This is a genomic window from Kitasatospora sp. NPDC002965, assembly GCF_040611255.1.
Lineage (GTDB): Bacteria > Actinomycetota > Actinomycetes > Streptomycetales > Streptomycetaceae > Kitasatospora.
Window position 1 is genome coordinate 1 of record NZ_JBEXNT010000041.1, and the last position, 57,212, is coordinate 57,212.

A 57,212-nucleotide genomic window follows, 5' to 3' on the forward strand; every position below is an offset into this window, starting at 1 on the left:
TCCTTCAGGCGGCTTTCACACCGGCCCTCCGGGCGCTTCGTTCTTTCGTGTTTCCAGCTTACCAGACGTTTTCCGCTCCGTTTTCCGGAGTTTCACTCACCTGACTCGCTTTCGTACTTTCAGCTTATCAGACGCTTTCCGCTCCGCTTCCGGCGCTTCCTTCGTCCAACTCGCTGGCGTCTTCTGTGGCTTGACGCCCCGTCCGACGTTTCAAACTCTAGCCGACCCCCGCTCCGAAAAGCGAATCCGGCCGCAATCCCCTGAAATGAGCACACCGAATAAGACCTGCGCCGTGAAAGCCGAAAGGCATGACGCGACACGATCCGCACGGGAAGTGGTGTTTCAGAGGATTGGCCGCCCCAGGACCGTCCGCGCTGATGCGTGTCCGGTGCTCCCTGCCGAGCGACTAGAGAACACTACGCCCGATGGGGTGGAGGTGCAAACCCTCCCGGGCAGTGCCGGCCGCGGAAAGCCCGCAGGCCGGTCCGCCGGGGAGCGGACCGGCCTGCGGGGCCCGGCGACGGACGGGGGAACCCGCCGTCGGGAGGCTCAGCTGTTGGTCGGGAAGCCGAGGTTGATGCCGCCGTGCGAGGGGTCGAGCCAGCGCTGGGTGACGGCCTTGCCGCGGGTGAAGAAGTGAACGCCGTCCGCGCCGTAGGCGTGGGCGTCACCGAACAGCGAGGCCTTCCAGCCGCCGAAGGAGTAGTAGGCCACCGGGACGGGGATCGGCACATTGATACCGACCATGCCGACCTCCACCTCGTACTGGAAGCGCCGGGCGGCGCCACCGTCGTTGGTGAAGATGGCGGTGCCGTTGCCGTAGGGGTTGGCGTTGATGAGCGCCAGACCCTCCTCGTAGGAGGCGACCCGCACCACCGAGAGCACCGGGCCGAAGATCTCGTCGGTGTAGACGGACATGCCGGGCTTCACGTGGTCGAACAGCGTCGGGCCCAGCCAGAAGCCGTCCGCCGTGGGCGCGCCGTGACGGTCCTCGACCGTGACCGGGTGCTTGCGGCCGTCGACCGCGAGCTCGGCGCCGTCCGCGAGACCGGACTCGACGTAGGACGTGACCTTGTCCCGGTGCTGGCCGGTGACCAGCGGGCCCATCTCGGACTCGCCGTTGCAGCCCGGGCCGACCGTGAGGGTGGCGATCCGCTGCTTGATCTTCTCGACCAGCTCGTCGCCGACCGGGTCGACCGCGACCAGGACGGAGACCGCCATGCAGCGCTCGCCGGCCGCACCGAAGCCGGCGTTGACGGCGGCGTCGGCGCTCAGGTCGAGGTCGGCGTCGGGCAGGACCAGCATGTGGTTCTTGGCCCCGCCGAGCGCCTGGACGCGCTTGCCGTACCGGGTGCCGGTCTCGTACACGTACCGGGCGATGGGGGTGGAGCCCACGAAGCTGACCGACTTGATGTCCGGGTGCTCCAGCAGGCGGTCGACGGCCACCTTGTCACCGTGCACGACGTTGAAGACGCCGTCCGGCAGGCCGGCCTCCTTCCACAGCCCGGCCAGGAAGTTGGCGGCGGACGGGTCCTTCTCGGAGGGCTTGAGGACGACGGTGTTACCCGCGGCCACAGCGATCGGGAAGAACCACATCGGCACCATGGCCGGGAAGTTGAACGGCGAGATGATCGCGACGGGGCCGAGGGGCTGGCGGATCGAGTAGACGTCGATACCGGTGGAGGCCTGCTCGGTGAAGCCGCCCTTGAGCAGCTGCGGGATGCCGCAGGCGTACTCGACGACGTCCAGACCGCGGGCGATCTCGCCGAGCGCGTCGGAGTGCACCTTGCCGTGCTCGGCGACGATGATCGACGCCAGCTCGTCCCGGCGGGCGTTGAGCAGCTCGCGGAAGGCGAAGAGCACGGAGGTGCGCTTGGCGATCGACGCGGTGCGCCACTCGGTGAACGCCGAGGCGGCGGCGGCCACCGCCTGGTCGACCTCGGCGGTCTCCGCGAAGTCGACGTGGCCCGTGACCTGGCCGGTGGCCGGGTCGAAGATGTCACCGCGACGGGGCGCGGCACCGGCGGTGGCGACCGGCCGGCCGCCGATCCAGTGGGTGATGTGCTTGCTCAAGGTCCGTCTGCCTCCGAAGTCCCGGGCGGCATCAAGCCACCGGTCCCTTGTGTGACGCCGCCCGCGCGGTGGCCGGGCGACGGGGTCACGGGGCTACCGCGCTCGGCACCCAGTCTGGTCGCCCTCGCCGACGGGCTCAACGAACAGGCTGACGGGTATCGACGGTTCAGCCTTACAGGTCGTCGGGCGGGCGCCCGGAGAGGAGGCCGGAGCGGCTCCCGAGGGCCGGGTGGAGGGGGCGCTGGGTGGACGACGGAGGGCGCAGGGCGGGAGAGGTCACGCCTCCTCCTCGTCCTCCAGGTACGGGTCGTGCAGGCCGTCGGCCGCCTCCTGGGTCTCCAGCAGGTCGAGCCTCAGGTCCTGTGCCCACGCGAGCGCCCACCGCTTCAGCGCGTCGACCTCCTCCGCGGGACAGCCCCGGGCCCGGAACCGGCCGTCGGCGGCCTCGGCCAGGGTCTCCAGCCGGTCGGCGAGCACCGCGGGCTGGAAGTCGGCATCGAGCGCGGTGGCCAGCGCGAGGAGCTCGCCCTCCCGGTACCAGGCGGTCAGCGCGTGCACGTCGATGAGGTCACGGGGCAGGGCCCGGTCGGCGAGCAGCGCCGTGGTGAGCGCCGCAGCGTCCTCCAGCGCGACGGCCGTCACCGCCAGCGGGGCCTCGGGCCCGCCCAGGCCGACCCGGACCGGTCGGTGGCCGAGCGGTTCCTTCCGCAGTTCGACGGCGTGCGACCTCCCACCGAGGGTGAGCCGGACGGAGAGCTGTTCCATGCGCGGCGTGCCCGGCCGCTCGGCGACCCCGCCGCCGGCCGCCCGGTAGGTGGCGGCCAGCTCGGCGGCGGCCTGCGGCAGGTCGGTGGTGCCGTCGGCCACCAGGGTGAGCCCGTCCTGGGGGCAGGCCGGGACGCCGTGGGCACGCAGGGCGTGCCCACCGGCGAGGGCGAGTCCGGTCCGGTCGCAGACGGGCCTGGCCAGTTCGGCGAGACGCAGCTGGGCCGGGTCCGGGCGGAGGGACGGGTCGACGGCGTCCGGGGCAGTGGTCACCCCTCCAGTCTGGCGCGCCGCGCCATCCCGTGCGCCGCTCCCCCGCGCCGTTCCGGGCGGGTGGCTGCCGGGCCGCCGAGCCCGTCCGGCAGGGGGACGGCCCAGGGACGGCCCGGAGACGGCCCGGCGGTTCACCCGTCGCTGAGCCCCGCGGCGGCCTCGTGGAGGACGAGCTCCAGGACGACCGGGTCGTTGAGCCGTCCGGTGCCGTCGGGCGGGACCAGCCAGCGGACGCCCCGGCTGCGCCGGCCGGGGTGCGGCACGACGATCCAGGTCCCCTCGCCCGCGCAGCGCACGCCGGTGCCGACCCACCGGGCGGCTGTGCCGACGGGGACCAGGAACCCGATGTGCTCGTCCCCGAAGTCGGCCAGGACCGGTCCGCAGGACCGGGCGCCGAGCAGGTCCACGGCGGGCCGGCCGAGCCGGCCGGGCACCGAGAGAAGGTCCCAGCGACGCCCGGCGGGGAGCAGCATCAGGCCGAAGCCGGTGCGTTCCCACTGTTCCCGGAAGGCCTCCGGGTCCGGTGCCGCCTGGGCCAGCCAGTGCAGTCCGGTGTGTTCCATGTGTGGTCCCCGCTTCTTCGCGTCGGTGCTGTCCGAGACACGGCGGGGGACAGTGAGACCCGCCGTCACCAACGAGAGGCGGACGGCGGGTCTCTCTTACACAGGTCCAAGGGTCGCCCGGGTCACACCTGGGCGACCCGACGGCCGCGGCCGTCGGCTACCGGCTACCGGTCAGCTGTCGAAGCCGAGCCCCATCCGGTCGAGGGCGCGCAGCCAGAGGTTGCGCCGGCCGCCGAGGCGGTCGGCGCGCTCCAGCGACCGCGTGGTGATCTCGATGCCCGCCCAGCGGACCGGCTCGGGCGGGAAGGGCAGCGGCTTGCGGCGGACCATCTCCAGGTCGGTGCGTTCGGTGCGCTCCCCCGACAGCAGGTCGAGCATCACCTCGGCGCCGAAGCGGGTGGCGCCGACGCCGAGGCCGGTGTACCCGGCGGCGTACGCGACCCGGCCGCGGTGGGCGGTGTCGTAGAACGCCGAGAACCGGCTGCAGGTGTCGATGGCACCGCCCCAGGCGTTGGTGAAGCGGACGCCGTCCAGCTGGGGGAAGCAGCGGGCGAAGTTCTGCGCCAGGGTGTCGAAGGTCTGCGGCCGCTGGTCGTACTCCCGGCGCAGGTGTCCGCCGAAGTGGTAGACGGCGTCGTAGCCGCCCCAGAGGATCCGGTTGTCGGCGCTGAGCCGGAAGTAGTGGAACTTGTTCGCGCTGTCGCTGAGGCCCTGCCGGCCGCGCCAGCCGATGGCGGCGAGCTGCTCGTCGGTGAGCGGCTCGGTCATCAGGGCGTAGTCGTACACGGGGACGATGTACGGACGGACGCGCCGGAGCAGGGACGGGAAGGCGTTGGTGCCGAGGGCGACCTTGCCGGCGAACACCCGGCCGTGCGGGGTCCGGACGCTCATACCGGCGCCGTCGTCGTTCAGGTCGAGCGCGGGGGTGTGCTCGAAGATCCGTACCCCCTGGGCGAGGCACGCGGCCCGGAGGCCCCAGGCCAGCTTGGCGGGATGGACCATGGCCACGCCGTCCCGGTCCCAGACGCCGCCGAGGAAGGTCGGCGAGTCGACCTCGGCCCGCAGCGCGTCGGCGTCGAGCACGGTGAGGTCGAGGCCGTACTCGGCGACGGCCTCGGCGAGCTCGTGGAGTTCGTCGAGCTGGTGGGGCTGGGTGGCGATGTCGATCTCGCCGGTCCGCTCCCACTCGGCGTCGATGCCGTACCGCTCCAGGGTCGCCTCGATGCCGTCCAGGTTGGCGGCGCCGAGGCGTTCCAGCCGGCCGAGTTCGGCGGGCCAGCGCTGCAGGCCGTTGCCGAAGCCGTGGGTGAGGCTCGCGGCGCAGAACCCGCCGTTGCGCCCGGACGCGGCCCACCCGATCTCCTGCCCCTCGACCAGGACGACGTCCAGCGAGGGGTCGCGTTCCTTGGCGATCAGGGCCGTCCACAGGCCGGAGTAGCCTCCGCCGACGACCAGGAGGTCGCAGGTGGTGGGACCGGCCAGGGCCGGCAGGGCCGGGGGGCGGCCGGGGTCCTCCAGCCAGAAGGGGGTGGGCCTGGCGTCAGCGAGCGCGCGGGCGGAGTCCATGCATTATCAGCCACTTTCTGCACGTAGAACGGTACGGAGGGTTGGTCAGGCGGCGGCCTTGCGACGGTTGCCGAGCCACTGGCCGGCCACCGTGAGCAGGACCGCGGCGGCGAACATCGCGGTGCCGATGACGTTCACCTGGACCGGGATGCCGCGCTGCGATGCGCCCCAGACGAACATCGGGAAGGTGACCGTGGTCGGTCCCGAGTTGAACTGGGTGATGATGAAGTCGTCGAAGGAGAGCGCGAAGCTGAGCAGCGCGCCCGCCGCGATGCCGGGGGCGGCGAGCGGCAGGGTGACCCTCAGGAAGGTCTGGACGGGGGTCGCGTAGAGGTCCTGGGCGGCCTGTTCGAGCCGCGGGTCCATGCTCATCACACGGGCCTTGACCGCCGTCACCACGAAGCTGAGGCAGAACATGATGTGCGCGATGAGGATGGTGGTGAAGCCGAACGGGATGCGCATGTTGAGGAAGAGCGTGCCGAGCGAGGCGGCCATCACCACCTCCGGCATGGCCATCGGCAGGAAGATCATGGCGCTGGTGGCGCCCTTGCCGCGGAACCGGTAGCGGGCCAGTGCGAAGGCGACCATGGTGCCGAGCACGGTGGCGCCGACGGTGGCGGCCACCGCGACCTGGAGGCTGAGCGAGAGCGAACCGCACATCTCGGCCACGCCGCAGGGGTCGGTCCAGGCGTCGGTGGAGAACTCGTTCCACTCGTAGTTGAACTTGCCGACCGGCTTGTTGAACGAGAAGGCGAGCACGACCAGGTTGGGGAGCACCAGGTAGGCGAGGGCCAGGAGGCCGGCGAGCACCACCAGGTTGCGGCGGATCCATGTGATCACTCTGGACATCAGACCAGCTCCTCCGTCCCGGCCTTGCGCATGTAGACCGTCACCACGCCCAGGATCAGGGCCATCAGGATGAAGCTCAACGCGGCTGCCGTGGGGTAGTCGAGCACGTTCAGGAACTGCTTCTGGATGCCGTTGCCGACCATCTGCTCGCTCGGCGAGCCCAGCAGCTGCGCGTTGATGTAGTCGCCGGACGCCGGGATGAAGGTGAGCAGGGTGCCCGCGACGACGCCGGGCAGCGAGATCGGGAAGGTCACCTTGCGGAAGGTCGTGAACGGGCGGGCGTAGAGGTCGCCGGCGGCCTCGTGCAGGCGCGGGTCGATCCGCTCCAGCGAGGTGTACAGCGGCAGGATCATGAACGGCAGGAAGTTGTAGGTGAGGCCGCAGACCACGGCGAGCGGGGTGGCGAGCACCCGGTCGCCGGAGGTGAGGCCGAGCGCGCCGGTGACGTCGAGGACGTGCAGCGCGTCGAGCGCCCCGACCACCGGGCCGCTGTCCGAGAGGATGGTCTTCCAGGCCAGCGTGCGGATCAGGAAGCTGGTGAAGAACGGCGCGATCACCAGGATCAGGATGACGTTGCGCCAGCGCCGGCCCGCCTTGAACGCGATGGTGTAGGCGAGCGGGTAGCCGATGGCCAGGCAGAGCACGGTCGCGGTGGCGGCGTAGCCGAACGACCGGACGAAGTGCCACCGGTACTCGACCAGGGCGTCCCAGTACGTCGCGACGTGCCAGGTGACCCGGAAGCCGTCCTCCAGCGAGCCGGTCTGGAGCGAGGTGGACGCCTGGTACACCATCGGCACCGCGAAGAAGACGACCAGCCAGGCGATGCCGGGCAGCAGCAGCCAGTACGGGGTGAGCCGTCGCCGGGGGCGCGGTCCGGGACCAGGGGGGCGGGCGCCGTCGGGGGGTATGGCCTCCGCGGGGGCCGCCGGGATGGTGGTGGTCATGCCGCCGCCTCCCCGGTGCCCGCGTCGATCGCCTGGGCGGCGTCCAGGGCGAAGGAGTGCGCCGGGTTCCAGTGCAGGACGACCGGGGCCCCGGGGACGATCCGGGTGTCGCGCTCCATGTTCTGCTCGAAGACGGTGACCTCCTGGCCGCCGTCCGTGCGCACCAGGTACTGGGTGGAGACGCCGATGAAGCTGGAGTCGACGACGGTGCCGACCAGGCGGTTGCGCCCGTCGGCGACCTCGGCGGAACCGTGCTCGATGGTGATCTTCTCCGGCCGCACCCCGAGGTGGACCCGCTTGGCCTCGGCGGCACAACGGGCCCGGGGCACGGTGAGCCGGGTACCGGCGGCGGTGAGCAGCAGGTCCTCGCCGGCGCTGCCGGTGACGTCGGCGGGCAGCAGGTTGGACTGGCCGAGGAAGTTGGCCACGAAGGTGGTGGCGGGGTTCTCGTAGAGCTCGGCGGGTGCGCCGAGCTGTTCGACCCGGCCGCCGTTCATCACCGCGATGGTGTCGGCCATGGTCATGGCCTCCTCCTGGTCGTGGGTGACGTGGACGAAGGTGATGCCGACCTCGGTCTGGATCCGCTTGAGCTCCAGCTGCATCTGGCGGCGGAGCTTGAGGTCGAGGGCGCCGAGCGGCTCGTCGAGGAGCAGCACCTGCGGGTGGTTGATCAGGGCGCGGGCGACGGCGACGCGCTGCTGCTGGCCGCCGGAGAGCTGGTGCGGCTTGCGCCGGGCGTACGCGCCGAGCTCGACCAGTTCGAGCATGTCCTCGACCTGCTTCCTGACGTCCTTCTTGCCGCGCCGGCGCAGGCCGAAGGCGACGTTCTCGAAGATGTCGAGGTGCGGGAAGAGCGCGTAGCTCTGGAAGACCGTGTTGACCGGGCGCTTGTACGGGGGCAGCGCGGTGACGTCCTGGCCGCCGATCAGGACGGTGCCGGAGGTGGGCTCCTCCAGACCGGCGATCATGCGCAGGGTGGTGGTCTTGCCGCAGCCGGAGGCGCCGAGCAGGGCGAAGAAGGAGCCCTGCGGGACGGTCAGGTCGAGCGGCTGGACGGCGGTGAAGGCGCCGTAGGTCTTGCCGATGCCGGTGAGGCGGACGTCGCCGCCGGCCGGGGTGCGCAGCTGGTCTGTCATGGGGGTCTCTCTGGTCGCGGCCGTCGGGGGTCAGGCGCCGATGAGCTTGGAGAACTTCTCCTCGAAGGAGCTCTCCTCGGCCTCGGTGAGGGTGCGGAAGACGTGCGCCCTGGCCGCCATCTCGGGGGTGGGGACGACCAGGGGGTTGGCCGCGGTGTCAGGGGAGAGTGCGGCGAGCTCGTCCTTCATACCGGTGACGGCGGAGACGAAGCCGATGCCGGCGACCAGCTGCGCCGCGATCTTCGGCTGGTAGTAGAAGTCGATCAGCTTCTCGGCGTTGGTCTTGTGCTGGGCCTTGGCCGGGACCAGCAGGTTGTCGGTCGAGGAGACGAAGCCCTTCTCCGGTATGACGAACTCGATGTCCGGGTTGTCGGCGCGCAGCTGGATCAGGTCGCCGCCCCAGGCGACGCAGGCGGCGATGTCGCCGGAGGACAGCTCCTGGCCGTAGTCGTTTCCGGTGAAGCGGCGGATCTGCTTGCTGTCGACGGCCTTCTGCAGCCGGGCGATCGCGGCGTCGTAGTCGTCGGCGGTGAATTTCGCCGGGTCCTTGCCCAGGTCGAGCAGGGTCATGCCCACGCTGTCGCGCATCTCGGACAGGAAGGTGACCCGGCCCTTGAGGTCGGGGTCGTCGAGCAGCTGGGAGATGCTGCCGACCTCCTTGCCCCTGGTGGCCTTCCGGTTGTAGGCGATGACCGTCTGGATGCCGGCCCAGGGGTACGAGTAGAGCCGGCCCGGGTCCCAGTCGGGGGCGCGGAAGCGGGACTCGACGGTGGTGATGGCGGTGGTGACGTTGGCCGGGTTGAGCTTCTGCGCCCAGCCGAGGCGGATCAGCCGGGCGGCCATCCAGTCGGTGAGCACCACCAGGTCGCGGCCGGTGTCCTGGCCGGCCGCGAGCTGCGGTTTGACCTTGCCGAAGAACTCGACGTTGTCGTTGACGTCCTCGGTGTACCTGACCTTGATGCCGGTGGCGGCGGTGAAGGCCTCCAGGGTGCCGTGCTTCTCCTTGTCGTTCTCGTCGGCGTCGACGTAGAGCGGCCAGTTGGAGAAGTTGACCTCCTTCTCGCCTTCCGAGAGGTCCTCGGCGGCGTTGGCGGTGGAGTCACCGGTGCCGGCGGTCCTGGCCGGCGGGATACCGCAGGCGGCCAGGGTCCCGGCGCCGGCGGCCAGGGCGGCAGCGCGCAGTACCGTGCGGCGGCCGACCGCGGCCCGGCCGCTGGTGAGGCTGCGTTCCCAGGCCTTGCGGACCGGATCGGGCAGACCGTCGGTGAGCTCGTTGAACGCCATGGAACGGGCCTCCTGGGGCAGGGGGGGTGGGGGTCCCCCGGGGGTTATCTGTCTCCGAAGACGGTGCGGTGCCAGTCCTTGCGCGCCACAGCGGTGGTGTCGAACATGACGTGCTTGACCTGGGTGTACTCGTCCATCGAGTACTGGGACATGTCCTTGCCGTAGCCGGAGGACTTGTAGCCCCCGTGCGGCATCTCGCTGATGATCGGGATGTGGTCGTTCACCCAGACGCAGCCGGCCGCGAGCTCGCGGGTGGCGCGCAGCGAGCGGTGGACGTTGCCGGTCCAGGCGGAGGCGGCCAGGCCGAAGGGGGTGTCGTTGGCCAGCCGCAGGCCCTCGTCGTCGGTGTCGAAGGGCAGCACCACCAGCACCGGGCCGAAGATCTCGCCCTGGACGACCTCGCTGTCCTGCGCGGCACCGGTGATCAGGGTCGGCAGGTAGTAGGCGCCGGGGGTGAGGTCGGTGCCGTCGTGGCCCTCGGTGCCGGTCGCGCCGCCGGTGACCACGGTGGCGCCGGCCGCACGGGCGCGCTCGACGAAGCCGGCCACCCGGTCCCGGTGGGTGTGGGAGACCAGCGGGCCGAGGTCGGTCCGCGGGTTCAGCGGGTCGCCCACCCGGACGGCCCGGTACAGCTCCGCGACGCCGGTCACGAAGGCGTCGTAGAGCGGCCGCTGGACGTAGGCGCGGGTGGCGGCGGTGCAGTCCTGGCCGCTGTTGATCAGCGAGGCGGCGACCGCGCCGTGCACGGCGGCGTCCAGGTCGGCGTCGTCGAAGACCACGAAGGGGGCCTTGCCGCCGAGCTCCAGGTGGGTCCGCTTGACGGTCGCGGCGGCCAGCTCGGCGACCCGGCGGCCCACCGGGGTGGAGCCCGTGAAGGAGACCATCGCGACGTCTGGGTGGGCGACCAGGTGCTCCCCGGCGGACCGCCCGGCGCCGGTGACCACGTTGACCACGCCGTCCGGGATGCCGGCCAGGGTGCAGGCCCGGGCGAACATCAGCGAGGTCAGCGGGGTCAGCTCGGCCGGCTTCAGGACGACGGTGTTGCCCGCCGCTATCGCCGGGAGGACCTTCCAGGCGGCCATCTGCAGCGGGTAGTTCCACGGCGAGATCGAGCCGATCACGCCGATCGGCTCGCGCCGCACGTACGAGGTGTGGTCACCGGAGTACTCGCCGGCCGCCCGGCCCTCCAGGTTGCGGGCGGCGCCGGCGAAGAAGGCGGTGTTGTCGATCGTCCCGGGGACGTCGAACTCGGTGGAGAGCTTGATCGGCTTGCCGGTCTGCGCGGTCTCCACCCGGGCCAGGTCGTCGGCGGCGCCGGTGAGGACGGCGGCCAGCCGGGTGAGTGCCTCGGAGCGTGCGCCGGGGGTGGCACCCGCCCACTCCGGCAGCGCGGCCCGGGCGGCGGCGACGGCCTCGTCGACCTGCCCGGTGGAGGCGAGGGTGACCTGCTCGACCACGCTGCCGTCGGCGGGGTTGACGACCTGGAAGGGCTCGCCCCTCCCCCGGTCCGACCGGCCCGCGATGTACTGCGCGCCCGCGCCGAAATCGGTCAGGTCCATCTGGTTCCTCCAAGTTCCCGGTGGTTCGACCGCCCGTACGGCGTCCTTGATCATCCCTGCGGGGCCGCACGCGCCGGTGGACGAGGGGCCCGTTCGGCGTGGTCGGACTGGTCGAGTCGCCGCGCCCGCGGTCCAGGGGAATCCGTTCCGACAGGTGGCCGGGATCCGCGATCCTGGCAAGACCGGTGGGGGTCCGGCAAGGGATTCCGCTGTTGCTTTCTGGTTACGCCACGGATTCCGGGGGTGATGCCCGTGTTTCGCCACAGCCGACCCGCTGACCATGCCCAATGCCGCAGGGGCGTGACAAGGGTCACTCCGCCAACCTCGACGCTCAGGGCCTTACAGGGTGCAAAGGTTCGGTCGGGGTGACAGGTCGTCGCCGGGATGGATGATTTACCTGACACTCTGAACCCTGGAGGCAGCGATGCTCCCCACCGTCGCCCATGTCCTGGACCTGGAGGTGATGCGGCGCGGCCTGCCCCAGGTGGTCGCCGGCGCCGCCCATCTGGAACGCCCGGTCCGCTGGGTGCACGTCAGCGAGCTGCCCGACGTCGCCGGCGTGCTCCAGGGCGGCGAGCTGGTCCTCAGCACCGGCATCGCCCTCCCCGAGGACCGCGAGGGACTGGCCCGCTACGTCCGCGACCTCGCCGACGTCGGCGTCGCCGGGCTGGTCATCGAGTTCGGCCGGCGCTACTTCGACACCCTGCCGCGGGCCCTGGTGCACGCCGCCGAACAGCGGGGCCTGCCCCTGATCGCGCTCCGCCGCGAGCTGCGCTTCGTCGCCGTCACCGAAGCGGTGCACGCCCTGGTGGTCAACGCCCAGCTGGAGCAGCTGCGCACCTCGGAGGCGATCCACCAGGTCTTCAACGAGCTCGTCGTGGAGGGCGCCGAACCGGTCGAGGTGGTCCGCCAGGTCGCCCGGATAGCGGGTGCCCCGGTCGTCCTGGAGAACCTCGCCCACCAGGTGCTGACCCACGACCCCGCCGGCCGGCCCGAGGCCGACCTGCTGGAGGACTGGGAACGCCGCTCACGCGGGGTCCGCCCGGCCGGCCGCACCGGCCACGACCCGCGCAGCGGCTGGCTGGTCACCACGGTCGGCGCCCGCGGCCAGGACTGGGGGCGGCTGGTCCTGGTCCAGGACCCCGGCCCGCTGCCCGACGACGGCCCGCACCCGAACACCATGCTGCTGGAGCGCGGCGCCTCGGCCCTGGCCCTCAACCGGCTGGTGGTCCGCGACCGGGAGAGCCTGGAGCGGCAGACCCACCGCACCCTGCTCTCCGGCATCCTCACCCACGCCCTCACCGTCTCCGAGGTGGCACTGCGCGCCCAGGCGCTCGGCGTCCCGCTGGAGAGCCGCCGACTGGTCGGCGTGGTGCTGCGGCAGCGCCGCGGCCCGATCCCCGCCGCGCTGGAGGCACAGGCCCGGCTGCGCGACTTCACCGAGCTGGCGGCGAGCGCGGTCCGCGCCTGCCGGCTCTCCGCCCTGGTCGGCGCGCTGGACGACGAGGGCGTCGGCGTCCTGATCGCCCTCGGCCCCCAGCAGGAGGAACACGCCTCGCTGGACGCCTTCGCGGCGGCGCTGCGCCGGCTGGCCGCCGAGGCCGCACGCGACGCGGCCGCGCCGTCCCCCGTCGTCGCGGTCGGTTCCTCGGTCGGCTCGGTCCGCGACGCCCGGCGAACCCTGCTGGAAGCCACCCAGGTCGCCGACGCCGCCCTGCACGACGCGCCCGGCGGCCGGGCGGCGGCGTACTACCGGCTGCCCGACGTCCGGCTGCGCGGCCTGCTGCACCTGCTGCGCGACGACGCCCGGCTGCAGACCTACGTGGAACGCGAGCTGGGCCCGCTGCTCGCCTACGACGCGGAGCACAACGGCCAGCTGGTCCGGATGCTGCGGATCTATCTGGAGCAGGGCCGGAACAAGTCGGCGGCGGCCGACGCCGCGCACCTGTCCCGGCCGTCCTTCTACGACCGGCTGCACAAGGTCGAACGGATCCTGGGGGTCGACCTCGACCAGGTGGAGTCCTGCCTGTCGCTGCACGTCGCCCTGCTCGCGCTGGACGCCGTCCGGCGCTGAGCGTGACCCGCCGCGAGGCGGGCCGCCCCGGACGGCCCGCCTCGGCGCCGGGTCGGTGGGGGGCGCCGGGTCGCTGGGTGTCAGGGTGTCAGGGCGCCGGGTGTCACGGTGTCAGACGCCGGTGATCCGGCCCCAGACCTTGTGGAGGACGGGCCGCTCCGCCGAGGTGACGTCGCGCATGGTGTGCAGCCGCGCGCGCATCTCCTCGGTCGGGAAGACCAGCGGGTGCTCGGCCAGCTCCGCCTTCTCCTTCTCCCCGCTGGCGGCGAGCACCTCGCGGGCGGCGGGCACCGGGCAGATGTACTGCACGGCGGCGGCCAGCTCGGCGGCCACCTCCGGCTGGTAGTAGTGGTCGATCAGCTGCTCCGCGTTGCGCTTGTGCCCGGCCCGGTTGGGGACCAGCAGGCTCTCCGCCCAGAGCTCGCCGCCCTCCTCCGGCACCACGAAGTCGAGGTCCGGGTTCTCCGCCATGAGCTGGACGGCGTCCCCCGAGTACGCCTGGCAGGCCAGCGCGGCGCCGGAGGCCAGGTCGCTGGTGTAGTCGTTGCCGGTGAAACGCCGGACGTGCCGGGTGTCGACCATCTTCTGCACCTGGTCCATGGCCCGGTGCGCGTCGTCCGCGGTGAACGCGGCGATGTCGGCGCCGTGGGCGAGCATCAGCAGGCCGAGCGCCTCGTCCAGTCCGGCGAACAGGGTGACCCGGCCCTTGAGGTCGGGCGCCCAGAGGTCGGCGGTGGAGCGCAGCTCGCGGCCGAGTTCCTTGCGGTTGTAGGCGATGCCGGTGATCCCGGACTGCCACGGCACGCTCCGCCGCCGTCCGGGGTCGAAGGCCGGCGCCGCCAGCTGCGGATCCAGGTGGGCGGTGACGTGGGGCAGGTTGACCCGGTCCAGGGTCTGCACCCAGCCGAGCGAGACGTACCGTCCGGCCATCCAGTCGCTGACCACCATGAGGTCCCGGCCGGGGTCGGTGCCCTGGATGAGCACCGGGCCCATCTTGCCGAAGAACTCGTCGTTGTCGTTGATGTCCTCGGTGTAGGTGACGGCGATCCCGGTCCGCTCGGTGAAGGCGTCCAGGGTCGGGCGCCGGCCGTCGTCGTCGGCGTCGATGTACTGGGTCCAGTTGGAGAAGACCAGCCGCGGCTCGTCCCCGGAGCGGTCGGGGGCGGACCGGCGTTCCTCGGCGACGTACGCGGACGGGATTCCGCAGCCCGTGAGGGTGCCGGCGCCGAGCAGCCCGGCGGTGCCGAGCACGCTGCGGCGGGTCAGGGCACGGCGGGTCGGGGTGGTGGGGGACATGGGGGCCTCCGGGGCGTGGGGCGGCCCCGGGCGCGCGGGCACCCGGGGCCGCCCGGTCGGTTCTGGTGCTGCCGTGTGCCGTGGTGCCGCCCCGCCGAACGGGCTGCGGCTCGGCCGGCCGCCCTGCGGGTCAGACGGTGTGCGCGTCGGTCAGCGAGAGCACCTCGTCGAGCACCGCGAGACCCGCCTTGGCCTCCTCCTCGGTCACCGTGCACGGGGGGACGACGTGGAAGCGGTTCATGTTGACGAACGGCCAGAGCCCGCGCCGCTTGCAGGCGGCGGCCAGCTCGGCCATCGGCGCGTTGGCCGCACCGGCCGCGTTGTACGGCACCAGCGGCTCGCGGGTGGCGCGGTCCTTCACCAGGTCGAGGGCCCAGAACACGCCGAGCCCGCGCACCTCGCCGATCGAGGGGTGGCGCTCGGCCAGCTCGCGCAGGCCGGGGCCGATCACGGTCTCGCCGATGTGCCGGGCGTTCTCGACGATGCCCTCCTCGGCCATCGCGTTGATCGTGGCGATCGCCGAGGCGCAGGCCAGCGGGTGACCGGAGTAGGTGAGCCCGCCGGGGAACGGCCGCTCGGCGAAGGTCGCGGCGATCTCCGCGCTGATCGCCACGCCGCCGAGCGGGACGTAGCCCGAGTTGACGCCCTTGGCGAAGGTGAGCAGGTCCGGGGTGACGTCCCAGTGGTCGGCGGCGAACCAGGCGCCGGTACGACCGAAGCCGGCCATCACCTCGTCCAGGATGAAGACGATGCCGTAGCGGTCGCAGATCTCCCGGACGCCGGCCAGGTAGCCGGGCGGCGGGACGAGGATGCCGGCCGTGCCGACCACCGTCTCCAGGATGATCGCCGCGACGGTGCCCGGGCCCTCGAACGCGATCACCTGCTCCAGGTGCGCCAGCGCGCGCTCGGACTCCTGCGCCTCGTTCTCGGCGTGGAAGTTGGAGCGGTAGGCGTACGGCCCCCAGAAGTGCACGATGCCGGAGACACCGGTCTCGTTGGCCCAGCGGCGCGGGTCGCCGGTGAGGGCGATCGCGTTGGCGGTGGCGCCGTGGTACGAGCGGTAGGTGGCGAGCACCTTCTGACGGCCGGTGTGCAGCCGGGCCAGCCGGATGGCGTTCTCGTTGGCCTCGGCGCCGCCGTTGGTGAAGAAGATCCGGTCGAGGTCGCCCGGGGTCCGCTCGGCGATCAGCCGGGCGGCCTCGCTGCGGGACTCCACCGCGAAGCCGGGAGCGATGGTGCAGAGCTTCGCCGCCTGCTCCTGGATCGCCGCGACCACCTTCGGGTGCTGGTGACCGATGTTGGTGTTCACCAGCTGCGAGGAGAAGTCGAGGTAGCGGTTTCCGTCGTAGTCCCAGAAGTACGAGCCCTCGGCGCCGGCCACCGCGAGGGGGTCGATCAGGGCCTGGGCGGACCACGAGTGGAAGACGTGCGCGCGGTCGGCGGCCTTGACGGCCTGGCCGGCGGCTGGGTCGGCGGTGGGGATGCTCATGCGGCAAGGCTAGGGAGTCCGGCCGCCGAAGTGCAGGCGCATCCTGTCAGGCGGTCACCCGAACGGCCGACAGGGTGCAAAGACACAGGGCCCGGGTCGCAAGGACCCGGGCCCATCGTCGGATCACCCGAACATCAGATCGCAGGCATCCTGTGCCCGGCCGTCACGACCCGCTGGATCGCGGTCATACAGCACCCGACCGTCACGACCCGCTAGATCGCGGTCATACAGCACCCGACCGTCACGACCCGCTAGATCGCGGTCATGACGTGCTTCACGCGGGTGTAGTCCTCGAAGCCGTAGGAGGAGAGGTCCTTGCCGTAGCCGGACTTCTTGAAACCACCGTGCGGCATCTCGGCGACCAGCGGGATGTGGGTGTTGATCCAGACGCAGCCGAAGTCCAGCCGGCGGGACATCCGCATCGCGCGGGCGTGGTCCTTGGTCCAGACCGAGGAGGCCAGCGCGTACTCGACGCCGTTGGCGTAGTCGACGGCCTGGTCCTCGTCGGAGAACCGCTGCACGGTGATGACCGGGCCGAAGACCTCGTTCTGGATGATCTCGTCGTCCTGGTTCAGCCCGGAGACGACGGTCGGGGCGTAGAAGTAGCCCTTGTCGCCGACCCGGTGGCCGCCGACCTCGACCTTGGCGTGCTTCGGCAGGCGCTCGATGAAGCCGGTGACCTGCGTCAGCTGGTTGGCGTTGTTCAGCGGGCCGTAGAGCACGTCCTCGTCGTCCACGCCGCCGGTCTTGGTCTCGGCCGCGGCCTTGGCCAGCGCCTCGACGAACGCGTCGTGGATCGACTCGTGCACCAGCACGCGGGTGGCGGCGGTGCAGTCCTGGCCGGCGTTGAAGAAGCCCGCCACGGAGATGCCCTCGACCGCCTCGGCGATGTCGGCGTCCTCGAAGACCACGACCGGGGCCTTGCCGCCCAGCTCCAGGTGGACGCGCTTGACGTCCTTCGAGGCGGACTCGGCGACCGAGATGCCGGCCCGCACCGAGCCGGTGATCGAGGCCATCGCCGGGGTGGGGTGCTCGACCATGGCCTTGCCGGTCTCCCGGTCGCCGCAGATCACGTTGAAGACGCCGGCCGGCAGCTCCAGGTCCCTCAGGACGCCGCCGATGATCTCGGCCAGCAGCACCGTGGAGGCGGGGGTGGTGTCGGAGGGCTTCAGCACCACGGTGTTGCCGGCGGCGATGGCCGGGGCGAACTTCCAGACGGCCATCATCATCGGGTAGTTCCACGGCGCCACCTGGGCGCAGACGCCGACCGGCTCGCGGCGGACGATCGAGGTCATGCCGTCCATGTACTCACCGGCGGCCTTGCCCTCCAGCAGGCGGGCGGCACCGGCGAAGAACCGGATCTGGTCGACCATCGGGCCGATCTCCTCGGAGAGCGTCAGCGACCGCGGCTTGCCCGTGTTGCGACACTCGACGTCGACGATCTCGTCGGCACGCGCCTCGACCGCGTCGGCGATCTTCAGCAGCAGCTTCTGCCGGGTGCTCGGAGTGGCGTCGCGCCAGAGCGGGAACGCGGCTGCGGCACTGGCCATGGCGGAGTCCACGTCGGAGGCACCGGACAGCGGGGACGTCGCGTAGACCTCGCCGGTGGTGGGGTCGACGATGTCGAGCGTGCGGCCGTCCGCCGCGTCGACGAACTCACCGTTGATGTAGTTGCGCAGCGTGCGAAGGTCGCTCACGGTCTCTCCTCGGTCTCGGCCTGCGGCGTTGCAGAATCCGGCGCCATGGTACGTCGACCGGTCCGGCCGACGAAGGGCGCCGAGTGGCCGGGCCGGCGGCGGCACGGTCCACTGGTGGGGTGGTTCGCGCGGCCCTGCGGAGCCACGCGGGTACCGGGCCAGGTTAACCGTTCGACTGCCGGTATCGACAGATCGGCCACGTGGGTGCGATGAAATCCGCATCCGATTTCCAAGATCACGACGAAATCAGCAGATCCCGAGCTTGCGAACACGATCCTGATCAGGCACAGTTGCGGCGTGGCCAACCGCGACCGGAACGCCAGCGTTCCCCTCGACGCCGCCTCCAAGGCGATCATCGAGCAGCTCCAGGAGGACGGGCGCCGCCCGTACGCCGCCATCGGCAAGGCCGTCGGCCTGTCCGAGGCGGCCGTACGACAGCGCGTCCAGAAGCTGCTCGACCAGGGCGTGATGCAGATCGTCGCCGTCACGGACCCGCTCACCGTCGGCTTCACCCGCCAGGCGATGGTCGGGATCCGGGTCGAAGGCGACATCGAACCCGTCGCCGACGCGTTGGCCGCCCTCGACGAGGTCGACTACGTCGTCTGCACCGCAGGCTCGTTCGATCTCCTGGCCGAACTGGTCTGCGAGGACGACGAGCACCTGCTCGAACTGATCAACAAGCGCATCCGCGCGCTTCCCGGCGTGCGGAGCACCGAGAGCTTCGTTTACCTGAAGCTCCGGAAACAGACCTACACCTGGGGCACCCGATGACAGCCGACCCGGCGCAGAAGGACCTTTCCAAGACCGCCTACGACCACCTGTGGATGCACTTCACCCGCATGTCGTCGTACGAGAACTCTCCCGTGCCGACGATCGTCAAGGGCGAGGGCACCTACGTCTGGGACGACAAGGGCCGCAAGTACCTCGACGGCCTCGCCGGCCTGTTCGTCGTCCAGGCCGGCCACGGCCGTGAGGAGCTCGCCGAGGCCGCCGCCAAGCAGGCCAAGGAGCTCGCCTTCTTCCCGGTGTGGAGCTACGCCCACCCGAAGGCCGTCGAGCTGGCCGAGCGCCTGGCCAACTACGCCCCGGGCGACCTCAACAAGGTCTTCTTCTCCACCGGTGGCGGCGAGGCCGTCGAGACCGCCTGGAAGCTTGCCAAGCAGTACTTCAAGCTGACCGGCAAGCCGACCAAGTACAAGGTCATCTCGCGCGCCGTCGCCTACCACGGCACCCCGCAGGGCGCCCTCTCCATCACCGGCCTGCCGGGTCTGAAGGCCCCGTTCGAGCCGCTGGTGCCGGGCACCCACAAGGCTCCGAACACCAACATCTACCGCGCCCCGGCCTTCCTGGCCGGCCCCGACGGCACGGTCGACCCCGAGGCGTACGGCCGCTGGTGCGCCGACGAGATCGAGGTCGCGATCCTCAACGAGGGCGCCGACACGGTCGCCGCCGTCTTCGTCGAGCCGGTGCAGAACGCCGGCGGCTGCTTCCCGCCGCCGCCCGGGTACTTCCAGCGCCTGCGCGAGATCTGCGACCGCCACGACGTGCTGCTGGTCTCGGACGAGGTCATCTGCGCCTTCGGCCGCCTCGGCACCATGTTCGGCGCCGACAAGTTCGGCTACCAGCCCGACATGATCACCTGCGCCAAGGGCATGACCTCGGGGTACTCCCCGATCGGCGCCACGATCATCTCGGACCGCCTCGCCGAGCCGTTCTACAAGGGTGACAACACCTTCCTGCACGGCTACACCTTCGGTGGCCACCCGGTCTCCTCCGCGGTGGCGCTGGCCAACCTCGACATCTTCGAGCGCGAGGGCCTGAACCAGCACGTCCTCGACAACGAGGCGAACTTCCTCGGCACCCTGAACAAGCTGCGCGACCTGCCGATCGTCGGCGACGTCCGCGGCAGCGGGTACTTCTACGGCATCGAGCTCGTGAAGGACAAGGCCACCAAGGAGTCGTTCAACGACGACGAGGTCGAGCGCGTCCTCTACGGCTTCCTGTCGAAGGCGCTCTTCGACAACGGCCTGTACTGCCGCGCCGACGACCGTGGCGACCCGGTGGTCCAGCTGGCCCCGCCGCTGATCTCCGACCAGTCGACCTTCGACGAGATCGAGCAGATCCTGCGGACCAGCCTCACCGACGCGTGGGCGAAGATCTGACGGTCCGAGCCTTCTTCCCCACCCTCCGCCGCAGGGCGGTCCCGCTTCCCGCGGGGCCGCCCTGCGGCGTTTCCCCGGGCCCCCGGTCGCGGGCCACCGCCCGCCGGTTCCCCCGCCCGCCGTTCCTCCGGACCGTCCCCGACGGTTTTCACGACCGGTTCTTCGATCAAACACGCCTGATTCCGGGTGATTTGCCCCTGATGGGCCAGTGTGCCGCACCCGCGCCCAGGCCCGATCGTTCTAATCTGACGACTGTCATATCCCTGCGGCCACCCAGGATGGAACCTCATGTCAGCGTCCCCTCCTGACAACGACGTGCTGTGGGCCCGGGGGATCGTCAAGTCCCATCACGGCACTCCCGCGCTGCGCGGCGTCTCGATCGGTGTGCGGGAGGGCGAGGTGCTCGCCGTCACCGGTCCGCGCGGCTCCGGCAAGAGCACTCTGCTCGGCTGCCTCTCCGCGCTCCTCCCGGTCGACGAGGGCGAGGTCTGGTTCAACAGCTCCCCCGTGCACACCCTGAGCCGGGCCGGCCGGGAACGGCTCCGCCGCGACCGCTTCGGCTTCGTCGGCTCCGAACCGCACCTGGTGCCCGAACTGACCGCCCGCGAGAACGTCGCCCTGCCGCTGCTGCTCGCCGGGGCCGGCGGCAAGGCCGCCTACACCGCCGCCGACGAGTGGCTGGAGCGCCTCGACATCGGCGAGCTCGCCAAGGTCCGGCCGGATCGACTGGTGCAGGGCCAGCGGCAGCGGGTCGCCGTCGCCCGCGCGCTCGCCCCGCTGCCGCCGGTCGTCTTCGCCGACGACCCGACCGCCCCGCTGCACCGCGAGACCGCCGAACAGGTCATGCGGATACTGACCAGCGCGGCCCGCTCGCACCAGCTCACCCTCGTGCTGGCCACCCACGACCCCGAGCTCGTCCGGTACGCGGACCGTTCCGTCGCGCTCGTCGACGGCCGGCCGTCCGCCCCTGCCGCGCCCGTCACCCGCGGCGGCCCCGTCGCCGCCGGAGGCACCGGAGCCGCCGGGCCCTCCGCCGTCCCCGCCACCGGCCGCTGACGACGCCTATCTCCCGCCGCCTGCCGCTGAAAGAGTCGACGTGTTCTATCTCCGTCTGGCCCGGGGCTACCGGGCCCTCGACCTCGGCCGCTGGCTGCTGACCGCCCTGGCCGGCGCGGTCGTCGCCGCCTTCCTCCTGCGCGCCCTCGGCCGCGCGATGAGCGAGCCGCTCGGCGGCACCGGCGCCTTCCCCCGGCTGCTCTGGTGCCTGCCGCCACTGGCCGCCGTCGGCTGGTTCGCCGCCGTCGCCGCCCGCGCCGTCCCGGCCCGGTGGCCCGAACGGATCACCGGCCTCACCGCCGCCGGCGCCGGGTCCGCCCGGATCCGGGCCCTGATCGCCGGCGAGGTCGCGCTCGCCTGCGGCGCCGGCTCCGTCCTGACCCTGCTGGTCTTCCTGGTCCTGCGCAACGACATCGCCGGTCCGGCACTCGCCGACGAACTCGGCATGGGCGTACCGCTCCCGGCCGCCGCGCCGGTGACCCTGCTCGCCCTCGTCCCGCTCACCGCCGGGATCGCGGCGGCTGGCGCGGTCTCGCACGCCGAGACCCTGCCCGGCCGCCCCGGGCCCGAGCCGACCGGGTTCGGCCCCTGGCGGCTCGCCCTGCCGGTCGGCCTCGCCGTGATCGGCCTCGCCCTGGAACTGATCGCCCTCCGGCCCGGCGCCGCCGCCGACGGCCGCCCGATCCACCTGCCGGCCGGGCTCGGCACCACCAGCACCGCGGCCCTCGGCGGCTGGATCGCCGGCGCCCTGGGCCTCGCCCTGCTCACGGGGCCGCTGCTCGGATGGGCCGGCCGGCTGCTCGCACTCGGCCGGCCCACCCCGCTGCGCCTGCTCGCCGGGCGCGGCCTGACCGCGCAGGCCCGCCGGCTCGGTCCGCCGCTCGCGGTACTCACCCTGGTGCTCGCGGTGGTGCTCACCACCGTCCGCTACTGGATCGGCGAGCCGGGCAGCGCGGACGTCCTGCCCGCGATCGAGGCGGCTCTCGTGCTCGGCTGCGCAGTCGCCGCGGTGGCGGCCCGGCTGGCCGAACTGCGCACCGCCCGCCGGGGGGTCGCCGAGACCTTGCTGCGGCTCGGCGTCGCACCCCGGATACTGTTCGGCGCGGTCGCGCTGCGGACACTGATGGTCGGCACGGTCCTGCTGGTCACCGGCGGGGCCACCGCGGCGCTGGCCGCGGCCGGCCTGCGCTGACCCCGCCGCTCGGATCGCTCCGGCTCAGCCTGCCGCGGCGAGCTGGCCGCAGGCGCCGTCGATCTCCTGGCCACGGGTGTCCCGGACGGTGGTCGGCACTCCGTGGGACTGCAGCCTCCGGACGAACTCGCGCTCGTCCTCGGGCCGGGAGGCCGTCCACTTGGAGCCCGGGGTCGGGTTCAGCGGGATCAGGTTGACGTGCACCCGGTGGTTCTTGATCAGCCGGCCGAGCAGGTCCGCCCGCCACGCCTGGTCGTTGATGTCCTTGATCAGCGCGTACTCGATGGAGATCCGGCGGCCGGACTTCTCCGCGTAGTTCCACGCCGCGTCCAGCACCTCGGCAACCTTCCACCGGGTGTTGACCGGCACCAGCTCGTCGCGCAGCTCGTCGTCCGGGGCGTGCAGCGAGAGCGCCAGGCGGCAGCTGAGTCCTTCGTCCGCCAGCCGGTTCATCGCCGGGACCAGCCCGACGGTGGAGACCGTGATGCCCCGCTGGGAGAGACCGAAGCCGTCCGGCGCCGGGTCGGTCAGACGGCGGATCGAGGCCAGCACGCGGTTGTAGTTCGCGAGCGGCTCGCCCATGCCCATGAAGACCACGTTGGAGAGCCGCGCCTCACCGCCCGGGATCTCGCCGTCCTTGAGCGCGCGCATCCCGGCGGCGATCTGCTCGACGATCTCGGCGGTGGAGAGGTTCCGGGTCAGCCCGGCCTGTCCGGTCGCGCAGAACGGGCAGTTCATGCCGCATCCGGCCTGCGAGCTGATGCACATGGTGACCCGGTCCGGGTAGCGCATCAGCACCGACTCGACGAGGGTGCCGTCGAACAGCTTCCAGAGCGTCTTGCGGGTGGTGTCGTCGTCGCAGGACACGTGGCGGACCACCGACATGAGCTCGGGCAGCAGGGCCTCGGTGAGCTTCTCCCGGCTGGCGGCGGGGATGTCCGTCCAGCTCGCCGGGTCGTTCGACATCCGGCCGAAGTAGTGGTTGGAGAGCTGCTTCGAGCGGAACGGCTGCTCGCCCAGCTCGGCGACGGCCTCCTTGCGCTCGGTGGGGCTCAGGTCGGCGAGGTGTCGCGGGGGCTTCGCGCCGCGCGGCGCGGCAAAGGTGAGTTCTCCGGGCTTAGGCATGGTTCATCCAGTGTCGCAGACGGCGCGGGCCCCGGACGCCTGGCGTCCGGGGCCCTGCTCACACCTCTGGTCGAAGCTCTGGTCGCGGCCCTGATCGAAGCCCTGATCGCGGCCCTGGTCCGGCCTCCGGGGCCGGCCTGCGGGCACCGTCCTCCGGCCTGCGGCTCAGCTGCCGACGAAGGCCGCCAGCAGCAGCCAGACCACCGGGGCGGTCGGCAGCAGCGAGTCCAGCCGGTCCATGATGCCGCCGTGACCGGGCAGCAGCGTGCCCATGTCCTTGATGCCGAGGTCGCGCTTGATCATCGACTCGCCCAGGTCACCCAGGGTCGCGGTGACCGCCGCGCAACCGCCCAGGATCAGACCCTGCCACCAGCTGCCGTCGTCGATCACGAACTGCATCAGCAGCGCGCCCGCCAGCATCGACAGGCCGATACCGCCGGCCAGGCCCTCACGGGTCTTGCCCGGGCTGATCGTCGGCGCCAGCTTGGTCCTGCCGAACTTGTAGCCCACCGCGTAGGCCCCGGTGTCACTGCAGACCGTGACGATCAGGAACAGCACGATCCGCTGCGGGCCGTCGTCGGCCGCCAGCATCATCGCCACGAAGGTGGCCAGGAAGGGGACGTAGAAGGCGGTGAAGATGCCGGCCGTTATGTCCCGCAGGTAGTTCTCCGGCGGCTCGGCCATCCGCCAGACCATCACCGCCAGTCCGGTCAGCGCGAGCGAAGCGGCCGCCCACTGGATCCCCGACCAGTAGCCGGTGGCGACCATCGCGATGCCACCCGCGACCAGCGGGACGAGCGGCGCCTTGATCTCCTTGCGCTCGGCCAGCCGGCTGGTCAGCTCCCAGATGCCGACCGACACCGCCGCGATCACCACGACGAGGAACAGGGCCTTGACGAAGAACAACGAGGCGACGATCACCGCGCCGAGGCCGACACCCACGCCTATCGCGGCCTGGAGATTGCGACCACCGCGCTGCTTGCGCTGTTGCGGCTGCGGGTCGGGCTGCGCCACGGATGTCTCCTGCCCTGGGTGGAACGACGGCACGGGGTGGGGCTGCCCCGCCGCAGGGTGAGGCGCCGCCGGGTGACCCGGGGGCACCGGGTACGCCGCGGCGCCCTGGTACGGCCGGGCACCGGGGGCGGGGGCGGTGTCGTCGGTGATCGCGCGCAGCACGACCGTCTCCGACGAACCCGGCTCCGCCGGGCCGGGCTGCTCGTCCCGGAACAGCGGACCGCTCAGCCGGCCGGCTTCCCGGACCGGCCCCTCGGCGGGTTCGGGCCCGGGCCGGGCTCCCGGCCGGGGTCCCGCGTCGGCCGCTACGGGAGGCATGACCTGAGTCTCCTCCGCGTCGGCGCCCCAGTACACCGGAGACTGCTGGGAGTGACCCGTTCGGTGGCCGGGGTCACCCGCGCCGTGTCGTCCCGGGCCGTCGTACGGCCCTCGGACACCCTGCTGTTCCGGGGCCCCGTACTGCTCCGGGGTGCCGTACTGGTTGCCGTACTGGTCCGGGGCTCCGTACTGCTCGGAAGCCCCGAACCCGTCCGGGGCCCCGTACTGCTCCGGTGCCCCGTGCCGTCCGTGCGACTGAGCCGGGGCCGCGTGCTGTCCCGGGGCCTCCCGGTAGGGCGCGGGCGCCGGCGTGCCGGGCGCCGCCGCACCGGGGGCCTGCGCAGGCGCGTTCGGTGTCTGCGCAGGCCGGTGCGGCTGGTACGGCGGGTACTGCTGGTCGGATGGGCCCCAATAGCCAGGGGCGTCAGGGGCGTCGTTCATCAGACTTCGAGCAGCTCGGCTTCCTTGTGCTTCAGCAGCTCGTCGACGGCGGCCACGTACTTGGCCGTGGTGTCGTCGAGCTCCTTCTCCCCGCGGCGACCGTCGTCCTCGCCGACCTCGCCGTCCTTGACCAGCTTGTCGATGGCGTCCTTGGCCTTGCGGCGCACGGCGCGGATCGAGACCTTGGCGTCCTCGCCCTTGCCGCGGGCGACCTTGATGAACTCCCGGCGGCGCTCCTCGGTGAGCTCGGGCAGCACCACCCGGATGATGGAACCGTCGTTGGACGGGTTGACGCCCAGGTCGGAGTCGCGGATCGCCTGCTCGATGGCCTTCAGCGCGGTCTTGTCGAACGGCGAGACGACCGCCATCCGCGGCTCCGGCACGGAGAAGGAGGCCAGCTGGTTGATCGGCGTCACGGCACCGTAGTACTCGGCCACGATCTTGGCGAACATCGCCGGGTGGGCGCGGCCCGTACGGATGGCGGCGAAGTCGTCCTTGGCGACGACGACGGCCTTCTCCATCTTCTCCTCGGCCTCGAGGAGGGTCTCTTCGATCACTGTGTACTCCCTGTCCGGTTGATCTGCGGTTGTCCCGACCGGTATCGGCGTCACGGCCGGACGCGGTGATCACGCTGACCACGCCCGGTCGTCACCGACCCGTACGGCTGGTTGCTGCTCAGGCCCGGACAGAATCCTGGCTGATGAGTGTGCCGATCTTCTCACTCTTCACCGCACGCGCGATATTGCCCTCCGCCAGCAGCTCGAAGACCAGCATCGGGAGGTTGTTGTCCTTGCACAGCGTGATCGCGGTGAGGTCGGCGACCTTCAGGTCGCGGGTGATGACCTCGGAGTACTCCAGCGCGTCGAACTTGACCGCGTCCGGGTTGGTCCGCGGGTCGGAGTCGTAGACGCCGTCCACGCCGTTCTTGCCCATCAGCAGCACGTCGGCGTGGATTTCCAGGGCCCGCTGGACGGCGGTGGTGTCGGTGGAGAAGTACGGCATGCCCATACCGGCGCCGAAGATCACCACACGGCCCTTCTCCAGGTGCCGGACGGCGCGCAGGGGCAGGTACGGCTCGGCGACCTGGCCCATGGTGATGGCGGTCTGGACCCGGGTCTCGATGCCCTCCTTGACCAGGAAGTCCTGGAGCGCGAGGCAGTTCATGACCGTGCCGAGCATGCCCATGTAGTCCGAGCGGGCCCGGTCCATACCGCGGACCTGCAGCTCCGCGCCGCGGAAGAAGTTACCGCCGCCGATGACCACCGCGACCTCGGTGCCGGCGCGGACGACCGTGGCGATCTCGCGGGCGATCGCGTGCACGACGTCGGGGTCGACGCCGAGTCCGCCACCACCGGCGAACGCCTCACCGGACAGCTTCAGCATCACCCGGCGACGCGAACCGGTCTGGGTGTCCTGCGCGGTCTCCTGCGTCTCCTGCATGGACTTCTCCTTCTACACCTACTGGTTCACAGGCGTGGATGTGCGGATCCCCGGCCTGCGCGTACACGCGAGGAGGCCACTGCCGCGGGAACCGGTTCGGTGTCCTGCACGGCAATGGCCTCCTCGTCGTTCATGCTGCCGACGCGGCCCGCCCACGGATGTGGCGCTGGGTGAGCCCGTTCGGCGCGTCCCGCCCGCCCTGATCAGCGGGCGGGGGCGGTTCCCAGCCTAAGCTCGCCGGGAGTCCGGTGGAACGTGGCTCAGGCGCCGACGCGGAAGCGGGCGAAGCGCTTGAGGGCGACGCCGTTCTCCTCGAGGACCTTGGCGACGGACTTCTTGTTGTCCTTCGCGAAGGCCTGCTCCAGGACGGAGTTCTCCTTCACGAAGCCCGTGACGCGACCCTCGACGATCTTCGGCAGGGCGGCCTCCGGCTTGCCCTCCTCGCGGGCGGTGGCCTCGGCGACGCGGCGCTCGTTCTCCAGGTCCTCGGCCGGGATGTCCTCGCGCGAGAGGTACTTCGGCGCGAACGCGGCGATGTGCTGCGCGACGTCCTTGGCGACCTCGGCGTTCTCCTTGTCCAGCTCGACCAGGACACCGACGGCCGGCGGGAGGTCGGGGCTGGTCTTGTGCAGGTAGACCGCGACGAAGCCGTCACCGTCGAACTGCGCGAAGCGGCGGAAGACGATCTTCTCACCCAGGGTCGCGTTGGCCTCGTCCACGAACTGCTGGACGGTCTTGCCGGCCTCGATCTCGGAGGCCAGAGCGGCGTCCAGGTCGGCCGGGGCGGTCTTGGCGACGTGGGTGGCGATCGCGTCGGCGACCTTCACGAAGTTGTCACCCTTGGCGACGAAGTCGGTCTCGCAGTTGAGCTCGACCAGAACGCCGGACTTCTTGTCGTCGGCGATCAGCGCGGCGACGGCGCCGTTGGAGGCGTCACGGCCCTCGCGCTTGGCAACGCCCTTCTGGCCCTTGATGCGCAGAAGCTCGACGGCCTTCTCGACGTTGCCCTCGGCCTCGTCCAGGGCCTTCTTGCAGTCCATCATGCCGGCGCCGGTGAGCTCACGGAGCTTCTTGACGTCCGCGGCGGTGAAGTTCGCCATGGTGTGAATCTCTTCTCGCGTCTCGCGTGTCTGCGTGGGGTTGTGCCTGGGCCGCTGGTTCGGCCCAGGCACGGGAGAGAGGGGCACCGACCGGTGTCGTACCGGTGGGTGCCCCTCACCCTTGGTACGTCAGGCCTGCTCGGCCGGAGCCTCGGTGACCTCGGCGGCCGGGGCCTCGGGGGCCTCGGTGACCTCGGCCTCGGCGGCCGGAGCCTCGGTGGCCTCGACGGCGGGGGCCTCGGTGGCCTCGGCCTCGGCGGCCGGAGCCTCCTCAGCCTTCTTCTCGCCCTCCAGGATGTCCTTCTCCCAGTCGGCCAGCGGCTGGTCGGCGCCCGGCTCGGCCTTCACGTCGCCCTTGGCGACACCCGCGCGGGACTTGAGGCCCTCGGCGACGGCGTCGGCGATCACGCGGGTCAGCAGGGTGACGGAGCGGATCGCGTCGTCGTTGCCCGGGATCTTGTAGTCGACCTCGTCGGGGTCGCAGTTGGTGTCGAGGATGGCGACGACCGGGATGTTGAGCTTCCGGGCCTCGCCGACCGCGATGTGCTCCTTCTTGGTGTCCACGATCCAGACAGCGCTGGGAACGCGCTGCATGTCACGGATACCGCCGAGGGTCTTCTCCAGCTTGTCGTGCTCGCGCTGGAGGACCAGGAGCTCCTTCTTGGTGAGGCCGGAACCGGCCACGTCCGAGAAGTCCAGCTCGCCGAGCTCCTTGAGGCGCTGCAGGCGCTTGTAGACGGTCGAGAAGTTGGTCAGCATGCCGCCGAGCCAGCGCTGGTTCACGTAGGGCATGCCCACGCGGGTGGCCTGCTCGGCGATGGCCTCCTGGGCCTGCTTCTTCGTGCCGACGAAGAGGACGCTGCCGCCGTGGGCAACGGTCTCCTTGATGAACTCGAAGGCGCGGTCGATGTAGTTCAGCGACTGCAGGAGGTCGATGATGTAGATGCCGTTGCGCTCGGTGATGATGAAGCGCTTCATCTTCGGGTTCCAGCGGCGGGTCTGGTGACCGAAGTGGACGCCGCTCTCAAGCAGCTCCCGCATCGTGACGACGGCCATAGCCGTGCTCCTCAGGTATTGCGCCCGGCTCTGGCACAGCTGCGTGGCGGTAGGCGCGGTGGCGCTCCCCGCTCGGCGTCTGCGAACGGCCGGGTCAGGCTCGGTTTTGTTCGTGGCAGCCAGGTGACAGCCACGCCTGACGCCCCGAACGTGCCGAGCCGCTTCCACCCGAGCGGTCCTGGGACCGTCCGGGCTCGGCGGACCGAGCGGCACTCGCACCTGGCGGAGGGTGGCGGCCGGGGCCGCTTCTGTCCACCGGTGGCGGGGCGTGCGAAGTCGACCCGGCGGACCGGGTCGCGTGTGAAGTGTACGGGAAGCGCCGAGCGCCGAGCGACTCCACGACAGGCGGGCGCCCCCCGGCAGGGCCGCGCGCGCCGGTACGGGCGGGGAGCGGACGAGGACACGGGGCGGGTCTCCCGGGCCCTCGTACGCCGACGGCGTGCACCCGTTGGGGGGACAGCCGCTGTCCACAGGGGCCGGTTGTCCACAGGAACCGGAACAGGGCTGGTGGGGCGGGGGCGGCGCGGGGAGCCTCGACCGCATGACGGCAATGACGGGTGTTTCGGTCGGTGCGCGCCGCGGTTCCGCGGGGCGTGGTTCCGCAGGGCGCGGCTTCTCGGGGCGCGGCTTCTCGGGGCGCGGTCCCTCAGGGCGCGGCTTCTCGGGTGCGGGTCCCCTGCTGGCGCTCCCGCCGCCCGGGCCGGGTCCCGGACACGGCCACAGGGTGCTGCTGCTCGCGCTGCTGACCTTGACGGCGCTGCTGCTGACCGTCCTGCCCGGACCGGCAGGGCATGCGGCCGAGGAGTCCGTCAGCGGGAACGGCGGTCAGGGCGACGGGTTCGGGGCCGGGGCCCGGGTCGGGGCCGGGGCCGGGGTCGACGGACAAGGGAGAGGGGGCGGGACCGGAAGCGGGAACCGGGGGCAGCAGCGGTCATGGCCGGTGGACGGTCCCCAGGGCGGGCCGGGCGAGATCGTCGACCGGTTCGATGCGCCGGCCGGCCCCTATGCCGCCGGCCACCGGGGCGTCGACCTGGCCGCCGCGCCCGGCGCGGACGTCCGGTCGACGGCACCGGGCGTGGTGACGTTCGCGGGAGCGGTGGCGGGCCGCCCCGTGGTCACGGTCACCCACCCGACGTCCGCCGCGCCTCCGGCTCCACCCCTGCGCACCACCTACCTGCCGGTGACCGGCAGCGTCCCGGTGGGCACCCCGGTGGCGGCGGGCCAGGTGATCGGGCGGCTCACCACCGGTGTCGGCCACTGCGCCGACGGGTCCTGCCTGCACTGGGGCCTGCTGCGCGGCAGGCGGTACCTCGACCCACCGGCCCTGCTCGGCGCCGGCACTGCCCGTCTGCTACCGCTCGGCGACGATCCGGAAGGTCACCCGGGCGGCGGCGCGGACGGCGGAGCGGATGGCGCGGACGGCGGCCCGGGCTCGGCCGCACCCTCACCACCCGGGGTGGGAGAAGGGGTCAGCTGGGCCCGAGCCCGTACAGGGCGAGGGCGACGGCGGCGTCCGCGATCACCTCGGGACTCTCGGCCCGCCCGCCGGCCGCGCGCTGCTCGGACTGCCGGACGGCCGCCTCGACGATCCCCTGGAGAAGCGCTGCGGCGAGCCTCGGCCGCTCGTGTCCGAAGTCCTCCAACGCCTGGACCACCAGTCCGGCCAGCTTCCCGTGCGCCGCCCGGATGCGTTCACGGGCCGCGTCGTCGAGTTCCAGCGCGGAGATCGCGGCGACCGCCCGGTGGCGCGGGTCCGCGGCCAGCAGCAACTGCCCGCGGACATAGGACTCGATCCGCTCGGCCGCAGTGTCGCAGCTCTCCATGCCGGCCTCGATCTCGGCCGCCCAGAGCGGGAAGTCGACCTCGCAGAGCGCTTCGACCACCGCCGCACGGGAACGGAAGTACTCGTACACCGAGGAGCGCGCGAGCCCCGTACGCGCGGCGAGCGCGGGGAAGCTCAGCCCTTCCATGCCTCCTTCGGTGAGGAGACTGCGGGCAGCATCAAGAAGAGCTGCCCGCTGCAACTGACGGTGCTCGGCCACACTGGCCGCTCGGATCTTCGGCACCCTCCCACTGTACGGAGCCCTACAGCGCGCCGGTACGGTGCCGCGCGTCGCAGAGGTCGCGGAGGGGAAGCGCCAAGAGGCACAGGGGCGCGGGCCCGGCGTGCGCGACCGCCGAGCGTCCCTACCGAATGTCCGAAAGCTTGGCGCGCAACTGCAACACCGACTTCGTGTGGATCTGGCTGACCCTGCTCTCGGTCACCCCGAGGACCTGACCGATCTCCGCGAGGGTCAGCCCCTCGTAGTAGTAGAGCGTCACCACGGTCTTCTCCCGCTCGGGCAGGGTGTTCACGGCCTGCGCCAGCAGCCTGCGGAGCTCCCGGTCCTCCGCCACCTCGACCGGGTTGTCGGCGCCGTGGTCCTCCAGGGTTTCCATGAGGCTCAGCCGGTCGCCGCCCTCGCCGACGGGGTGGAGCAGTTCGTCCAGGGCGACCACGTTGGCGAGCGAGAGCTGGCTGAAGATGGCGTGCAGGTCCTCGATGGCGATGCCCATCTCGGCCGCGACCTCGGGTTCGTGCGGCGTCCGCCGCAGCCGGGCCTCCAGGGTCGCGTACGTCCGCTCGACCGCCTTCGCCTTCTGTCGCACCGAGCGCGGGATCCAGTCCAGCGCCCGGAGCTCGTCGATGATCGCGCCGCGGATGCGGCTGATCGCGTAGGTCTCGAACTTGATGGCGCGGTCGATGTCGAACTTCTCGATCGCGTCGATCAGTCCGAAGACACCGGAGGAGACGAAGTCGGCCTGCTCCACGTTGGAGGGCAGGCCGACCCCCACCCGGCCCGCGACGTACTTGACGAGTGGTGAGTAGTGCAGGATCAGTTGTTCCCGCAGCCGCTGGTCACCCGTCTCCTTGTAGGAGCGCCAGAGCGCTTCGAGAGCCGTGCGGTCCTGGCCGCCCGTCGCCCGGCGGGGGGCCGGGGTCTCGACCGGTGCGGGGGCCTGCGCGATGGCCGACGCGTCGTCGGAGGCGCCGGACGCGTCCGGCCGGTCGTCGTGCGCCCCGGTGTGCGCCGGTCGGCCGCCTTGCCGCGCCAGGGACCCCATCCCGCCCGTGGCCTTGGACGGGAACTCGGTCACGGGGCGCCGCTCGGTCCGCGGCCCTCCCGAGGACCGGGCGCCACCGGTCACTCTGTGTCCCGGAATGTGTGTGGGCATGCGTTGGTCTGCGCCGTTCTGCCGAGTCATGTGCTGATAGGGAAGGCATGGCGAGCGTAGCGTGACCGACTCGCTGCAGAGTGCTACCGCCACTCGGGCGTCCCTCGATCCGGTGGCACTCGTGTCGCCGGAACCGGGTACCGGCGACGGCGAACCCCAGCCCGACCGGTCCGCCCGGCGGCCTGCCCGCCTGCCCGCCTGCCCGCCTGCCCGCCTGCCCGCCTGCCCGCCTGAGCGTCACCTCCTCCTGACCAGGCGCCAGTGGGCTCCGTGGCGCTCGATGTAGCCGAGCGAACCCAACTCGTAGAGCCGGTGCAGCACCTCGTCCGGCGGGAGGCCGGACTGCCGGGCCAGTCGCTCCACCGGCGCGCCCTCCGCCGTGGCCGGCACGGCCTCCAGGACCAGCGCCGCCTCCGGCTCCAACAGGTCCCTCGGCAGGACCGGCCCGCTCCGCTGCGGTGCCAGGTCGTCGCCGATCGCGCCGATCAGCTCGGCGACCTCGGCGGCGTCGGTGACCAGGGTGGCGCCGCCGCCGCGGATCAGGGCGTGCACCCCGGCCGAGAGTTCCGAGGTCACCGGCCCGGCGACGCCCATGGTGTGCCGGTTGAGGTCGCGGGCACGTCGGGCCGTACTGAGTGCCCCGCTGCGCATCGCCGCCTCGACCACCACCGTGCCCCTGGTCAGGGCGGCGATCACCCGATTGCGCAGGACGAACCGGAACCGGGTGGGGTGCTCCCCCGGCGGGAGTTCGCTCAGCAGGAGCCCCTGGGCGGCGATCCTGCGGATCAGGTCGGTGTTGCCCCGCGGGTAGGCCACGTCCACCCCGCAGGCGAGGACCCCGATGGTCATCCCGCCGACCGCCAGCGCGCCGCGGTGGGCCGCCGCGTCGATCCCGTACGCCCCACCGGAAACCACCACCCATCCGCGTTCGGCGAGTTGTGCGGAGAGCTCTCCGGCGACGTGTGCGCCGTACGCCGTGCACGCCCGGGCGCCGACGACGGCGACCGAACGCAGGGCGAGCAGGCGCAGCGATCCGGGGCCTGCCGCCCACAACCCGATCGGCCGGCTCTCCCCGAGATCGTCCAGCTGGCTCGGCCATTCCGTGTCGCCCGGAATGATGAAGCGTCCACCGGCCTCTCGTACCCGTTCCAGGTCGGCGACGGGATCGAGGTCGGCGAGCCGAGCCCGGTATCCGGCCAACCGGCCGGCGTCCGGGCCCGGCTGGCCGGGCACGGTGCCGTCCCTGATCGTCCGCAGCACCTCGGGAGCCCCGAGGCGGGCCAGCCACCGGCCGATCACCGCGTCGCCCGGTTCGCTGAGGCGGCTGAGCACCACCCTGGCGAGACGCTCCGACTCGATCCCGGGAACGGTCTCCGGCCCGACCCCCGGGGCTCCCCTGGTCCCCGGCGACGAGCCGTGCCTGCGGTGGTCGGCGGTGCGGTTCATACGACGGTCTCCTCGATCTCCGCGTGCCGGTCGGGCTTCGTGCGGGCCGTACGCGGGCGGGCCGGCCGCTTCTCCTTCTCCGCCGGGTCACCGTCCGCCTCCGGGGCGGGGTCGGACGGGCCGGACCAGCCGTCGAAACGCTCCGTCAGCGGGAGCCCCTGTTCGACCCCGGTGCGCAGGACGAGCGCGGTCCTGACGTCGCGCCGGTCGGGGCGGTCCCGGCCCGCGAGGTCGGCGACCGTCCAGGCGACCCGGAGCACCCGGTCCAGGCCGCGGGCGGTCAGCAGACCGCGTTCCAGTTGGCGCGCGGCGTCGTTCAGCGCGCCCGACGCCAACTGCCAACGGGTGCGGAGCTCGTAACCGGGGACCTCGGCATTGGTGCGCCAGGGGGTCTCGGCCAGCCGGGCAGCCGCCCGCTCACGCGCGGCCAGGACGCGCGCCGCGACGATCTCGGTGGTCTCCGCCGTGCTGTCCCGTTGCATCAGCTCGGCCCTGGTCACCGGGGCGACCTGGACCTGCAGGTCGACCCGGTCCAGCAACGGTCCGGAGAGCCGCCCCTGGTACCGGCTGACCATGGCCGGCGTGCATTCGCAGCCCTCTCCCCGCCGGGAGTGGCGCCCGCAGGGGCAGGGGTTCGCGGCCAGGCAGAGCAGGAAGCGGGACGGCAACCGCATCGATCCGGCCGAACGGGCGATCACCACCTCGCCCGATTCCAGCGGCTGGCGCAGGGCGTCGAGCACCCGGACCGGGAACTCCGGTGCCTCGTCCAGGAAGAGGACGCCCCGGTGGGCCAGCGAGACGGCGCCCGGTCTCGGCAGCCCGCTGCCCCCGCCGACGATCGCCGGCATGGTGGTGGAGTGGTGCGGGGCGCAGTAGGGCGCGCGGTCGATCAGCGGCCGACCGGCCGGGAGCAGCCCGGCCACGGAGTGGACCGCGGTGACCTCAAGCGCCTCCTTCTGGGTGAGCGGCGGGAGGAGCGACGGCAGCCGCTCGGCCAGCATGGTCTTGCCCGCACCCGGTGGGCCCTTCAGGTACAGGTGGTGGCCGCCGGCGGCGGCGATCTCCAGGGCCCTGCGGGCCTCGTACTGTCCGGCCACGTCTGCGAGGTCCATCCGGGCCGCCGCGTCGCCGGGCAGCCCGCGCACCCCCGCCCCGGGGAGCATCAGGCCGGCCATCAGGGGGTCCGGGCGCCCGCCCACCGGGTCGGGCGGCTCCTCCGGTTCGGGCGCTCCGGTCAGTACGGCCACCAGCTGGCGAAGGCTCCGCACGCCGATGACGGTGACACCGGGGACGAGCGAGGCCTCGGCGGCGGTCTGTTCGGCCACCACGACCCGCAGGTAGCCTGCGTCGGCGGCGGCCAGCACCGACGGAAGCACCCCGCGCACCGGGCGCACCCGCCCGTCGAGCCCGAGTTCGCCGATGACGAGCAGGTCCGCGATCGCGGAGGGGTCCAGCCGTTCGGCGGCGGCCAGCACGGCGCAGGCCACCGCGAGGTCGAAGCCGCTACCGCTCTTGGGCACCGACGCCGGGCTCAGTCCGACGGTCAGCTTCCGCTGCGGCCAGGTCTCACCGCTGTTCACGACGGCCGCGCGCACCCGGTCGCGGGCCTCGGTGAGTGCCTTGTCGGGCAGGCCGACCAGGGTGAACGCCGCCACCCCGGGCTCCAGGTCGGCCTGGACCTCGACGATCACGCCGTCGACGCCGACCAGCGCGACGGAACACGTCCGGGCGAAGGCCATCTCAGACCACCCCCCGCAGGTGGTCCACCGAAGCGGCGCCGCGGATCCGGTTGATGACGGCGACCAGATCGATCCGGACTCCGCCCGGCGGGACGGGTACCCACGGCGGATCGGCGGGCCCCGGCCGGTAGTCGGGTCCGGCCAGTCGCTCGAAGTGACCGGGCCAGCGCTCGGCCATCCAGCGCTCCGCCAGCCGCCTCAGCCGGGCGGCCTTCGTCCGGTCGATCGCCTCGCTGGGGTGCTGGAACCCCCGCTCGGAGCGGGTCTTCACCTCGCAGACCGCCACGGTGTCGCCGTCGAGGGCCACGATGTCGAGTTCGCCCTCGGTGCACCGCCAGTTGCGGTCCAGGATGCGCAGGCCGTCCTCGGCCAGCCGCCGGGCGGCGACCTGTTCGCCGTAGCGGCCGAGGCCGCCGTTGCCGGTCCGCGCCGGGCCGGCCGCACCGGGGGTGACCGGCGGGGACTGCCCGCCGGTCGCCCCGGGCCGCGCCGCCCTCCGGCGCGGCGGCCGACCGTCCTGCTGGGCCTTCGCCGTCTGCTTGCGCGTTGCGCGCTTGGTGTCCTGCACGGTGACCACCTCCGCCGAGGAGGTTGCCGTGCGGCCCCGGGGCGGACCAGAAGGTTGCTACTTCCTGTGGAAAACCCCGGCCTGTGGATAACTCCTGTCACCCGCAGGAGTGGTAATCCCGGAATGCGCGAAATTCCCCTGGACATCCGGGGCCGGGGCGGTCCAACGTCAGTTCCCGAAGCCGGGCTCGTCCGAGGGCAGCTCCAGATCGCTCTTCGCGAGCTCCTCGATGTTCACGTCCTTGAAGGTCAGCACCCGGACCTTGCGGACGAACCGGGCCGGCCGGTACATGTCCCAGACCCACGCATCCGCCATCGACACCTCAAAGAACACCTCGCCCTGGACCGAGTGCACCTGCAGCTCGTAGTCGTTGGTGAGGTAGAACCGTCGCTCGGTCTCGATCACGTACTTGAACAGGCCGACGACGTCCCGGTACTCCCGGTAGAGCTTGAGCTCCATCTCGGTCTCGTACTTCTCGAGATCTTCGGCACTCATCCAGGCGTCCCCTCAACTTGTCACGTCCACCCATTGTGGACCACTGCACCCACCCTCAGAGCCTTACCGGAGTGACCGGTGGCCCCTCGGTCAACAGCCGCTCCAGAAAGTCCACCAGCCCGACCGGGTAGACGGTCTCGGTGGTGGCCCTCAGTTCCCCGACCGTCCACCAGCGTGCCGCGAGGAGCTGGGCGTGTTCGTCCGCGCCCATGCCCGAGTGGTCGAGCACCGTGTCCGTCGTCCGGGCGAGGTGGAACCACTGCTCCTGCTCGTAGCGCCGCCCCTGAAAGGAGAACGAAGCCGTGCCGTACGCCACCACCGGGCCCAGCTCCACACCCCGCAGGCCGGTCTCCTCCGCGAGCTCCCGCTCGGCCGCCTCGCGTACGTCCTCGCCGGGCTCCAGGCCGCCGCCCGGCGTGAACCACCAGGTGACGCCGGGTGTCGCGGGGTCGGCGCCGTGGAAGAGGAGCAGGCGGTCCCGGCCGTCGAGCAGCAGGATCCGCGACGCCCTGCGCCGCTGTGCCGTCATGGCGGGTCTCCACGCTCCCTTCGTCCGACCCGGTCGTTCCCCCGATCCTGCCACCCGGCGCGGGCGTCCGGGGCGAGGTTCGACAGAGCGGCCCGGGCACGCGCGGTACCGGCCTGGGTCAGGACGCCCGGCGGCGCTTGCGGACCAGACCTGCCGCTCCGCCCACCGCCGAGGTCACCACGACCGTCGCCGCGCCTACAACGGTCGCGTAGAAGGCGGGCTCCAGTGGACCGGGTCCGGCCGGGCCGGGTCCGCCGACCTCGTCGAAGGCGCTGGTACCGGCGAGCAGGCCGGCCCGGCCGAACGGGAGCACGGTGCCCTCGACCCGGGCCTCCACGTCGGCGGCCGGGACGGTCCCGCCGTCGACCTCCAGGTGGACGCGGGAGTCGAGCGAGCCCAGCCGGTTGTCGCCGAGCAGGAACAGGCGGCCCGCCGGAACCGTCACGCTGTAGGAACCGCCCTGCGGGCCCTGCGCCGAGAGGTAGGACTCCTCCACCGGCTTGCCGTTGAGGGTCAGCCGCTGCTGTCCCCCGTCGAAGGCGACCGTGTCACCGCCGACCGCCACGACGCGCTTGACCATGGGTTGTGCGCCCCAGGCCTGGTCACGGAAGATCACCACGTCACCGCGGCCGATGTCCGCGCCGTCGGTCTTCCTGGCCAGCACGGTGTCCCCGACCTGGAGCGTGGGGGCCATCGAGGCGGTCGGGATGTCGTAGGGGCGGTAGTTCACGGCGATCACCGCGAAGCCGCCGATCATCAGGACCAGCCCGAGCCCGAGCAGCACCCCTTGCAGTACGGCTGCGGGCTTGAAGCGGGACCGGGGCTGCGGGGCGGCCGGCTGACGGTCGGGCGCCCGTTCCGTGAGACTGCTCATCGATACCGTCCAACCCTGACAGACCCGGAAACGCTCACGGTGCGCCCGGTCCACGGGCGGAAAACCCGGCGGGCCGTGGCACGTCCGAGCAGATTACTCGTCGGTACCACGGCCCGCGCAAGACCCGGGAACAAGAGGTTCGGTGTCAGGACCGCTTGTCGCGCTCCGCCCGGTTCCGCAGTCGGCGCACCAGCGGGAGCAGGGCGACGGCGCCCACGGCCCCGGCAGCGGCCGGCACCACCGGCGCAGCCGACGCAAGGCCCTTCTGGTCGAAGGTGGCCGGCACCGGGAGCGTCGACCAGTGGTCGATCGGCCACGCCACCACGAAGGCACGCCCGATCACCTCGTCGACGGGGACGGTGCCGCCGCCCGGCTGGTCCATGTGGAACCGCGAGTCGAGCGAGTCCGCGCGGTGGTCACCCATCACCCAGATGCTGTTCTCCGGGACCTTCACGGGGGCGAACGGCTTGGTGCCGCAGGGGGTGTTCCCGGGGAAGACGTACGGCTCGTCGAGCGCGATCCCGTTGACCTTCACCGGGCCTTCGCCCTCGCACTCGACGGTGTCGCCGCCGATCGCGATGACCCGCTTGATCAGGTCCTTCTCGTTGTCGGAGGGCATCAGGCCGACGAAGCTGAGCACTTCCTGGATGCCCCGGACGAAGGAGTTGCTGCTCTCGTTGGTGGGCTCGTCGGCCAGCCAGCCGCCCGGGTCGTGGAACACCACGACCTCGCCGCGCTCCGGCTCGGCACCGAACCACGGGGTGAGCTTGTCCACCAGGACGCGGTCCCCGACCTGAAGCGTGTTCTGCATCGACTCCGACGGAATGGAGAACGCCTGAACGAAGAAGGTCTTGATCACGAGCGCCAGGACCAGGGCGATACCGATCAGGATCGGCAGTTCCTTCCAGAACGAGCGCTGCTTGCGCTCGGTCCGGCCCGACTGCTCCTCCGTCTCGTCGGCCGGCGTGGTCCCACCTCCGGTGTCCTCGGAGGCGTCACCCGCGCCGTCGCCGTGCTCGTCGGCGGACTGGGCCGTCGCATCCTCGGCCGAGGCCGAAGGCGCAGTCGACTCCGCGGACCGGGCCGCCCTGCCGCCGGAGCCCTCGGGCTCTCCGGCGCCTGAGCGGGCGCCGATCACCAAATCCCCCACAACGTCTCCTCCCTGCTGTGCGGACGCCCGTGCGTCCGCGCTCACAGTGCCGCACAGCGGGCACCACGCTCCACCACCGACCGTGAACGTCAGGACCACCCCGTCCGGGCGCACCTGACACCAGCACAGCCTTCGAATGCGACCAGTCAACACGGACAGGCCGCACCAGCACTCTTCTCTATCACTCCCAGGCATCCGGCTCGCGGTCCCACACGCGCGACCCGGCCGGTCATCGGCCTGCTCCGACCTACGGTCGGTCCCGCCCCACCCTGCGGCCGACGAGCGGAAGGATGCCCAACACACCCATAACGAGCGGAGGTTCCTCAGGACCCGGCCCAACATCCACGGAGTTCGGCACAGTTCCGCGGGCCCCCGGGCCCTGCGCCACCGAGGAGAGTGAAACCGGCACATCAAGTTGATGGACCCGGCCCAGCGGCCAGGCGATCATGAACGCCCGCCCCACCACTCCGCTCACCGGGATGGTTCCCTGGCCCGGATTCCCCATGTGGAACCGGGAGTCGGCGGACACGTCCCGGTGGTCACCCATGACCCAGAGCCGCCCCTGCGGCACCTTCACCTTGAACGGCTGCCGGGAGGCAGGGTTGCCCGGCGCGAGGTAGGGCTCGTCCAACGCCTTGCCGTTGAGGCTGGCCCTGCCCTGCTCGTCGCAGCACTCCACCGTGTCGCCACCGACTCCGATCACGCGCTTGATCAGGTCCTGCTCGCTGTCCGACGGCAGGAGTCCGACGAAGGTCAGCACCTGCTTGGCCCCGCGCAGGACGGGCCCGTCCGAGGACGGGCCGTGGTGGCCGTTCTCCAGCCAGCCGCCCGGATCCTTGAACACCACCACCTCGCCGCGCTCCGGCTCGGCGCCGAACCAGGGGGTCAGCTTGTCCACCAGCACCCGGTCGCCGATCTGGATGGTCTGCTCCATCGAACCGGAGGGGATCACGAAGACCTGGACCAGGAAGGTCTTCATCACCAGCGCCACCACCAGCGCCACCACGATGATCAGCGGGATCTCCCGCAGATGGGAACGTCTGCGGCGACGGGCCGCCCGTTGGGCGGTGCGCCGACGCTCGGCCCGGCCCCGGACCGCCGGCCCGACCTGCGCAGGACCGACCTGCTCAGGACCGGTCCGGCGAGGACCGGCGGGTTCGGGCCCCGCCGACTCGGCGCCGACCGGCTCCGGCCAGGACGGCTCCGGTGCTTCCCCTGCCCCTGCCTCTTTCCCCGACCCTGGGGATCCGGTGGACCCGGGGGCCGGACGGTCGACCAGCCGGCCCCTACCTCTGGTCCCCATGACCACCCGTCCCCCCTGTCGCGGCGAACGCCGCCGGCCGGTCCAGGCTGCTCCAGTGCCCGACCGGGTAGACCACCCAGGCGGCCCGCCCGATCACCCTGCCCTCCGGAACGAACCCGCCGCCGGGCTCGCCGAGGTGGTCGCGCGAGTCCCGGGAAGCGGTTCGGTGGTCACCCATCACCCAGAGCTTGCCGGCGGGGACCACCACGTCGAAGGCCACCGCGGACGGCTCGTCCCCCGGCGCCAGGTAGGCGGACTCGTCGACCGGCACGCCGTTCACGGTGATCGGGTGCCCCGGGCCGGCACTCGTGACCCGGTCGCCGCCGACACCGATGACCCGCTTCACGTAGACCGTGTCGCCGGCCGGCACCAGACCGACGGTTCGGCCGAAGGAGCGAAGCCCGGTCCAGAACCCGTCCCGCTCGACCGGCTTGCGCAGAAAGGAACCCGTGCCGTCGAACACCACCACGTCGCCCCGTTCGGGGTGGCCGCCGAACGCGTAGGACAGCTTGTTCACGATCAGGCGGTCGCCGGGGCGCAGGCTGTTCTCCATCGACGCGGACGGCACCGAGAACGGACGCGCCACGAAGGCGTTGACCAGCAGCAGGACGAACAGGCAGACACCCGTGAGCAGCAGGAGGTCCCGGGACCGCGACCGGGCCGGTTCCTCCGCGTCCTCGGCGATCCCGGCGTCCCCGGCAGTGCCGGCAGTGCCGGCAGTGCCGGCAGCACGCTCCCCGGCGTCTGCCGCGTCCGCGGCGACCCGGTCCGCGGACCTGTCCGCAGAAGCCCCCGCGGAAACGACCGCGGACCGCGTCGGCGAGTCCGCACCGGTGGGTGCGGGACAGCCGTCGCGGTCCGCGGGTGGTTCGTGCGTGCTCATCGGGGGCTGAGCCTACCGTGCGGCAGGCCGGCCCCCCAGAGCGATCCGATCCCCCGGCGGAGCCGGAGGACGGTGGATCAGCGGTCGCGCTTCTCCTTGATCTTCGCGGCCTTGCCGCGGAGGTCACGCAGGTAGTACAGCTTGGCGCGGCGAACCGCACCGCGGGTCACGACCTCGATCTTCTCGACGACCGGGGTGTGCACCGGGAAGGTGCGCTCGACACCGACGTTGAAGCTGACCTTGCGAACGGTGAAGGTCTCACCGACGCCGGCGCCGTGGCGGCGGATGACGACGCCCTGGAAGACCTGGACACGGGAGCGGTTGCCCTCGATGACCCGGACGTGCACCTTCAGGGTGTCACCGGCGCGGAAGGCCGGAATGTCGCTACGCAGCGAAGCCGCGTCGACAGCAGCGAGCTTGTTGCTCATGTTGCTCTCCATCGCAGGCGCCACGGGCCGCCCACGGAAGTTCGTCACAATGGGGTGTGCTGCGGGCCGCATCGGCGACCGGCGGTCCCCCCGTGGCGGGGGCGCCGAACCACGTGACCCCTACGGGAGGAGCCCAGCGACAGACAACAGCGGCCTATTCTTCCACATCACCGGCCGCGGACCGAAATCGGCCGAGCCCCTCGTCCCAGGCCAGGCCGAGGACGCTGAGCGCCTCCCGGTCCTTCTTGTCGAAGGCCCCGTACCGCCAGCGCTCCACGAGGTCCGACCGGTTGGCCAGGGTGCGGGCGAAGGCCTGCTCGCGCCGCCAGCGGGCGATCCGGCCGTGGTTGCCGCTCAGCAGCACGTCCGGCACCGCCCGTCCGCGCCACTCGGCGGGCTTGGTGTACACCGGGCCCTCCAGCAGGTCGGCCATCGCGCCGGGCGCGAAGGAGTCGTCCCGGTGGGACTCGGCGTTGCCGAGCACACCCGGCAGCAGCCGGGCGATCGCCTCGACCATGACCAGGACCGCGACCTCGCCCCCGGCGAGCACGTAGTCGCCGATCGACGCCTCGACGACCGGCATCCGGGTGGCGGCCTCGTCGATCACCCGACGGTCGATGCCCTCGTAGCGGGCGGGGGTGAACGCCAGCCACGGACGACCGGCGAGCTCCTGCGCGAGCTCCTGGGTGAACGGCCGACCGCTCGGCGTGGGCACCACCAGGGTCGGCACCTCCCCCGCCGGGCCCCGGCCGATCACCGCGTCGAGCGCCTCGCCCCACGGTTCGGGCTTCATCACCATGCCCGGGCCGCCGCCGTACGGGCTGTCGTCGACGGTCCGGTGCACGTCGTGCGTCCAGTCGCGCAGGTCGTGGACGTGCACGTCGAGCTGGCCGCGAGCGCGGGCCTTGCCGACCAGCGAGATGTTCAGCGGCTCCAGGTACTCGGGGAAGATCGAGACGACGTCGATCCGCATCCCGCTCTGCACCGGCGCGACCCCGGCGACGACACCGGCGGCCTCGACCCCGGCACCGCCCTCGGCACCGGACTCGACCTCGACACCGGCATCGGCATCGGCATCGGCACCGACGGGAACGGTCGGCTCCTCGGTGGTCACTCCGACTCCTCCCGGTCCTCGGCCGACGCCTCCGGGCCGTCGACGGGCTCCTCGGCCTCGCTCCCGGCGACCTCGGCCCCCGCCGGGTCGATGAGCCCGCCCGGAGGGTCGATCACGGCGCGCTGGTTCTCCAGGTCGATGACCGGCACGATCCGGGTGACGAAGGGCACCAGCACCTCCGTCCCGTCGGCCTTCCTGACCGTGAGCAGGTCCTGGTAGGGCAGGTGGACGACCTCGGTGAGCTCACCGACCGGGGTGCCGTCGAGCAGCACCACGTCCAGGCCGATCAGCTGGTGGTCGTAGTACTCCTCCGGGTCGTCCGGGGTCTCCTCCGGGTCGACCTCGGCGATGAGGACGGTGCCGCGCAGCGCCTCGGCGGCGTTGCGGTCCTTCACGCCGGCGAACCGCAGCAGGAGCCGGCCGCTGTGCACCTTGCCGGACTCGACGGTCAGCGGCCCGGTCGACGCGGGGTCGGTGAGCAGGACGGCACCGGGCCCGAGCCGGAGCTCCGGCTCGTCGGTGCGGACCTCGACACTGACGTCTCCCCTGATGCCGTGGGCGCGGCCGATCTTGCCGACGACGAGCTGCACGGTGATCGTTCTCCTGGGTGAGTGCTTGGGAAGGCTGCCGCGGTGGGCAGCACGAGAAAACGGCGAAGGCCGGCCGGGACGACATGCGTCCCGGCCGGCCTCGAATCCGACGGCTGTCCGAACAACGAACAGCTGCGTCAGCGAATGCTGTCCACGTCGACGAGGTCGACCCGGACGTTGCGACCGCCGAGGGCGCCGACCACGGTGCGCAGTGCGCGCGCCGTGCGGCCGCCCCGGCCGATCACCTTGCCGAGGTCATCGGGGTGCACACGCACCTCGATGGTGTTGCCCCGACGCAGGTTGCGCGAACGCACCTGCACCTCGTCGGGGTGCTCGACGATGCCCTTCACCAAGTGGTCGAGGGCGTCCTCGATCACGCTCAGGCCTCGGCGGCGGCGTCGGCCTCAGCCTCGACCTTGTCCGACTTCTTGGCCTTCGGGGTGATGGCGACACCGGTGGTGGCGTCCTCGAAGCCGGCGACGGCCTTGGCGAACAGGTGCGAGAAGTCCTCGACCTTCGGCTCGGCGACGAGCAGCGGCGCCGGAGCCGGCAGGCCCTTGAACTTCTGCCAGTCGCCGGTCAGCTTGAGGATGGCGAGAACCGGCTCGGTCGGCTGGGCGCCGACGGACAGCCAGTACTGGGCGCGGTCGGTGTCGACCTCGATCTTCGAGGGGTTGTAGGTCGGCTGGTAGATGCCGATCTCCTCGATCGCGCGGCCGTCACGCTTGGTGCGGGCGTCCGCGACGACGATGCGGTAGTGCGGGGAGCGAATCTTGCCGAGACGCTTGAGCTTGATCTTGACTGCCACGGGAGTGGATTCTCCTGGTGTTGACGTGGGTGAGCGGCCCTGCCGTCGCGTGGGGTTGCGAGGTGGGCCGTTCAAGGGACACGCCAGCCGTAGGAGAGAGGGGTCCTGCTCGGCTGCCGAGTACTCAGCTGTCCATTGTGCCATACCGGCGCAGACCGCCTCGCACGAGCCGGGACCGGCCGCCCCTTCGGTGCCCGCCGCGAAGGGGCCCGGAAACAGGTCGACCGGGAGCCCCCGCTCCCGGTCAGCCCAACCACTTCCACATCACTGGCGAATCATTGTCGAACGCCGTCGATCGCTCCGGCCCGGCACGCTGCCCGCACAGCCACCGACCGGTTCCCCGGGTTCCCCGAGCTGTTCCAGCTCCCCGGACTACGCGATCTTGAACGGCTGCTGGCAGGCCCCGCAGACGATGGACGCCTGCGCGAGGACGGACGGAACGACCCGGACGTTGCGGCCGCAGCCGCAGACCGCCTTGACCCGGACGCCACCCCCGGAGGAGCCGTGCCGGGCGGCCGGCCCGCGGAAGGCGCGCGAGGCTCCCTCACCGGCCACCGCCTCCTGGTGCGCTCCCAGGGCGCGATCCAGGCGTTCGATGGTCTCGGCGTACCGCTCCTGGGTCTCCTTGAGCATGGTCACCTGGGAGAAGCCGCTACTGGCGTGCGGTTCGACCGGGTGCGCCAGGCCCAGCTCGGAGGCCAGGAGGAGGAAGCGCCGATTGTGGTAGCGGCCGGCCCGCGAGGTGTCCCGGATGTCCCGGGCCGCGGCCAGACCATGGGCAGCCTCGTGGAGGAGCCGCTCGAAACCGAGCCGGGTACCACAGGCCGAGGAGGACTCGCCGATCAACGCCTCGGGAGAGGCGAGGTCGGGGAGGTCCTGATGGTAGGCCTGGATGTCACTCCAGGCGGCGGCCAGTTCGGCCGCGAGAACGAGGGGCTGTGTCGTGCTCACGCTAGACCAACGATGGAGTAGGAGCTGATGTTCCGCGTGTTCCCGTTCCCCGGGAATTCCCAGGAAACTCTCAGGAATGTGCGAGCCCGCGCGAAATGCGCGTTCCGGATCTGACGCAAGACCAACCCCCTGCTGGTTTGGGGCCGCCGAGCTCGGCGAGCCTCGTCAATTCCGTCCGGGGACGGGCTGTCGCCCCCAGGACGTACGGCCCGCGGACCTGTCGAGTTGACAGGGCCACGGGCCGTACACCGTACCGCTATTCCGTTAATACCGGCAGTTGACCGACCAGTAGCGATGCCGACATGTGAGACATGCGCGGAACAAGCCCGGTCAGCGGCCCCGCGAATTCACCGCAGCGCCGGTCAACAGCCGTCAGTCCGCGTCAGTGGATGTCGTATTACGACATCTCTCACGACACATCCCGTACGACACATCACCCACGCCGACAACGCCACCGAGGTACCGCGCCGGTTGCGCACAGTCGTCCGTGGTCGTCCGTAGTCGTCCGTCAGTAGGCGCGCGCGACAATCGCGATGTTGCCGTCCTGATCGTCCGTCTGCGGCACCGAACCGTCGGCGGCCACGATGCAGCGCACCGAGACGCCCTGCTCCGCCAGCTTGGCCTCGCCCGCCGGGCCGAGCTCGGCCCAGGAGATGCGGCCCCAGCCGGTGGCAGCGGCCTCGACGGCCTCGTCGAGGTTCTTCACGTCGACCGTGCGGGCCACGCGGCGCTCGCGCGACTCGCGCAGCAACTGCGCCTGGTCCTCGTCGAGGATGCCCGGGAGCAGCTCCACCAGGCCGTCGATCGCGACCGGCTCCTTGCCGCCCGGGATCCGGCGGGCCAGCATCGCGGTGCCGTTCTCCAGGTCGCGCGGACCGACCTCGATGCGCAGCGGCACGCCCTTGAGCTCCCAGTCCACGGCGCGGCGGCCGAACGGGGTGTCGGTGCGGTCGTCGACGACCACCCGGATGCCGGCGGCCTCCAGCCGGGCACCGATCTCGCGGACCTTGGCGAGCACCGCGTCGTCGCCCTTGATGGCGAGGACGACGGCCTGGACGGCGGCCAGCCGCGGCGGGACCCGCAGACCGTTGTCGTCACCGTGCGACATGATCAGGCCGCCGACCATGCGGGTCGAGACGCCCCAGGAGGTCTGCCAGACGTACTCGCGCTCGGCGCCCTGCAGCTGGTACGTGGTGTTGAACGCCTTGGCGAAGTTCTGGCCCAGCTCGTGGCTGGTGCCCATCTGCAGCGCCTTGCCGTCACCCATCATGCCTTCGAGGGTGAGGGTGTTGATGGCGCCGGCGAAGCGCTCCTTGGCGGTCTTGCGGCCGAGCACGACGTCGATGCCCAGCACGTTGGTCATGAAGTCGCCGTAGACCTGGGTGTGGATCATCGAGGCGTACTCGCGGGCGTCCTCGTACGTGGCGTGGGCCGTGTGGCCCTCCTGCCAGAGGAACTCGGTGGTGCGCAGGAACACGCGCGGGCGCAGCTCCCAGCGGACCACGTTGGCCCACTGGTTGATCAGCAGGGGCAGGTCGCGGTGGCTCTGCACCCACTTCGAGAAGTACTCGTTGATGATCGTCTCGGAGGTCGGACGGACGACGACCGGCTCCTCCAGCTGCTTGCCGCCGCCGTGGGTCACCACGGCGAGCTCGGGGGCGAAGCCCTCGACGTGCTCCGCCTCCTTGGTCAGGTAGGACTGCGGGATGAACATCGGGAAGTAGGCGTTCTGGGCGCCGGCCTTCTTGATCCGCGCGTCCATCTCCTGCTGCATCCGCTCCCACAGGCCGTAGCCGTACGGTCGGATGACCATGGTGCCGCGCACCGGACCGTTGTCGGCCAGTTCGGCCTTGCTGATGAGGTCCTGGTACCAGCGCGGGAAGTCTTCCGCCTGAGGGGTGAGAACGGGTGCCTTAGCCATGGGGCGAATGGTACGGCGATCCGGCCTTCGACTTCGAATCGATAGCGCGGCGTCTCACCCGGGGGCGCACCACCCCGACACGCGCGCACCACCCCGCACCCCTCTGGACGCCGCGCCCGAGCCGCTGTTCGCTGGAGTGGGGCGGGACTTTGGGGGGCCGGAGCAGCACACCGAAGGACCGGATAGGAGACCGCGATGGCTTCAGCGCGGGTGACCGGCACGACCGTACGACCCACGGGCGCACCACCGCACGACCCGCGCTCGGTGGCCGAGCACGCCGCCGCCCGGGCGCGCGACTGGGCGGAGATCCAGGAACGGATGCTGGTGCCGCTCTACGAGGCCGTCCACGACCGTCTGGAGGTCGGTCCCGCCACCAGCGTGCTGGGGCTGGGCTGCCGGTCGGGACTGGCGCTGCTGCTCGCCGCGGGACGCGGTGCGCAGGTCGCCGGCCTGGAGCCGGAGAGCGAGCTGCGCGAGCTGGCCCGCGGCCGTCGGCTGCGGGTGGGGAGCGGGCCCCGGACGGCGGTGGCCGTCGCCCGCTCGGCCTATTCGCTGGTCACTGTTTTCGAGGGGCTCCCCGGATCCGCCGATCCCTACCGGACGGTGGCCGAGGCGGCCCGGCTGACGCTCCCCGGCGGACACGTGGTGCTGGCCTCCTGGGGGCCGCGGGAGCGTTGCGGGAGCGCGGCGGTGCTGGACGTGGCGCGCCGGATGGCCCGGCGCAGCACGGCGCGGGACCCGTTCGAGCTGAGTCCGCCCGGAGCGCTGGAGGACCTGCTGGCCGGGACCGGTCTGCGGCCGGCCGGCGGCGGCCGGGTCGGCTGCCCGTTCGCCTACCCGGACCTGGACAGCGCGGTCCGCGGGCTGCTCTCCACCGGTCTGTACGACGCGGCCGCGGAGTTCTCCGGCCTGCCGCTGGTGGCGAAGGAGCTGGAGGAGGCGCTGCACCCGTACCTGCGGCCGGACGGCACGGTGCGGATGGAGAACGTGTTCCGCTACCTCGTCGCCGAGCGGCCGCGCTGACGGGTCACCGGCGGCGGAACGAGCGCGGAACGGCGGCGGGACCGCGGCGGAACCGACGGACCGGGGCGCGCACGACCCGGCGCGCGCCCCGGTCGGCCCGCCCCCCCGGTCGGTGCGCACCCCGGTCGGCCCGCGCCCCGGTCCGCGCACCCCTCGCCGGCGCACACCTGGCCGGCCCCCACACCTCGTCGGCGCACACCCGCGCCGCAGCCCCCGCCCCCACCCCTCAGTCCAGCGACTTCCGCGGCACCCCCGCCGCCCGGTACGCCTCCTCCTCGTTCAACGTCTCCGCCGCCAGCAGGGCCTCCGCCAGCGCGTCCAGCCGGGACCGCTGCTCGGTCAGCAGCAGCACCGCCTCGTCGTAGCACTCGGAGACGATCCGCCGGGCCTCCTCGTCGACCGCGTCCAGGGTGGTCGGCGCGGCGGAGAGCCCGTACGCACCCTGCGGGTCGGCCGGGACGGCGGTGAGCCGGCCGACCCGTTCGCTCATGCCCCAGCGGCCGGCCATGCCGCGGGCGATGTTGGTGACCTGCTCCAGGTCGTTCTCCGCCCCGGTGGTGATGACCCCGTAGACGACCTGCTCGGCGGCCATCCCGCCGAGCGCGCCGATGATCCGGCCGCGCAGGTAGGGCTCGGTGTAGGAGTACCGGTCCGTCTCCGGGGTCGAGAGGGTGACCCCGAGGGCCCGGCCGCGCGGCACGATGGTGATCTTGCGGACCGGGTCCGCGCCCGGCTGGAGCATGCCGAGCAGGGCGTGGCCGCTCTCGTGGTACGCCGTCCGCTCGCGCTCCGCCTGCGGCATGACCAGCGGTCGGACGGCGCCCAGCTGGACCTTCTCCAGCGCGTCCGAGAGGTCGCGCTCCCCGACCGCGTCCTGCCTGCGCTTGACCGCCAGCAGCGCGGCCTCGTTGACCAGGTTGGCCAGTTCGGCGCCGGTCATGCCCGGGGTGACCTTGGCGAGCCGGTTGAGGTCGGCGCCCTCGGCCAGCGGGACGGCCCTGGTGTGGATGCGCAGGATCGCGGCGCGGCCGTCGCGGTCCGGCGGGCTGACGGTGATCCGCCGGTCGAACCGGCCGGGGCGCAGCAGGGCCGGGTCGAGCACGTCGGCCCGGTTGGTGGCGGCGATGACGATGACGCCCTCGGAGCCGGTGAAGCCGTCCATCTCGGTGAGGATCTGGTTGAGCGTCTGCTCGCGCTCGTCGTGGCCGCCCGTGCCGCCACCGCCGCCGCGCTGGCGGCCGATGGTGTCGATCTCGTCGATGAAGACGATCGCCGGAGCGACCTTGCGGGCCTCGGCGAACAGCTCGCGGACCCGGCTGGCGCCGACGCCGACGATCATCTCGATGAACTCCGAGGCGGACGCGGAGAAGAACGGCACGTCGGCCTCGCCCGCGACGGCCCGGGCGAGCAGGGTCTTGCCCGTGCCGGGCGCGCCGCTGAGCAGCACGCCGCGCGGCATCTTGGCGCCGAGCCTGCGGTACTGCTGCGGGTTCTTCAGGAAGTCGACCACTTCGGTGAGCTCGGCCTCGACCTCGTCGATACCGGCCACGTCGGCGAAGGTGGTGCGCCTGCCGGACTCCGCGGTGACCGGCTTCGGCGGGGTCTTGCGGCCGAGCGGGCCGGCGCCCAGGCCGCCGGCCATCCGCCGGGCGAGGAGCACCCAGACCAGGATGAGCAGCAGCATCGGGGCGAGCGAGAACAGCAGGTTGACGAGGAAGCTGCGCTGCTGGACGACCGGTTCGGCGGTGACCTCGACGCCCTGCTGCTGGAGGGTGGCCCAGAGGTCGTCACCGGCGAAGACCGGGCGCTGGGTGTCGAAGTCGGTGTACGTCCCCTTCTCACCGTCCGGCTTGGGCTCGGCGTTCTTGAGGGTTCCCTCGATCGAGTCGCCCTTGGAGTAGATCTTGGTGATGTTGCCCTTGTTCAGCTGGTTGTTGAACTCGGTGTAGGAGATCGTGGTGGCGCCGCCGGGACCGAAGAAGGACAGCAGCAGATCGCTGATCAGGAACACCACGAGGGCGGTGAGGACGAGGCCGAACCAGCCGCCCGGCATCTTGCGGCGCGGGGGTGGCGGCGGAGGGGCGCCCTCGGAGCGCCACGGCTGGTCGGGGGTCTGGCGCGGCGGCACGGGATCGGTCACCCATCGGACAATACGGACATCTGCTCGGGTCCTTCAACCGCAACGCCGCGCCGCACACGCCGCACGGACGGCCGCCCCTCCGTACCCGGCCGGCCGATCCTCCGCACCCGCCCGCCCGCCCCGGACCGGCTACCCCTCCGAGCCCGGACCGGGCCACTCCTCCGCCGTCAGCGCGAACCGCTCGTGGTCCCGCCACTCGCCCTGGAGGAACAGCATCCGGGGGGTGAACCCCTCGTGCCGGAAGCCCAGCCGCTTGGCCAGCCCGATCGAGCGCCCGTTGTCCGGCTGCACGTTGATCTCCAGCCGGTGCAGGCCGAGACCGTCCTCCGTCTGCGGGGCGAAGCAGCGGTCCAGCACCAGCCGCATGCCCTCCGTCATCCTCCCGGTGCCGGCGAACGGCAGGTAGGAGTCGTAGCCGAGCGAGCCGTTGCAGAACCGGCCCATCACGATGTTGGCCACGTTGACCTTGCCGACCAGCCCGCCGGTCTCCCGGTCGACCACCAGGAAGGTCCGCAGACCCGGCCCCTGGCGTTCCAGCAGGTCCGGCAGCCCGTCCGGCTCGACCGGGTTCCACCGCCCGATGTGGTCGGCGGACCGCCGGACCGCCTGGGCGTACGCCACCTCGTCACCGGACCGCGGGGCCCTGATCGTCACTCGCATCCGACCATCATCGGGCATGCGAACGGCCCGCCGCCCGGAGGTTCCGGGCGGCGGGCCGTCGAAGCGGACGACAAGGGCCTACAGCAGGTCCTTGAACTCCTTGGGCAGCTCGAAGTCGGACGGGCCCTTGCCCGCGCCGAGGCCGAACGCACCGCCCTCGGCGGGCGCCTGGCCCGCGCCGGGGCCGAGCGCGCGCCGCTCGGCGGCCGCGGCCTCCTCCTGCGCACGCTTCAGCGGGTTGCCGCTCTTGCGCTTGCCCTTGGCGGCCGGGGCCTTCTTCGCGGACTTCTTCGCGCCGCCGCCCATCCCCGGGATGCCCGGCATCCCGGGGATGCCCTTGCCGGAGGCCATCGCGGACATCATCTTGCGGGCCTCGAAGAACCGCTCGACCAGGTTGTTGACCTCGCCGACCTGCACACCCGAACCCTTGGCGATACGGGCGCGCCGCGAACCGTTGATGATCTTCGGGTCGGTCCGCTCGGCCGGGGTCATCGACTTGATGATCGCGCCGACCCGGTCGACGTCCTTGTCGTCGATGTTGTTGATCTGCTCGCGGATCTGGCCCATGCCCGGCAGCATGCCGAGCAGCTTGGAGATCGAGCCCATCTTGCGGACCTGCTCCAGCTGGGACAGGAAGTCGTCGAGCGTGAAGTCCTTGCCGCCGCCCTGCAGCTTGGAGGCGATCTTCTCGGCCTCGGCCTGCGAGAAGGTCTGCTCGGCCTTCTCGATCAGCGAGAGGACGTCACCCATGCCCAGGATGCGCGAGGCCATCCGGTCCGGGTGGAAGGCGTCGAAGTCGTCGACCTTCTCGCCGTTGGAGGCGAACATGATCTGCCGGCCGGTGACGTGCGCGACCGAGAGCGCGGCACCGCCACGGGCGTCGCCGTCGAGCTTGGAGAGCACGACACCGGTGAAGTCGACGCCGTCGAGGAAGGCCTGCGCGGTGGTGACCGCGTCCTGGCCGATCATCGCGTCGACGACGAACAGGACCTCGTCCGGGTCGACCGCGGCACGGATGTCGGCGGCCTGCTGCATCAGCTCGGCGTCGATGCCGAGGCGGCCGGCGGTGTCGACGACGACCACGTCGAACTGCTTCTGCTTGGCGTACTCGATCGAGTCCCGCGCCACCTGGACCGGGTCGCCGACGCCGTTGCCCGGCTGCGGGCCGTAGAACGCGACACCGGCGCGCTCGGCGACGACCTGCAGCTGGTTGACCGCGTTGGGGCGCTGGAGGTCGCAGGCGACCAGCAGCGGGGTGTGCTTCTGCTGCTTCAGCCAGTGGCCGAGCTTGCCCGCGAGCGTGGTCTTGCCGGCGCCCTGGAGACCCGCCAGCATGATCACCGTCGGGCCGTTCTTGGCGAACCGCACCCGTCGGGTCTCGCCACCGAGGATGGCGATGAGCTCCTCGTTGACGATCTTGATGATCTGCTGGGCCGGGTTCAGCGCACCGGAGACCTCGGAGCCGAGCGCGCGCTCCTTGATCTGCTTGATGAAGGCCCGGACGACCGGCAGCGCGACGTCCGCCTCCAGCAGCGCGATGCGGATCTCGCGGGTGGTGGCGTCGATGTCCGCCTCGCTGAGGCGGCCCTTGCCCCGGAGGTTCTTGAACGTCGCTGCGAGGCGATCGGAAAGGGTGTCGAACACGTCGTCGCGGGTCCTCTGCGGCATCGGTATCAGTACGGTCGTCGCCCCCAAGGGTATCCGGCCGCCCCGGGAGCGGTCTCCACCCGGGCTCGCCGAACCCCGCCCGAGCCCCGGACCAGCGCCGGACCGGCCCCGTCCACGCCCCGCCCGGGCCCCTCCCGGGCCCCGGACCGGCCCCCTCCGAGCCTCAGCCCAGCGCCGCCCGGACGGCCGCCGCCACCTCGCCGGCCCGCTGCGCGGCGAGCGGACGACCCGCCTCGTCGGTCAGGTAGAAGGCGTCGACGGCGTCCGCCCCGAGCGTGGACACGTACGCCGTCCGGACCCGTACCCCGGCACCGTCCAGTGCCCGGCCGATCCGGTGCAGCAGCCCCGGCGCGTCGTGCGCGCGCACCTCCAGCACCGTCGCCGTCGACGAGGCCACCGGCGGCGCCACCGCGACCAGCGGCGGAGGGGTGGGGATGCCCCGCCGGCGCGGCGCCGCGGCGTCCCGCTCGGCGAGCCGGCGCGCGACGTCCAGCGAACCGTCCAGCGCCCGGCGCAGGTCGGCCCGGAGCCGGGCGGCCTCCGGCAGCTCGCCGAACTCGGCCGCCACCGTCCAGGAGAGCAGCAGCACCGGCCCGGCGCCGATCGGGTCCAGCTCCCGCAGTCCGGCCGAGCGGACGGCCAGCCGGTGCAGCGCGAGCACCCCGGCCACGGTGCCGAGCAGACCGGGCCGGTCCGGAACGGCCAGCAGCAGCCGCACGCCCATCGGCTCGGCCCCCGTCTCGTCCACCTCGGCCTGGGCGAGCAGCGAGAGCGCCGGGCCGCCGGTCAGGGCCGCCTCCACGGCGAGCCGCTCCTGTTCGGCGGTCGGCTCGGCCTCGGCGGGGTGGGTGTACCCCCGGCCGAAGGCCGCGGGAGGACGGGCCCCGGCGAGCCGGGCGGCGGCCCGCTCGGCCAGGCCGTCCACCAGCGAGGCCCGCCAGCGGCTCCACGCGGCCGGGCCGGTGGCCAGTGCGTCGGCCTCGGTCAGCGCGTGCAGGAGTTCCAGCTGCGGCAGGGTGGTGACCACCTTGGTGATCGCGTCGACGGTCGCCGGGTCGTCCGGGTCCCGCCTGGTCGCGGTGTCCACCAGGGTCAGGTGGTGGCGGACCAGCACCGCGAGGGTCTCCACCGACTCCGGGTCGAAGCCCATCCGGGCCGCCACGTCGCGGACGATCACCTCGCCGGCCTCGCTGTGGTCACCGGGCCAGCCCTTGCCGATGTCGTGCAGCAGCGCGGCGACGAGCAGCAGGTCGGGCCGGGCCACCCGGCGGGTCATGGCGGCGGCCCGCACCGCCGTCTCCACCAGGTGCCGGTCCACCGTCCAGCGGTGCACCGCGTTGCGTTGCGGACGGCACCGGACCCGCTCCCAGTCCGGCAGCAGCCGGGTGATCAGCCCCTCGGCCTCCAGCGCCTCCCAGACCGGCAGGCAGGCCTCGCCCGCACCGAGCAGGGTGACGAGCTGCTCGCGCGCCTCGTCCGGCCAGGGCACCGGCAGCGGGCGGCATTCGGCGGCCAGCCTGCGCACGGTCGCGTAGGAGACGGTCAGGCCGTTCTGGGCGGCGGCCGCCGCGGCGCGCAGCGGCAGCACCGGGTCGGCGGCGGGGCGCGCGCCCTGGGCGAGCACCGCCTCGCCGTCCTGCTCGACCACGCCCTCGGCGAGCGGCCGGCGGTCGACCGCGCCCCGGGCCACCGCGCCCGCACCGCGCCCGGACCCGCCGAACGGGCCGGCGAACGGGAAGGGGAGCCGGTGCGGGCGCCGGCCCCGGGCCGAGCGGCCGGCCAGCACCCGGTCCACCGCCCGCCAGGTGACGTCACCCGCGTAGGCGATGGTCCGGGCCGCCTCGTAGACCTGGCGCAGCAGGGTGTCCGCGTCCAGGACGCCGAGCCGCTCGGCGACCTGGTCCTGGTCCTGCAGGCTGAGCCGTTCGGTGGCCCGGCCGGTGACCAGGTGCAGGGCGTCGCGGACGTCGGCCAGCCGGAGCGCGGCGGCGTCCAGACCGTCCCGGGGCGCGTCGGCCAGCCAGGTCGCGGCGACGGCGTTGAGCGCGACCACGTCCCGCAGGCCGCCGCGGGCCTCCTTGAGGTCCGGCTCCAGCAGGAAGGACAGCTCGCCGTGCCGTTCGGCCCGCTCGCGGCCGAGTTCGCGCAGTTCGGGTAGGCGTTTCGGGGCGCTCGCCCGCCAGTCGGCGAGGACGGCGGAGCGCAGTGCGGCGGTGAGTGCCGGGTCACCGGCCACGTGCCGCGCGTCCAGCAGGCCGATCTGCGCCTTGAGGTCGGCGGCGGCGACCGACCGGGCCTCGGCCGGGGTGCGGACGGAGTGGTCGAGCGCGGCGCCGGCGTCCCAGACCGGGTACCAGAGGCGCTCGGGCAGCGCCGGGTCGAGCGGGCCCTCGTGCAGCAGCAGGACGTCGAGGTCGCTGCGCGGGGAGAGTTCGCCGCGCCCGTAGCCGCCGACCGCGACCAGGGCGACGCCGCCGGGGGCTCCGGCGGCCTCCAGCAGGCCGGCCAGCCAGTCGTCGGTGAGCGCGGACAGCGCGGCGCGCCGGTCCCGGCCGCCGGGACCGGGACCGGCCAGCAGCCGGGCCCGGGCGGCGGCGTGGTCGAGGGTGCCACCGCCGGAGTCGTCGTGGGAGTGGTCGCGGAGGTCGTCGGTTCCGGTAGCCATGCGAAGTCCCCGTCCGTGGTCGTGCGGGTGGAGCGAGCGGCGCCGATACGCCGTCAGCGGACCTGCGACCGGGGTGGTCGCAGGCCCGCCTACGTGATCATCCGAATGCTAGGGCGTGCCTAGAGGGCGTCGGGGCCGCGTTCACCGGTCCGGACCCGGACGGCGGTGTCGACGGGGACCGCCCAGACCTTGCCGTCGCCGATCTTGCCGGTCCGGGCGGCCTTCACCAGGACGTCGATCAGCTGGTCGGCGTCGTCGTCCTCCACCAGGACCTCGATTCTGACCTTGGGCACCAGGTCCACGGTGTACTCCGCACCGCGGTAGACCTCGGTGTGGCCGCGCTGGCGGCCGTAGCCGCTGGCCTCGGTGACGGTCAGGCCGTGCACGCCGAAGGCCTGCAGCGCGGCCTTCACCTCGTCCAGGCGGTAGGGCTTGATGACGGCGGTGATGAGCTTCATCAGGCGTCGACCTCGGTCTTCTCGGTGCTCTTCGGAGCGACGGCGGGGGCGGCACCGGCGGCGGGGGCGGCGGCGACGACCGAGGCGGCCGGGGCGTGCGAGGTCCGGGCGAGGCCGGCGCCCAGGGCGCTGAAGTCGTACGCGGACTCGGCGTGCTCGGCCTGGTCGATGCCGGCGACCTCGACCTCCTCGGCGACCCGGAAGCCGATGGTGCGGTCGATCGCCTTGGCGAGCAGCCAGGAGAGCACGAAGGAGTACGCGCCGACCACGGCCACGCCCATCGCCTGCTTGCCGAGCTGCTCCAGACCGCCGCCGTAGAACAGGCCCTTGGCGGTCTGGCCGACGGTGCCGGTGGCGAAGAGGCCGACCAGCAGCGAGCCGATCGCCCCGCCGACGGCGTGCACACCGACCACGTCGAGCGAGTCGTCGAAGCCGAAGCGGTACTTGAGGCTGATCGCGGCGGCGCAGGCCGCACCGGCGATCAGGCCGATCGCCACCGCGCCGAGCGGGGAGACCGAACCGCAGGCGGGGGTGATGGCGACCAGACCGGCCACCGCGCCGGAGGCGGCGCCCAGCGTGGTGAACGCGCCGTGCCGCAGCTTCTCGTAAATCAGCCAGCCGACCAGCGCGGCCGCCGTGGCGACCTGGGTGTTGATCAGGGCCATCGCCGCGACGCCGTTGGCGGCCAGGGCCGAGCCCGCGTTGAAGCCGAACCAGCCGAACCAGAGCAGCCCGGAGCCGAGCATCACCAGCGGCAGGCTGTGCGGGCGCATCGGGTCCTTGCGGAAGCCGACCCGCTTGCCGAGCACCAGGCAGAGCGCCAGGCCCGCGACGCCGGCGTTGATGTGGACGGCGGTGCCGCCGGCGAAGTCGATCACGCCGTTGCGGTCGCCGAGCCAGCCGCCGTTGCCGCCGTCGAAGAAGAACACCCAGTGCGCGACCGGGAAGTAGACGACGGTCACCCAGAGTCCGACGAACAGGCCCCAGGCCGCGAACCGGGCGCGGTCCGCGATCGCCCCGCTGATCAGGGCCGGGGTGATGATGGCGAACATCAGCTGGAAGGACGAGAACGCGGTGACCGGGATCGTTCCGGCGAGATCGGTGACGCCGATGCCGCGCATCCCGAGGAAGTCCAGGTTGCCGATCAGTCCGGCGCCCGCGTCGGGGCCGAAACTGAGCGAGTACCCGTAGAGGACCCAGAGCACGCTGACGATGCCGAGCGAGAGGAAGCTCATCGCCAGCATGTTGAGGGTGCTCTTGGCCCGGACCATCCCTCCGTAGAAGAAGGCCAGCCCCGGGGTCATCACCATGACCAGGGCCGCACTGATGAGCACGAAGGCGGTGTCGCCCGCGCTGAAGCCGTCCGGCATCGGCGTCTCCTCTGAGTGGAAGCCGCTCCGCACCCGGGTTTCCTGTCCCGTGTACCCGGGGCGTCGGCGATGAGAAGGAGAGTGCCGAAGGCTGGTTTCGGCCGATGCGGCCGGTTGTTTCGCGGCGGTGACGAGGGCGACACCGGGGTTACGCCCGCGTGAACCCCGGCCACGCCGGACCGCCGGACGGGTTACCGTACGGCCGCTCCGCACGGGGCGTGCCGGATACGCCACCGACCGTACCGGCGGCGGCCGGTACGGTCGGCGGAGCGTGACGGGAGCGGCGGGTCAGACCACCGAGACGTACTCGGGAATGTCCTGAACCACCCGCTCCTGGAGCCGGCTGACCGCGTCGACGCCCTGGAACCGGACGGCGGCGGCCTCGGTGGTCTTGCGGACCCGGGAGTTCAGCCGCTCGGAGCGGACCTTGGTGGCGATGTCGACCGCCTGCTCGGCGAAGACGGCGGCCTGCTCCGGCTCCTTCTGCAGCAGGTGCACGCTGGCCATGCCGATCAGGTTGAAGGCGTACGAGCGGACGTGGTCGCCGTCCTGCCGGAACAGGTCGACCGCCCGCTCCATCACGGGCGCGGACATCGAGGCGTACAGCTCGGACTGGTCGGAGTGGTAGGCGAGGTCGCGGAAGGAGTGCGCGTTCTCCGCGTTCAGCTCGGCCGGCGAGAAGAACTTCAGCCAGTCCGGGTCGCCGTCGCCCTCGCGGATGTCGGTGAAGGTGTCCTCGGC

Annotated in this window: 48 protein-coding genes and 2 pseudogenes (1 of these 50 running past the window's edge); 7 read left to right on the forward strand and 43 right to left on the reverse strand. The window is 72.2% G+C overall.

Annotated features, from left to right (window positions below):
- Positions 1–549: 549 nt before the first annotated feature.
- The 9 genes from ABZY91_RS18170 to ABZY91_RS18210 form a co-directional block, all read right to left on the reverse strand.
- A complete protein-coding gene (locus ABZY91_RS18170; protein WP_355403481.1) occupies positions 550–2,073 on the reverse strand; it encodes a CoA-acylating methylmalonate-semialdehyde dehydrogenase in 1,524 nt (507 codons plus the stop codon).
- A 276-nt stretch (positions 2,074–2,349) separates the two neighbouring features.
- The gene (locus ABZY91_RS18175) at positions 2,350–3,111 is read right to left on the reverse strand and encodes a hypothetical protein (protein ID WP_329951696.1); all 762 of its coding nucleotides are present in this window, start codon (positions 3,109–3,111) and stop codon (positions 2,350–2,352) included.
- A 131-nt stretch (positions 3,112–3,242) separates the two neighbouring features.
- Positions 3,243–3,674, reverse strand: coding sequence for a hypothetical protein (locus ABZY91_RS18180; RefSeq protein ID WP_329882912.1), 432 nt, complete (start codon positions 3,672–3,674; stop codon positions 3,243–3,245).
- A gap of 171 nt (positions 3,675–3,845) precedes the next feature.
- The gene (locus ABZY91_RS18185; protein ID WP_329951695.1) at positions 3,846–5,240 is read right to left on the reverse strand and encodes an FAD-dependent oxidoreductase; all 1,395 of its coding nucleotides are present in this window, start codon (positions 5,238–5,240) and stop codon (positions 3,846–3,848) included.
- A 45-nt stretch (positions 5,241–5,285) separates the two neighbouring features.
- Positions 5,286–6,089, reverse strand: coding sequence for an ABC transporter permease (locus ABZY91_RS18190; RefSeq protein WP_355403484.1), 804 nt, complete (start codon positions 6,087–6,089; stop codon positions 5,286–5,288).
- Positions 6,089–7,033: an ABC transporter permease gene (locus ABZY91_RS18195; RefSeq protein WP_329882909.1), complete on the reverse strand. Its 945-nt coding sequence runs from the start codon at positions 7,031–7,033 to the stop codon at positions 6,089–6,091. Before ABZY91_RS18195 ends, ABZY91_RS18190 begins: the two co-directional genes overlap by 1 nt.
- Positions 7,030–8,169 carry an ABC transporter ATP-binding protein gene (locus ABZY91_RS18200; RefSeq protein ID WP_355403486.1) on the reverse strand — a complete coding sequence of 380 codons (1,140 nt, stop codon included), beginning with the start codon at positions 8,167–8,169 and terminating at the stop codon, positions 7,030–7,032. Before ABZY91_RS18200 ends, ABZY91_RS18195 begins: the two co-directional genes overlap by 4 nt.
- A 30-nt stretch (positions 8,170–8,199) precedes the next feature.
- Positions 8,200–9,453, reverse strand: a complete 1,254-nt coding sequence (locus ABZY91_RS18205) for a spermidine/putrescine ABC transporter substrate-binding protein (RefSeq protein ID WP_329951691.1) — start codon at positions 9,451–9,453, stop codon at positions 8,200–8,202.
- Positions 9,454–9,497: 44 nt separating this feature from the next.
- The gene (locus ABZY91_RS18210; protein ID WP_355403489.1) at positions 9,498–11,012 is read right to left on the reverse strand and encodes a gamma-aminobutyraldehyde dehydrogenase; all 1,515 of its coding nucleotides are present in this window, start codon (positions 11,010–11,012) and stop codon (positions 9,498–9,500) included.
- Between the two features lie 424 nt (positions 11,013–11,436).
- Between ABZY91_RS18210 and ABZY91_RS18215 the strand changes: the two genes are divergently transcribed.
- Complete coding sequence (locus ABZY91_RS18215; protein WP_355403491.1) at positions 11,437–13,086, forward strand: PucR family transcriptional regulator; 1,650 nt, start codon at positions 11,437–11,439, stop codon at positions 13,084–13,086.
- A 111-nt stretch (positions 13,087–13,197) separates the two neighbouring features.
- Here ABZY91_RS18215 and ABZY91_RS18220 read toward each other — a convergent pair whose 3' ends face one another.
- The 3 genes from ABZY91_RS18220 to ABZY91_RS18230 form a co-directional block, all read right to left on the reverse strand.
- Positions 13,198–14,382, reverse strand: a complete 1,185-nt coding sequence (locus ABZY91_RS18220) for a spermidine/putrescine ABC transporter substrate-binding protein (protein WP_355403493.1) — start codon at positions 14,380–14,382, stop codon at positions 13,198–13,200.
- 130 nt (positions 14,383–14,512) lie between these two features.
- Positions 14,513–15,871, reverse strand: coding sequence for an aspartate aminotransferase family protein (locus tag ABZY91_RS18225; RefSeq protein ID WP_329951688.1), 1,359 nt, complete (start codon positions 15,869–15,871; stop codon positions 14,513–14,515).
- A gap of 251 nt (positions 15,872–16,122) precedes the next feature.
- Entirely contained in the window at positions 16,123–17,568 is a 1,446-nt protein-coding gene (locus tag ABZY91_RS18230) for a gamma-aminobutyraldehyde dehydrogenase (protein WP_355403495.1), read from the reverse strand.
- Positions 17,569–17,865: 297 nt separating this feature from the next.
- Here ABZY91_RS18230 and ABZY91_RS18235 point away from each other — a divergent pair, with 297 nt between their 5' ends.
- The 4 genes from ABZY91_RS18235 to ABZY91_RS18250 all read left to right on the forward strand — a co-directional run bounded on the left by ABZY91_RS18235 (position 17,866) and on the right by ABZY91_RS18250 (position 21,978).
- Positions 17,866–18,339: an Lrp/AsnC family transcriptional regulator gene (locus ABZY91_RS18235; RefSeq protein WP_030243538.1), complete on the forward strand. Its 474-nt coding sequence runs from the start codon at positions 17,866–17,868 to the stop codon at positions 18,337–18,339.
- Entirely contained in the window at positions 18,336–19,730 is a 1,395-nt protein-coding gene (locus ABZY91_RS18240; protein WP_355403497.1) for an aspartate aminotransferase family protein, read from the forward strand. Before ABZY91_RS18235 ends, ABZY91_RS18240 begins: the two co-directional genes overlap by 4 nt.
- A 288-nt stretch (positions 19,731–20,018) precedes the next feature.
- Positions 20,019–20,786: an ABC transporter ATP-binding protein gene (locus ABZY91_RS18245; RefSeq protein WP_329882900.1), complete on the forward strand. Its 768-nt coding sequence runs from the start codon at positions 20,019–20,021 to the stop codon at positions 20,784–20,786.
- A gap of 40 nt (positions 20,787–20,826) precedes the next feature.
- The gene (locus ABZY91_RS18250; protein WP_355403499.1) at positions 20,827–21,978 is read left to right on the forward strand and encodes a hypothetical protein; all 1,152 of its coding nucleotides are present in this window, start codon (positions 20,827–20,829) and stop codon (positions 21,976–21,978) included.
- Between the two features lie 24 nt (positions 21,979–22,002).
- On the opposite strand, the gene rlmN is transcribed toward ABZY91_RS18250, so the two are convergent.
- From rlmN to rpsB, 6 genes are all read right to left on the reverse strand, one after another.
- Positions 22,003–23,103: a 23S rRNA (adenine(2503)-C(2))-methyltransferase RlmN gene (gene rlmN, locus ABZY91_RS18255; protein WP_329882898.1), complete on the reverse strand. Its 1,101-nt coding sequence runs from the start codon at positions 23,101–23,103 to the stop codon at positions 22,003–22,005.
- 165 nt (positions 23,104–23,268) lie between these two features.
- A complete protein-coding gene (locus ABZY91_RS18260) occupies positions 23,269–24,435 on the reverse strand; it encodes a phosphatidate cytidylyltransferase (protein WP_329951685.1) in 1,167 nt (388 codons plus the stop codon).
- Between the two features lie 440 nt (positions 24,436–24,875).
- Positions 24,876–25,433, reverse strand: a complete 558-nt coding sequence (gene frr / locus ABZY91_RS18265) for a ribosome recycling factor (RefSeq protein ID WP_329882896.1) — start codon at positions 25,431–25,433, stop codon at positions 24,876–24,878.
- Positions 25,434–25,551: 118 nt separating this feature from the next.
- Complete coding sequence (gene pyrH, locus ABZY91_RS18270; protein WP_329882895.1) at positions 25,552–26,316, reverse strand: UMP kinase; 765 nt, start codon at positions 26,314–26,316, stop codon at positions 25,552–25,554.
- 260 nt (positions 26,317–26,576) lie between these two features.
- Positions 26,577–27,416: a translation elongation factor Ts gene (gene tsf / locus ABZY91_RS18275; RefSeq protein ID WP_329882894.1), complete on the reverse strand. Its 840-nt coding sequence runs from the start codon at positions 27,414–27,416 to the stop codon at positions 26,577–26,579.
- Positions 27,417–27,545: 129 nt separating this feature from the next.
- Complete coding sequence (rpsB, locus tag ABZY91_RS18280) at positions 27,546–28,472, reverse strand: 30S ribosomal protein S2 (RefSeq protein WP_355403503.1); 927 nt, start codon at positions 28,470–28,472, stop codon at positions 27,546–27,548.
- Between the two features lie 550 nt (positions 28,473–29,022).
- Between rpsB and ABZY91_RS18285 the strand changes: the two are divergent.
- A pseudogene (locus ABZY91_RS18285) lies at positions 29,023–29,778 on the forward strand (peptidoglycan DD-metalloendopeptidase family protein); the annotation flags it as partial.
- Between the two features lie 163 nt (positions 29,779–29,941).
- Here ABZY91_RS18285 and ABZY91_RS18290 read toward each other — a convergent pair.
- The 18 genes and pseudogenes from ABZY91_RS18290 to proS all read right to left on the reverse strand — a co-directional run bounded on the left by ABZY91_RS18290 (position 29,942) and on the right by proS (position 46,487).
- Entirely contained in the window at positions 29,942–30,514 is a 573-nt protein-coding gene (locus ABZY91_RS18290; RefSeq protein ID WP_329882919.1) for a helix-turn-helix domain-containing protein, read from the reverse strand.
- Between the two features lie 145 nt (positions 30,515–30,659).
- Positions 30,660–31,409 (reverse strand): annotated as a pseudogene (gene whiG / locus ABZY91_RS18295) (RNA polymerase sigma factor WhiG); the annotation flags it as partial.
- A gap of 516 nt (positions 31,410–31,925) precedes the next feature.
- The gene (dprA, locus tag ABZY91_RS18300; RefSeq protein WP_355403505.1) at positions 31,926–33,134 is read right to left on the reverse strand and encodes a DNA-processing protein DprA; all 1,209 of its coding nucleotides are present in this window, start codon (positions 33,132–33,134) and stop codon (positions 31,926–31,928) included.
- Positions 33,131–34,873, reverse strand: a complete 1,743-nt coding sequence (locus tag ABZY91_RS18305) for a YifB family Mg chelatase-like AAA ATPase (RefSeq protein ID WP_355403507.1) — start codon at positions 34,871–34,873, stop codon at positions 33,131–33,133. Before ABZY91_RS18305 ends, dprA begins: the two co-directional genes overlap by 4 nt.
- A 1-nt stretch (position 34,874) precedes the next feature.
- Positions 34,875–35,441 carry a YraN family protein gene (locus ABZY91_RS18310; protein ID WP_329882890.1) on the reverse strand — a complete coding sequence of 189 codons (567 nt, stop codon included), beginning with the start codon at positions 35,439–35,441 and terminating at the stop codon, positions 34,875–34,877.
- A 168-nt stretch (positions 35,442–35,609) separates the two neighbouring features.
- On the reverse strand, positions 35,610–35,936 hold the full coding sequence (locus ABZY91_RS18315; protein ID WP_030306725.1) for a DUF2469 domain-containing protein: 327 nt from the start codon (positions 35,934–35,936) through the stop codon (positions 35,610–35,612).
- 55 nt (positions 35,937–35,991) lie between these two features.
- Positions 35,992–36,465 carry an NUDIX domain-containing protein gene (locus tag ABZY91_RS18320; protein WP_329951681.1) on the reverse strand — a complete coding sequence of 158 codons (474 nt, stop codon included), beginning with the start codon at positions 36,463–36,465 and terminating at the stop codon, positions 35,992–35,994.
- Positions 36,466–36,583: 118 nt separating this feature from the next.
- Entirely contained in the window at positions 36,584–37,339 is a 756-nt protein-coding gene (gene lepB, locus ABZY91_RS18325; protein ID WP_355403510.1) for a signal peptidase I, read from the reverse strand.
- A 145-nt stretch (positions 37,340–37,484) separates the two neighbouring features.
- The gene (gene lepB / locus ABZY91_RS18330) at positions 37,485–38,489 is read right to left on the reverse strand and encodes a signal peptidase I (RefSeq protein WP_355403512.1); all 1,005 of its coding nucleotides are present in this window, start codon (positions 38,487–38,489) and stop codon (positions 37,485–37,487) included.
- A 247-nt stretch (positions 38,490–38,736) separates the two neighbouring features.
- Positions 38,737–39,792 (reverse strand): signal peptidase I, encoded by a 1,056-nt coding sequence (gene lepB / locus ABZY91_RS18335; protein ID WP_355403514.1) that lies wholly within the window; start codon positions 39,790–39,792, stop codon positions 38,737–38,739.
- Positions 39,776–40,675: a signal peptidase I gene (lepB, locus tag ABZY91_RS18340; RefSeq protein WP_355403516.1), complete on the reverse strand. Its 900-nt coding sequence runs from the start codon at positions 40,673–40,675 to the stop codon at positions 39,776–39,778. The genes lepB (ABZY91_RS18335) and lepB (ABZY91_RS18340) overlap by 17 nt, the downstream gene beginning before the upstream one ends.
- Before the next feature lie 77 nt (positions 40,676–40,752).
- On the reverse strand, positions 40,753–41,103 hold the full coding sequence (rplS, locus tag ABZY91_RS18345; protein WP_063347674.1) for a 50S ribosomal protein L19: 351 nt from the start codon (positions 41,101–41,103) through the stop codon (positions 40,753–40,755).
- Between the two features lie 154 nt (positions 41,104–41,257).
- The gene (gene trmD / locus ABZY91_RS18350; RefSeq protein WP_329882918.1) at positions 41,258–42,076 is read right to left on the reverse strand and encodes a tRNA (guanosine(37)-N1)-methyltransferase TrmD; all 819 of its coding nucleotides are present in this window, start codon (positions 42,074–42,076) and stop codon (positions 41,258–41,260) included.
- A 137-nt stretch (positions 42,077–42,213) separates the two neighbouring features.
- A complete protein-coding gene (gene rimM / locus ABZY91_RS18355; RefSeq protein WP_355403518.1) occupies positions 42,214–42,807 on the reverse strand; it encodes a ribosome maturation factor RimM in 594 nt (197 codons plus the stop codon).
- Between the two features lie 137 nt (positions 42,808–42,944).
- Positions 42,945–43,184, reverse strand: a complete 240-nt coding sequence (locus ABZY91_RS18360) for an RNA-binding protein (RefSeq protein WP_030306741.1) — start codon at positions 43,182–43,184, stop codon at positions 42,945–42,947.
- A gap of 2 nt (positions 43,185–43,186) precedes the next feature.
- Positions 43,187–43,615 carry a 30S ribosomal protein S16 gene (gene rpsP / locus ABZY91_RS18365; protein ID WP_329882883.1) on the reverse strand — a complete coding sequence of 143 codons (429 nt, stop codon included), beginning with the start codon at positions 43,613–43,615 and terminating at the stop codon, positions 43,187–43,189.
- A gap of 372 nt (positions 43,616–43,987) precedes the next feature.
- Positions 43,988–44,566 carry a hypothetical protein gene (locus ABZY91_RS18370; RefSeq protein ID WP_327681034.1) on the reverse strand — a complete coding sequence of 193 codons (579 nt, stop codon included), beginning with the start codon at positions 44,564–44,566 and terminating at the stop codon, positions 43,988–43,990.
- Positions 44,567–45,074: 508 nt separating this feature from the next.
- Positions 45,075–46,487 carry a proline--tRNA ligase gene (gene proS / locus ABZY91_RS18375; RefSeq protein ID WP_329882882.1) on the reverse strand — a complete coding sequence of 471 codons (1,413 nt, stop codon included), beginning with the start codon at positions 46,485–46,487 and terminating at the stop codon, positions 45,075–45,077.
- A 195-nt stretch (positions 46,488–46,682) separates the two neighbouring features.
- Here proS and ABZY91_RS18380 point away from each other — a divergent pair, with 195 nt between their 5' ends.
- Positions 46,683–47,510 carry a methyltransferase domain-containing protein gene (locus ABZY91_RS18380; protein ID WP_329882880.1) on the forward strand — a complete coding sequence of 276 codons (828 nt, stop codon included), beginning with the start codon at positions 46,683–46,685 and terminating at the stop codon, positions 47,508–47,510.
- Positions 47,511–47,736: 226 nt separating this feature from the next.
- On the opposite strand, the gene ftsH is transcribed toward ABZY91_RS18380, so the two are convergent.
- From ftsH to ABZY91_RS18415, 7 genes are all read right to left on the reverse strand, one after another.
- Positions 47,737–49,650 (reverse strand): ATP-dependent zinc metalloprotease FtsH, encoded by a 1,914-nt coding sequence (gene ftsH / locus ABZY91_RS18385; RefSeq protein ID WP_355403522.1) that lies wholly within the window; start codon positions 49,648–49,650, stop codon positions 47,737–47,739.
- Between the two features lie 129 nt (positions 49,651–49,779).
- On the reverse strand, positions 49,780–50,310 hold the full coding sequence (locus ABZY91_RS18390; RefSeq protein WP_329882878.1) for a GNAT family protein: 531 nt from the start codon (positions 50,308–50,310) through the stop codon (positions 49,780–49,782).
- 78 nt (positions 50,311–50,388) lie between these two features.
- The gene (gene ffh / locus ABZY91_RS18395) at positions 50,389–51,954 is read right to left on the reverse strand and encodes a signal recognition particle protein (RefSeq protein ID WP_329951698.1); all 1,566 of its coding nucleotides are present in this window, start codon (positions 51,952–51,954) and stop codon (positions 50,389–50,391) included.
- 187 nt (positions 51,955–52,141) lie between these two features.
- Entirely contained in the window at positions 52,142–54,643 is a 2,502-nt protein-coding gene (locus tag ABZY91_RS18400) for a [protein-PII] uridylyltransferase (protein ID WP_355403524.1), read from the reverse strand.
- 119 nt (positions 54,644–54,762) lie between these two features.
- A complete protein-coding gene (locus tag ABZY91_RS18405) occupies positions 54,763–55,101 on the reverse strand; it encodes a P-II family nitrogen regulator (RefSeq protein ID WP_327681022.1) in 339 nt (112 codons plus the stop codon).
- Positions 55,101–56,471 carry an ammonium transporter gene (locus ABZY91_RS18410; RefSeq protein ID WP_355403527.1) on the reverse strand — a complete coding sequence of 457 codons (1,371 nt, stop codon included), beginning with the start codon at positions 56,469–56,471 and terminating at the stop codon, positions 55,101–55,103. Before ABZY91_RS18410 ends, ABZY91_RS18405 begins: the two co-directional genes overlap by 1 nt.
- A 288-nt stretch (positions 56,472–56,759) precedes the next feature.
- Positions 56,760–57,212, reverse strand: partial view of a hypothetical protein gene (locus tag ABZY91_RS18415; protein WP_329882875.1) — the 3' portion only. The gene runs 1,002 nt beyond the window's last position; the window shows 453 of its 1,455 coding nt (coding positions 1,003–1,455); its start codon lies off the right edge, out of view — the gene reads right to left on this strand; it ends in the stop codon at positions 56,760–56,762.

What these genes read in the sequence shown, in the direction of transcription:
- ABZY91_RS18180 (WP_329882912.1), bottom strand. Translation starts at nt 3,674, where the DNA reads ATGGAACACACCGGACTGCACTGGCTGGCCCAGGCGGCACCGGACCCG.
- ABZY91_RS18185 (WP_329951695.1), bottom strand. Translation starts at nt 5,240, where the DNA reads ATGGACTCCGCCCGCGCGCTCGCTGACGCCAGGCCCACCCCCTTCTGG.
- ABZY91_RS18190 (WP_355403484.1), bottom strand. Translation starts at nt 6,089, where the DNA reads ATGTCCAGAGTGATCACATGGATCCGCCGCAACCTGGTGGTGCTCGCC.
- ABZY91_RS18195 (WP_329882909.1), bottom strand. Translation starts at nt 7,033, where the DNA reads ATGACCACCACCATCCCGGCGGCCCCCGCGGAGGCCATACCCCCCGAC.
- ABZY91_RS18200 (WP_355403486.1), bottom strand. Translation starts at nt 8,169, where the DNA reads ATGACAGACCAGCTGCGCACCCCGGCCGGCGGCGACGTCCGCCTCACC.
- ABZY91_RS18205 (WP_329951691.1), bottom strand. Translation starts at nt 9,453, where the DNA reads ATGGCGTTCAACGAGCTCACCGACGGTCTGCCCGATCCGGTCCGCAAG.
- ABZY91_RS18210 (WP_355403489.1), bottom strand. Translation starts at nt 11,012, where the DNA reads ATGGACCTGACCGATTTCGGCGCGGGCGCGCAGTACATCGCGGGCCGG.
- ABZY91_RS18215 (WP_355403491.1), top strand. Translation starts at nt 11,437, where the DNA reads ATGCTCCCCACCGTCGCCCATGTCCTGGACCTGGAGGTGATGCGGCGC.
- ABZY91_RS18220 (WP_355403493.1), bottom strand. Translation starts at nt 14,382, where the DNA reads ATGTCCCCCACCACCCCGACCCGCCGTGCCCTGACCCGCCGCAGCGTG.
- ABZY91_RS18225 (WP_329951688.1), bottom strand. Translation starts at nt 15,871, where the DNA reads ATGAGCATCCCCACCGCCGACCCAGCCGCCGGCCAGGCCGTCAAGGCC.
- ABZY91_RS18240 (WP_355403497.1), top strand. Translation starts at nt 18,336, where the DNA reads ATGACAGCCGACCCGGCGCAGAAGGACCTTTCCAAGACCGCCTACGAC.
- ABZY91_RS18245 (WP_329882900.1), top strand. Translation starts at nt 20,019, where the DNA reads ATGTCAGCGTCCCCTCCTGACAACGACGTGCTGTGGGCCCGGGGGATC.
- rlmN (WP_329882898.1), bottom strand. Translation starts at nt 23,103, where the DNA reads ATGCCTAAGCCCGGAGAACTCACCTTTGCCGCGCCGCGCGGCGCGAAG.
- ABZY91_RS18260 (WP_329951685.1), bottom strand. Translation starts at nt 24,435, where the DNA reads ATGCCTCCCGTAGCGGCCGACGCGGGACCCCGGCCGGGAGCCCGGCCC.
- pyrH (WP_329882895.1), bottom strand. Translation starts at nt 26,316, where the DNA reads ATGCAGGAGACGCAGGAGACCGCGCAGGACACCCAGACCGGTTCGCGT.
- tsf (WP_329882894.1), bottom strand. Translation starts at nt 27,416, where the DNA reads ATGGCGAACTTCACCGCCGCGGACGTCAAGAAGCTCCGTGAGCTCACC.
- rpsB (WP_355403503.1), bottom strand. Translation starts at nt 28,472, where the DNA reads ATGGCCGTCGTCACGATGCGGGAGCTGCTTGAGAGCGGCGTCCACTTC.
- dprA (WP_355403505.1), bottom strand. Translation starts at nt 33,134, where the DNA reads ATGAACCGCACCGCCGACCACCGCAGGCACGGCTCGTCGCCGGGGACC.
- ABZY91_RS18305 (WP_355403507.1), bottom strand. Translation starts at nt 34,873, where the DNA reads ATGGCCTTCGCCCGGACGTGTTCCGTCGCGCTGGTCGGCGTCGACGGC.
- ABZY91_RS18315 (WP_030306725.1), bottom strand. Translation starts at nt 35,936, where the DNA reads ATGAGTGCCGAAGATCTCGAGAAGTACGAGACCGAGATGGAGCTCAAG.
- ABZY91_RS18320 (WP_329951681.1), bottom strand. Translation starts at nt 36,465, where the DNA reads ATGACGGCACAGCGGCGCAGGGCGTCGCGGATCCTGCTGCTCGACGGC.
- lepB (WP_355403510.1), bottom strand. Translation starts at nt 37,339, where the DNA reads ATGAGCAGTCTCACGGAACGGGCGCCCGACCGTCAGCCGGCCGCCCCG.
- lepB (WP_355403514.1), bottom strand. Translation starts at nt 39,792, where the DNA reads ATGGGGACCAGAGGTAGGGGCCGGCTGGTCGACCGTCCGGCCCCCGGG.
- lepB (WP_355403516.1), bottom strand. Translation starts at nt 40,675, where the DNA reads ATGAGCACGCACGAACCACCCGCGGACCGCGACGGCTGTCCCGCACCC.
- rplS (WP_063347674.1), bottom strand. Translation starts at nt 41,103, where the DNA reads ATGAGCAACAAGCTCGCTGCTGTCGACGCGGCTTCGCTGCGTAGCGAC.
- trmD (WP_329882918.1), bottom strand. Translation starts at nt 42,076, where the DNA reads ATGCGGATCGACGTCGTCTCGATCTTCCCCGAGTACCTGGAGCCGCTG.
- proS (WP_329882882.1), bottom strand. Translation starts at nt 46,487, where the DNA reads ATGGCTAAGGCACCCGTTCTCACCCCTCAGGCGGAAGACTTCCCGCGC.
- ABZY91_RS18380 (WP_329882880.1), top strand. Translation starts at nt 46,683, where the DNA reads ATGGCTTCAGCGCGGGTGACCGGCACGACCGTACGACCCACGGGCGCA.
- ABZY91_RS18390 (WP_329882878.1), bottom strand. Translation starts at nt 50,310, where the DNA reads ATGCGAGTGACGATCAGGGCCCCGCGGTCCGGTGACGAGGTGGCGTAC.
- ABZY91_RS18400 (WP_355403524.1), bottom strand. Translation starts at nt 54,643, where the DNA reads ATGGCTACCGGAACCGACGACCTCCGCGACCACTCCCACGACGACTCC.
- ABZY91_RS18405 (WP_327681022.1), bottom strand. Translation starts at nt 55,101, where the DNA reads ATGAAGCTCATCACCGCCGTCATCAAGCCCTACCGCCTGGACGAGGTG.
- ABZY91_RS18410 (WP_355403527.1), bottom strand. Translation starts at nt 56,471, where the DNA reads ATGCCGGACGGCTTCAGCGCGGGCGACACCGCCTTCGTGCTCATCAGT.